Origin of the sequence: Methylomagnum ishizawai, assembly GCF_019670005.1 — a bacterium.
Classification (GTDB): Bacteria; Pseudomonadota; Gammaproteobacteria; order Methylococcales; family Methylococcaceae; genus Methylomagnum; species Methylomagnum ishizawai.
This window is the reverse complement of record NZ_AP019783.1, coordinates 4,116,775-4,171,627: the sequence shown is the minus strand read 5'-3', so window position 1 is coordinate 4,171,627 and position 54,853 is coordinate 4,116,775. Positions and strand designations below refer to the sequence as shown.

General features: G+C 63.7%; 55 protein-coding genes and 5 tRNA genes (2 of these 60 running past the window's edge). 37 read left to right on the top strand and 23 right to left on the bottom strand.

Features of this window, described 5'->3' with window-relative positions; genetic code table 11:
* Positions 1-723, bottom strand: partial view of a glycolate oxidase subunit GlcE gene (gene glcE / locus K5658_RS18810; protein ID WP_221064610.1) — the 5' portion only. It extends 354 nt beyond the left edge of the window; 723 of the gene's 1,077 nt are visible here — the first part of the coding sequence; it begins with the start codon at positions 721-723; the stop codon falls past the left edge of the window.
* Positions 724-888: 165 nt separating this feature from the next.
* Here glcE and K5658_RS18805 point away from each other — a divergent pair, with 165 nt between their 5' ends.
* Positions 889-1,482, top strand: a complete 594-nt coding sequence (locus K5658_RS18805) for a Uma2 family endonuclease (protein ID WP_221064609.1) — start codon at positions 889-891, stop codon at positions 1,480-1,482.
* Between the two features lie 27 nt (positions 1,483-1,509).
* Here the strand turns inward: K5658_RS18805 and K5658_RS18800 are convergent, their stop codons facing one another.
* Positions 1,510-2,172 carry a DUF2076 domain-containing protein gene (locus K5658_RS18800; RefSeq protein WP_221064608.1) on the bottom strand — a complete coding sequence of 221 codons (663 nt, stop codon included), beginning with the start codon at positions 2,170-2,172 and terminating at the stop codon, positions 1,510-1,512.
* Between the two features lie 173 nt (positions 2,173-2,345).
* On the opposite strand from K5658_RS18800, the gene K5658_RS18795 reads away from it, so the two are divergent.
* The 3 genes from K5658_RS18795 to K5658_RS18785 all read left to right on the top strand — a co-directional run bounded on the left by K5658_RS18795 (position 2,346) and on the right by K5658_RS18785 (position 5,931).
* Positions 2,346-3,041 (top strand): SDR family oxidoreductase, encoded by a 696-nt coding sequence (locus tag K5658_RS18795; protein ID WP_221064607.1) that lies wholly within the window; start codon positions 2,346-2,348, stop codon positions 3,039-3,041.
* A gap of 184 nt (positions 3,042-3,225) precedes the next feature.
* Positions 3,226-3,717, top strand: a complete 492-nt coding sequence (locus tag K5658_RS18790) for an exosortase system-associated protein, TIGR04073 family (protein WP_246628499.1) — start codon at positions 3,226-3,228, stop codon at positions 3,715-3,717.
* A gap of 297 nt (positions 3,718-4,014) precedes the next feature.
* Positions 4,015-5,931, top strand: a complete 1,917-nt coding sequence (locus K5658_RS18785; RefSeq protein ID WP_246628498.1) for a SpoIIE family protein phosphatase — start codon at positions 4,015-4,017, stop codon at positions 5,929-5,931.
* Between the two features lie 133 nt (positions 5,932-6,064).
* Here the strand turns inward: K5658_RS18785 and K5658_RS18780 are convergent, their stop codons facing one another.
* Positions 6,065-6,367 (bottom strand): hypothetical protein, encoded by a 303-nt coding sequence (locus K5658_RS18780; RefSeq protein ID WP_221064606.1) that lies wholly within the window; start codon positions 6,365-6,367, stop codon positions 6,065-6,067.
* Positions 6,368-6,724: 357 nt separating this feature from the next.
* Here K5658_RS18780 and K5658_RS18775 point away from each other — a divergent pair, with 357 nt between their 5' ends.
* A complete protein-coding gene (locus tag K5658_RS18775) occupies positions 6,725-7,207 on the top strand; it encodes a CDP-archaeol synthase (RefSeq protein ID WP_246628497.1) in 483 nt (160 codons plus the stop codon).
* Between the two features lie 7 nt (positions 7,208-7,214).
* On the opposite strand, the gene K5658_RS18770 is transcribed toward K5658_RS18775, so the two are convergent.
* A complete protein-coding gene (locus K5658_RS18770; protein ID WP_221064604.1) occupies positions 7,215-8,225 on the bottom strand; it encodes a metallophosphoesterase in 1,011 nt (336 codons plus the stop codon).
* A gap of 102 nt (positions 8,226-8,327) precedes the next feature.
* Complete coding sequence (locus K5658_RS18765; protein WP_221064603.1) at positions 8,328-8,636, bottom strand: hypothetical protein; 309 nt, start codon at positions 8,634-8,636, stop codon at positions 8,328-8,330.
* Between the two features lie 135 nt (positions 8,637-8,771).
* Here K5658_RS18765 and K5658_RS18760 point away from each other — a divergent pair, with 135 nt between their 5' ends.
* Both K5658_RS18760 and hflD read left to right on the top strand, forming a co-directional pair.
* The gene (locus K5658_RS18760) at positions 8,772-9,128 is read left to right on the top strand and encodes a nucleotide pyrophosphohydrolase (protein WP_221064602.1); all 357 of its coding nucleotides are present in this window, start codon (positions 8,772-8,774) and stop codon (positions 9,126-9,128) included.
* A 30-nt stretch (positions 9,129-9,158) separates the two neighbouring features.
* The gene (hflD, locus tag K5658_RS18755) at positions 9,159-9,779 is read left to right on the top strand and encodes a high frequency lysogenization protein HflD (RefSeq protein ID WP_221064601.1); all 621 of its coding nucleotides are present in this window, start codon (positions 9,159-9,161) and stop codon (positions 9,777-9,779) included.
* Between the two features lie 6 nt (positions 9,780-9,785).
* Here hflD and K5658_RS18750 read toward each other — a convergent pair whose 3' ends face one another.
* The 3 genes from K5658_RS18750 to nadD form a co-directional block, all read right to left on the bottom strand.
* Positions 9,786-10,157 (bottom strand): 4a-hydroxytetrahydrobiopterin dehydratase, encoded by a 372-nt coding sequence (locus K5658_RS18750; RefSeq protein ID WP_221064600.1) that lies wholly within the window; start codon positions 10,155-10,157, stop codon positions 9,786-9,788.
* A gap of 68 nt (positions 10,158-10,225) precedes the next feature.
* On the bottom strand, positions 10,226-11,527 hold the full coding sequence (locus K5658_RS18745; protein WP_221064599.1) for a PKD domain-containing protein: 1,302 nt from the start codon (positions 11,525-11,527) through the stop codon (positions 10,226-10,228).
* Positions 11,528-11,816: 289 nt separating this feature from the next.
* Positions 11,817-12,461 carry a nicotinate-nucleotide adenylyltransferase gene (gene nadD / locus K5658_RS18740; protein WP_221064598.1) on the bottom strand — a complete coding sequence of 215 codons (645 nt, stop codon included), beginning with the start codon at positions 12,459-12,461 and terminating at the stop codon, positions 11,817-11,819.
* 113 nt (positions 12,462-12,574) lie between these two features.
* On the opposite strand from nadD, the gene K5658_RS18735 reads away from it, so the two are divergent.
* Positions 12,575-13,348, top strand: coding sequence for a hypothetical protein (locus tag K5658_RS18735; protein ID WP_221064597.1), 774 nt, complete (start codon positions 12,575-12,577; stop codon positions 13,346-13,348).
* Between the two features lie 7 nt (positions 13,349-13,355).
* Here K5658_RS18735 and K5658_RS18730 read toward each other — a convergent pair whose 3' ends face one another.
* From K5658_RS18730 to leuS, 4 genes are all read right to left on the bottom strand, one after another.
* The gene (locus K5658_RS18730; RefSeq protein ID WP_221064596.1) at positions 13,356-14,618 is read right to left on the bottom strand and encodes a glutamate-5-semialdehyde dehydrogenase; all 1,263 of its coding nucleotides are present in this window, start codon (positions 14,616-14,618) and stop codon (positions 13,356-13,358) included.
* A gap of 211 nt (positions 14,619-14,829) precedes the next feature.
* A complete protein-coding gene (gene holA, locus K5658_RS18725; RefSeq protein WP_221064595.1) occupies positions 14,830-15,864 on the bottom strand; it encodes a DNA polymerase III subunit delta in 1,035 nt (344 codons plus the stop codon).
* Positions 15,861-16,385, bottom strand: a complete 525-nt coding sequence (locus K5658_RS18720) for an LPS-assembly lipoprotein LptE (protein ID WP_221064594.1) — start codon at positions 16,383-16,385, stop codon at positions 15,861-15,863. Before K5658_RS18720 ends, holA begins: the two co-directional genes overlap by 4 nt.
* A 4-nt stretch (positions 16,386-16,389) precedes the next feature.
* A complete protein-coding gene (gene leuS, locus K5658_RS18715) occupies positions 16,390-18,993 on the bottom strand; it encodes a leucine--tRNA ligase (protein WP_221064593.1) in 2,604 nt (867 codons plus the stop codon).
* Between the two features lie 169 nt (positions 18,994-19,162).
* Here leuS and K5658_RS18710 point away from each other — a divergent pair, with 169 nt between their 5' ends.
* The gene (locus K5658_RS18710) at positions 19,163-20,767 is read left to right on the top strand and encodes a two-component system sensor histidine kinase NtrB (protein ID WP_221064592.1); all 1,605 of its coding nucleotides are present in this window, start codon (positions 19,163-19,165) and stop codon (positions 20,765-20,767) included.
* Complete coding sequence (locus K5658_RS18705) at positions 20,760-21,371, top strand: response regulator transcription factor (RefSeq protein WP_221064591.1); 612 nt, start codon at positions 20,760-20,762, stop codon at positions 21,369-21,371. The genes K5658_RS18710 and K5658_RS18705 overlap by 8 nt, the downstream gene beginning before the upstream one ends.
* Before the next feature lie 17 nt (positions 21,372-21,388).
* Here K5658_RS18705 and rodA read toward each other — a convergent pair whose 3' ends face one another.
* The 5 genes from rodA to K5658_RS18680 all read right to left on the bottom strand — a co-directional run bounded on the left by rodA (position 21,389) and on the right by K5658_RS18680 (position 26,933).
* Positions 21,389-22,519: a rod shape-determining protein RodA gene (gene rodA / locus K5658_RS18700; protein WP_221064590.1), complete on the bottom strand. Its 1,131-nt coding sequence runs from the start codon at positions 22,517-22,519 to the stop codon at positions 21,389-21,391.
* Positions 22,516-24,363, bottom strand: coding sequence for a penicillin-binding protein 2 (gene mrdA / locus K5658_RS18695; protein WP_221064589.1), 1,848 nt, complete (start codon positions 24,361-24,363; stop codon positions 22,516-22,518). The genes rodA and mrdA overlap by 4 nt, the downstream gene beginning before the upstream one ends.
* A gap of 51 nt (positions 24,364-24,414) precedes the next feature.
* The gene (gene mreD, locus K5658_RS18690) at positions 24,415-24,903 is read right to left on the bottom strand and encodes a rod shape-determining protein MreD (protein ID WP_221064588.1); all 489 of its coding nucleotides are present in this window, start codon (positions 24,901-24,903) and stop codon (positions 24,415-24,417) included.
* Positions 24,890-25,768, bottom strand: a complete 879-nt coding sequence (gene mreC, locus K5658_RS18685; protein ID WP_221067032.1) for a rod shape-determining protein MreC — start codon at positions 25,766-25,768, stop codon at positions 24,890-24,892. The genes mreD and mreC overlap by 14 nt, the downstream gene beginning before the upstream one ends.
* A gap of 118 nt (positions 25,769-25,886) precedes the next feature.
* Entirely contained in the window at positions 25,887-26,933 is a 1,047-nt protein-coding gene (locus K5658_RS18680; protein WP_085211113.1) for a rod shape-determining protein, read from the bottom strand.
* Between the two features lie 338 nt (positions 26,934-27,271).
* On the opposite strand from K5658_RS18680, the gene gatC reads away from it, so the two are divergent.
* The 7 genes from gatC to K5658_RS18645 all read left to right on the top strand — a co-directional run bounded on the left by gatC (position 27,272) and on the right by K5658_RS18645 (position 33,523).
* The gene (gatC, locus tag K5658_RS18675; RefSeq protein WP_221064587.1) at positions 27,272-27,559 is read left to right on the top strand and encodes an Asp-tRNA(Asn)/Glu-tRNA(Gln) amidotransferase subunit GatC; all 288 of its coding nucleotides are present in this window, start codon (positions 27,272-27,274) and stop codon (positions 27,557-27,559) included.
* An 84-nt stretch (positions 27,560-27,643) separates the two neighbouring features.
* On the top strand, positions 27,644-29,092 hold the full coding sequence (gene gatA, locus K5658_RS18670; protein ID WP_221064586.1) for an Asp-tRNA(Asn)/Glu-tRNA(Gln) amidotransferase subunit GatA: 1,449 nt from the start codon (positions 27,644-27,646) through the stop codon (positions 29,090-29,092).
* A 26-nt stretch (positions 29,093-29,118) separates the two neighbouring features.
* The gene (locus K5658_RS18665) at positions 29,119-30,153 is read left to right on the top strand and encodes a zinc ribbon domain-containing protein (protein ID WP_221064585.1); all 1,035 of its coding nucleotides are present in this window, start codon (positions 29,119-29,121) and stop codon (positions 30,151-30,153) included.
* A gap of 44 nt (positions 30,154-30,197) precedes the next feature.
* Positions 30,198-30,854 (top strand): pyridoxamine 5'-phosphate oxidase family protein, encoded by a 657-nt coding sequence (locus tag K5658_RS18660; RefSeq protein WP_221064584.1) that lies wholly within the window; start codon positions 30,198-30,200, stop codon positions 30,852-30,854.
* A 62-nt stretch (positions 30,855-30,916) separates the two neighbouring features.
* Complete coding sequence (gene gatB / locus K5658_RS18655; RefSeq protein ID WP_221064583.1) at positions 30,917-32,350, top strand: Asp-tRNA(Asn)/Glu-tRNA(Gln) amidotransferase subunit GatB; 1,434 nt, start codon at positions 30,917-30,919, stop codon at positions 32,348-32,350.
* 69 nt (positions 32,351-32,419) lie between these two features.
* Positions 32,420-32,932, top strand: a complete 513-nt coding sequence (locus K5658_RS18650; RefSeq protein ID WP_221064582.1) for a Uma2 family endonuclease — start codon at positions 32,420-32,422, stop codon at positions 32,930-32,932.
* Between the two features lie 15 nt (positions 32,933-32,947).
* The gene (locus K5658_RS18645) at positions 32,948-33,523 is read left to right on the top strand and encodes a hypothetical protein (RefSeq protein ID WP_221064581.1); all 576 of its coding nucleotides are present in this window, start codon (positions 32,948-32,950) and stop codon (positions 33,521-33,523) included.
* Here the strand turns inward: K5658_RS18645 and K5658_RS18640 are convergent.
* The gene (locus K5658_RS18640; protein ID WP_221064580.1) at positions 33,520-34,794 is read right to left on the bottom strand and encodes an autotransporter outer membrane beta-barrel domain-containing protein; all 1,275 of its coding nucleotides are present in this window, start codon (positions 34,792-34,794) and stop codon (positions 33,520-33,522) included. The two genes, K5658_RS18645 and K5658_RS18640, sit on opposite strands and share 4 nt — an antisense overlap.
* 202 nt (positions 34,795-34,996) lie before the next feature.
* On the opposite strand from K5658_RS18640, the gene K5658_RS18635 reads away from it, so the two are divergent.
* A complete protein-coding gene (locus K5658_RS18635; RefSeq protein ID WP_221064579.1) occupies positions 34,997-37,681 on the top strand; it encodes a cation-translocating P-type ATPase in 2,685 nt (894 codons plus the stop codon).
* Between the two features lie 48 nt (positions 37,682-37,729).
* Here K5658_RS18635 and K5658_RS18630 read toward each other — a convergent pair whose 3' ends face one another.
* The 5 genes from K5658_RS18630 to hemA form a co-directional block, all read right to left on the bottom strand.
* The gene (locus K5658_RS18630) at positions 37,730-38,497 is read right to left on the bottom strand and encodes a hypothetical protein (protein ID WP_221064578.1); all 768 of its coding nucleotides are present in this window, start codon (positions 38,495-38,497) and stop codon (positions 37,730-37,732) included.
* A gap of 97 nt (positions 38,498-38,594) precedes the next feature.
* Positions 38,595-39,011, bottom strand: a complete 417-nt coding sequence (locus K5658_RS18625; RefSeq protein WP_221064577.1) for a M67 family metallopeptidase — start codon at positions 39,009-39,011, stop codon at positions 38,595-38,597.
* Between the two features lie 16 nt (positions 39,012-39,027).
* Entirely contained in the window at positions 39,028-39,900 is an 873-nt protein-coding gene (prmC, locus tag K5658_RS18620) for a peptide chain release factor N(5)-glutamine methyltransferase (protein ID WP_246628495.1), read from the bottom strand.
* Entirely contained in the window at positions 39,897-40,979 is a 1,083-nt protein-coding gene (prfA, locus tag K5658_RS18615) for a peptide chain release factor 1 (protein ID WP_221064576.1), read from the bottom strand. Before prfA ends, prmC begins: the two co-directional genes overlap by 4 nt.
* 6 nt (positions 40,980-40,985) lie before the next feature.
* The gene (gene hemA, locus K5658_RS18610) at positions 40,986-42,248 is read right to left on the bottom strand and encodes a glutamyl-tRNA reductase (RefSeq protein ID WP_221064575.1); all 1,263 of its coding nucleotides are present in this window, start codon (positions 42,246-42,248) and stop codon (positions 40,986-40,988) included.
* 252 nt (positions 42,249-42,500) lie between these two features.
* Between hemA and K5658_RS18605 the strand changes: the two genes are divergently transcribed.
* From K5658_RS18605 to rpoB, 19 genes are all read left to right on the top strand, one after another.
* A complete protein-coding gene (locus tag K5658_RS18605) occupies positions 42,501-44,225 on the top strand; it encodes a tetratricopeptide repeat protein (RefSeq protein WP_246628494.1) in 1,725 nt (574 codons plus the stop codon).
* On the top strand, positions 44,212-44,817 hold the full coding sequence (gene lolB, locus K5658_RS18600) for a lipoprotein insertase outer membrane protein LolB (protein WP_221064574.1): 606 nt from the start codon (positions 44,212-44,214) through the stop codon (positions 44,815-44,817). Before K5658_RS18605 ends, lolB begins: the two co-directional genes overlap by 14 nt.
* A 3-nt stretch (positions 44,818-44,820) precedes the next feature.
* Positions 44,821-45,690 (top strand): 4-(cytidine 5'-diphospho)-2-C-methyl-D-erythritol kinase, encoded by an 870-nt coding sequence (ispE, locus tag K5658_RS18595; RefSeq protein WP_221064573.1) that lies wholly within the window; start codon positions 44,821-44,823, stop codon positions 45,688-45,690.
* Between the two features lie 4 nt (positions 45,691-45,694).
* Positions 45,695-45,769: transfer RNA gene (locus K5658_RS18590), tRNA-Gln, on the top strand.
* A 35-nt stretch (positions 45,770-45,804) separates the two neighbouring features.
* On the top strand, positions 45,805-46,758 hold the full coding sequence (locus tag K5658_RS18585; RefSeq protein ID WP_221064572.1) for a ribose-phosphate diphosphokinase: 954 nt from the start codon (positions 45,805-45,807) through the stop codon (positions 46,756-46,758).
* Between the two features lie 48 nt (positions 46,759-46,806).
* A complete protein-coding gene (locus K5658_RS18580; RefSeq protein ID WP_221064571.1) occupies positions 46,807-47,397 on the top strand; it encodes a 50S ribosomal protein L25/general stress protein Ctc in 591 nt (196 codons plus the stop codon).
* Positions 47,398-47,433: 36 nt separating this feature from the next.
* Positions 47,434-48,027, top strand: a complete 594-nt coding sequence (gene pth / locus K5658_RS18575; protein WP_221064570.1) for an aminoacyl-tRNA hydrolase — start codon at positions 47,434-47,436, stop codon at positions 48,025-48,027.
* A 42-nt stretch (positions 48,028-48,069) separates the two neighbouring features.
* Positions 48,070-48,154: transfer RNA gene (locus K5658_RS18570), tRNA-Tyr, on the top strand.
* A gap of 14 nt (positions 48,155-48,168) precedes the next feature.
* Positions 48,169-48,242, top strand: a tRNA-Gly gene (locus tag K5658_RS18565).
* Between the two features lie 19 nt (positions 48,243-48,261).
* Positions 48,262-48,337 (top strand) — tRNA-Thr (locus K5658_RS18560).
* On the top strand, positions 48,328-49,572 hold the full coding sequence (gene tuf, locus K5658_RS18555; RefSeq protein WP_343223273.1) for an elongation factor Tu: 1,245 nt from the start codon (positions 48,328-48,330) through the stop codon (positions 49,570-49,572). The genes K5658_RS18560 and tuf overlap by 10 nt, the downstream gene beginning before the upstream one ends.
* A gap of 59 nt (positions 49,573-49,631) precedes the next feature.
* Positions 49,632-49,707 (top strand) — tRNA-Trp (locus tag K5658_RS18550).
* A gap of 45 nt (positions 49,708-49,752) precedes the next feature.
* On the top strand, positions 49,753-50,133 hold the full coding sequence (secE, locus tag K5658_RS18545) for a preprotein translocase subunit SecE (protein WP_221064568.1): 381 nt from the start codon (positions 49,753-49,755) through the stop codon (positions 50,131-50,133).
* 4 nt (positions 50,134-50,137) lie between these two features.
* Positions 50,138-50,671: a transcription termination/antitermination protein NusG gene (gene nusG / locus K5658_RS18540; protein ID WP_221064567.1), complete on the top strand. Its 534-nt coding sequence runs from the start codon at positions 50,138-50,140 to the stop codon at positions 50,669-50,671.
* An 86-nt stretch (positions 50,672-50,757) separates the two neighbouring features.
* Positions 50,758-51,189, top strand: a complete 432-nt coding sequence (rplK, locus tag K5658_RS18535) for a 50S ribosomal protein L11 (protein WP_085211154.1) — start codon at positions 50,758-50,760, stop codon at positions 51,187-51,189.
* Positions 51,189-51,884, top strand: coding sequence for a 50S ribosomal protein L1 (gene rplA / locus K5658_RS18530; protein ID WP_221064566.1), 696 nt, complete (start codon positions 51,189-51,191; stop codon positions 51,882-51,884). The genes rplK and rplA overlap by 1 nt, the downstream gene beginning before the upstream one ends.
* Before the next feature lie 210 nt (positions 51,885-52,094).
* Positions 52,095-52,637, top strand: a complete 543-nt coding sequence (gene rplJ / locus K5658_RS18525) for a 50S ribosomal protein L10 (RefSeq protein WP_221064565.1) — start codon at positions 52,095-52,097, stop codon at positions 52,635-52,637.
* A 40-nt stretch (positions 52,638-52,677) separates the two neighbouring features.
* Complete coding sequence (rplL, locus tag K5658_RS18520) at positions 52,678-53,052, top strand: 50S ribosomal protein L7/L12 (protein WP_221064564.1); 375 nt, start codon at positions 52,678-52,680, stop codon at positions 53,050-53,052.
* Between the two features lie 252 nt (positions 53,053-53,304).
* Positions 53,305-54,853: the 5' end (the start) of a DNA-directed RNA polymerase subunit beta gene (gene rpoB, locus K5658_RS18515; RefSeq protein WP_221064563.1), read on the top strand. Its footprint extends 2,528 nt past the window's final position; 1,549 of the gene's 4,077 nt are visible here — the first part of the coding sequence; it begins with the start codon at positions 53,305-53,307; its stop codon lies beyond the right edge, outside the window.

Sequence of the window (54,853 nt, the reverse complement as noted above, 5' to 3'; positions counted from 1 at the left end):
GCCGGGGCCATCGGCGGCGGGATCGCCGCCGAGTCGGCGGTGCGCGGCGGCCACCGCCGCTTCCGCGCCCGCCAGCCGCAGGTAGGCCCAACCGCCATCGTAGGCCAGCCCGGAAACCGGCCAGGGTTCGCGGCACCAGCGGGTCATCGCCGCCAGGGCCGCGGGCGTGTCGAGGGCGTAGACCAGGGTGCGCTCGCATTCGGGCCGGGGCAGCACCTTCAGCGAGATTTCCAGCAATACCCCCAGCGTCCCCAGCGCCCCGACCATCAGCCGCGACAGGTCGAAGCCCGCCACGTTCTTGATGACCTGCCCGCCGAAAGCGAGGATTTGGCCCTGGCCGTCGAGGATTTTGCAGCCCAGCACGGCATCGCGCACCGACCCCGCGAACGGGCGGCGCGGTCCCGACAGTCCCGCGGCGACGGTGCCGCCCAAGGTCGCGCCCGCGCCGAAGTGTGGCGGCTCGAAACCGAGCCTCTGGCCGTGTTGGGCCAAGAGGGCTTCGATCCCGGCCAGGGGCGTGCCCGCGCGGGCGGTGAGGACCAGTTCGCTGGGCTCGAAGCCGACGATGCCCCGGTGGGGCGAAGTGTCCAGCCTGCCGTGGCCATCGGCGCTGTGGCGTCCGTAGAAGGCTTTGGTGCCGCCGCCCACGATGGTCAAGGGACGGCGCTCGGCGCGGGCGGCCAGCAGGGTGTCGCGCAGGGCTGCGCTGTGGTCGGTGTTCATGGCGGGCGTCCGGGGAGGCCGGTAGGTCTGGTCATCTGTGTGATTTCCTTGCGGGTGGGCCGGGGTAGTTTGTAGACCGGGAGGGTTTCGATCAAGTCCAGCCATGCCCATCATGCTTATAATCCCGCTATCCCGGCCCTACCCGCCATCACAGGAGATCAGCCCATGAGCCTGGCCCAACGCGATGATGCCTACCACACCTATGCCGATTATCTGGCCTGGCCGGAAACCGTCCGTTACGAACTGGTCGACGGGGTGGCCTATCTCATGGCCCCCGCGCCGGTGCTGGATCATCAACATATCGCCGGGGAGGTCTACTATCAGCTACGCCGTAGCTTGGCCGGCAAGCCCTGCCGCCCTTTCATCGCCCTGGTGGATGTGCGCCTACCCAAGCACGACGAGGCCGACGAGCGCGTCGACACCGTGGTGCAACCGGATGTGTTGGTGGTGTGCGATCCGGCCAAGTTGGACCGGCGCGGGGTGCGCGGTGCCCCGGATTTCGTGGTGGAGGTGTTGTCGCCCGCGACGGCGGGCCACGATCAGGTGCGGAAGCGCCGCCTCTACGAGCGCTCGGGGGTGAAGGAATATTGGCTGGTCCATCCCACCGACCGCCTCGTCATCGTCTACCGCTTGGCCGGGGACGAATACGGCAAGCCGGATATCCAGGAATTGAGCGGGGAGACGCCGGTCGGGGTGTTGCCCGGCGTCGCCATCGCCTGGGACGAGGTGGTGTCGGGCCTGTGGCCGCAGGAACTTTGATCCTGCGGCCAGGGGGCACTCCGGCCCTTATACGCTTAGGCTGTCGTCGTCGTTGTCGTCGTAGGCATCGAAGCCATCGTCCTGCGGATCGAAGCCGCTGTCCAGGAAGCCGCCGCCCTCCGGCGCATCGTTGTCGTCGTTGCCGTAATATTCGTTGATGGTGACGTTTTCGACCCGCTCGTCGTTGCCCAGGCCCGCCGTGTCGAAGAAGCCGTTGCCGGAATTATGGTGTCCACCGAATAGGTTCTCCAGCCCTTGGAACAGGAACGCGCCGCCCGCGATCCCCGCTGCGGTCGCCGCCGCCGTGCCGAGGAAACCGCCCAGGCCACCGCCGGAACCGGCTTGCGGTGCCGCGGGGGGGGCGGCTCCCCAGGACGGGGTGGGCGCGGCGGGACGCGGCGCGGCGTTGGCCCAAGGGTCGCCGCCGCCGAGGAAGCCGCCGCTCCGGGCCGGGGCCGGACGCGATTGGGCCTGGGCGAGTTGGTTCCTGAGGTCGGCGATCTGGGCGCGGGCGTTGTTGAGCGCCTGTTCTTGCAACAACGCTTTCTGCACCAGCAGATAGCAGGCGTCGGGTTGTTTGGCGGCGGCCTGGGCGATCAGGGCGTCGGCGTCCGGGTCTTTCGCCACGCCCTTGACCTGGGCGAGCTGATCGAGGAATTCGCTAAGCAATCGGCGTTCTTCGTTGTTCATTGGGGTACCTGCTGGTTTGGACCCTGGTCCAGGGTCTGAAATCGCCCGCGGTTCGCGGGATTCTCCTGCCATGGGCCGGACTCCAAGGCGGGTGGGCCCACCACCGGCCCTTGGACTGGCGACAATGTGCTGCCAAATTCCGCATTATTCAAGACCCGAAGGAGGGAAAAACCATGACCACCGTACTCATCACCGGGGCCAACCGTGGCCTGGGCCTGGAATTTTGCCGCCAATACGCCGGGGCGGGCTGGCGGGTATTGGCCTGTTGCCGCGAGCCGGAAACCGCCGGGGCCTTGCGCGGCTTGGCTGACAGCCATCCGCAGCTGTCCTTGCACCGCCTGGACCTGGGCCAACTCGGCCAGATCGACGCCTTGGCCCAGGAATTGGCGGATCAACCCATCGATGTGTTGCTCAGCAACGCCGGGGTCTATGGCGATTCGGCGCAGACCGGCTTCGGCCAGCTCGATTACGCGGCCTGGCGGCGGGTGTTGGAGATCAACCTGCTGGCCCCGGTCAAGCTGGCCGAGGCGTTCCAGTCCCAACTGGGCTTGGGCTCCCGCAAGCTCATCGTCGCCCTCACCAGCCTGATGGGCAGCATCGCCGACAACACCAGCGGCGGTTCGATCCTCTACCGTTCCAGCAAGGCCGCGCTGAACGCCGCCATGAAGAGCCTGTCGCTGGAATTGCGGCCCCAGGGCGTCGGTGTCCTGTTGTTGCATCCGGGCTGGGTCAAGACCGATATGGGCGGGCCGGACGCGCCGACCCTGCCGGAGGCGAGCGTCGCCGGGATGCGGCGGGTGATCGAGGCCTACGGGCCGGGCGATAGTGGGCGGTTCCTGGATTTCCAGGGTGAATCCTTGCCTTGGTGAGGCGGCGGCGCGGCATTTTCGGGCATGGAGGCCCGCGTCCGGGCCACGCCGATGGGACATCGGTTTGAAAAAAACCGCCGGCTTGCCTAATCTTGATGGGATGGTCCAGCCGTCCGGGGATGCGTCGCGCCGGTTCGGACGGGCGGTTCCCCCCCTGTTTTGCCAGCCATCCCGCGAGGTCGCTATGTCGAAGATGCCAAGAATCCTGCTGCTCGCCGCGTTGACGGCGCTTTCCACCGCCGCCCCGGCCAGCCCGCCCCCGGCCCAGGCGGTCCAGGGGGCGCGGGTCGTCAACGCCCCGGCCCCGCCCGCCGACGATTATGGCGACAAGGTCCGGCTGAAGCTGGCTTCGGGCATCATGAACATGATGACCGGCTTCGTCGAGGTGCCCAAGAACATGATCAACACCGCCAACAACACCAGCAGCTACGGCAGCGCCTTCGACCGCGGCGGCTATGTGCTGTGGGGGATCACAGGCGGCGGGCTCAAGGGCGCGATGCACATGCTGGGCCGCACCTTGGCCGGCCTGACCGATTTCGTGACGTGCTTCGTGCCCACCGAACCCATCACCCATCCGGCCTTCGTCTGGCAGAATTTCTACACCGACACCCAATACGGCCCTTATTTCAAGGTCGATAGCCAGCCCAAGCCCGCCGCGCCCGCCCCCCGCAAATGAAGCCCGAGCCGATCCGGGGAACCGGATCGGTTTCCCCCGCGCAGGTTCATCCCGGTTCCACCCACCCCGCGCCATGCCCGGTCCTTGCCTGGACCCGGTGGGCCGTGCTTGCATAGTCCTTCGAGGCCGGAACCCCGGTGGCGGACCGGGGGTCCGAAGGGTCATTGAAGGCGGCTTCCGCCAGCCTGCGAGGAGGGCATTCCCATCGACACCAAAAACCAAGCGTTCGGGCTGGCCGACCCAGGCGGCGGCGGGCCGGGGGGTGGGTTCGCGCTGCCGGGCCGGGAGGTGTTCGCGGTGGAGTCCGGTCCCGCCTGCGATATCGTTTCCAATTTCCGCGCCATCCTCGACACCGTCGCCGACGGCGTGATCGTCATCGACGAGGCCGGGACCATGCATTGGTTCAACCCGGCGGCGGAGCGCCTGTTCGGCTACCACCGCGACGAGGTCATGGGCCACAACGTCAGCCTGTTGATGCCCGAGCCCGACCGTTCCCGCCACGACGGTTATCTGGCCGATTACCTGCGCACCGGCATCAAGAAGATCATCGGCGTGGGGCGCGAGGTCCAGGGGCGGCGCAAGGATGGCTCGCTGTTCCCCATGTATCTTTCCATCGGCGAGCAACGCCAGGGCGATCAGCGCTTGTTCGTCGGCATCGTCCACGACCTGACCCGCCGCAAGCAGGCCGAGGCCGCCCAGCGCCGCGACCACGAGGCGCTGCGGGAGAGCGAGGCGCGGTTCAGCCAGGTCGCCGACATGGTGGGCGAATGGCTGTGGGAACAGGACGCCGCCGGGCGTTATCTCTATTGCAGCAACGCGGTGGAGAGCATCCTGGGCTACCGGCCCGAGGATGTCCTGGGCCGTTCCTACCTGGACCTGATGACCTTCGAGGACCGCCGGCACTGGTCGGAAGGCGTGCCACCGCAGGGGCGCAACGCCCGCCCCTTCCAGCGCCTGGTCAACCGCTACCGCCACCGCGACGGGCACGAGGTATTCACCGAGTCGACCGGCATGCCCATCTTCGACGAGGCCGGGCGCTTGCTGCGCTGGCGCGGCGTAGACCTGGACATCACCGCCCACAAGCGTTTCGAGGATGCCCTGCGCCTCCGCGAACGCGCCATCGAGGCGGCCAGCGTGGGCATCGCCATCGCCGACGCCCGCCAGGACGATTATCCCAACCTCTATGTCAATCCGGCCCTGGTCCGCATCACCGGCTACCCCCGCGGGGAACTCCTGGGCCAGGGCATGGCGATGCTGCAAGGTCCGGGCACCGATCCTGAAGCCAGGGCGGCGATCCGGTCGGCCTTGCGCGAAGGCCGGGTCTACGAGGGCGTCCTGCTGAACTACCGCAAGGACGGCACGCCGTTCTGGAACGAATTGCTGCTATCCCCGGTGCGCGACGAGGCCGGGGCCGTGACCCATTACATCGGCGTGCAGGCCGATGTCACCGAGCGCCGCCGGGCCGAGGCCGAGCGCCAGGAATTGGAAATCGCCAAGCAAATCCAGCTTTCCCTGCTGCCCAAAGCCCCCTTGCGCCTGCCCGGTGCCGAGATCGCCGGGGTGTGCGTCCCGGCCACCCATGTCGGCGGCGATTATTTCGATTATTTCTCGCACGATGGCCGGGTGGACCTGGTGATCGCCGATGTGTCCGGCCATAGCGTCGGGGCCGCGCTCATCATGACCGAACTCCGCAGCACCCTGAAGGCCGAACTGCGCCGCGCCCACGAAGATCGGGCCGCGCCCGGTCCCGCCGCCTTGCTGGGTGCGGTCAACGCCGCCCTGTTCGAGGATTTGCAAGGGGCCGAACTCTTCATCACCCTGTTCTATCTGCGCTATGAACTCGCCACCCGCCGGCTGCGCTTCGCCAACGCCGGGCATAACCGGGTCTTGCTGCGGCGGCGGGCGGGGACGGGCTGTGTCGAACTGGATGCCGATGGCTTGATCCTGGGCGTCAAGCGCGAACCGGGCTTCGAGGAGAATGGTTTGGTGCTGGAGCCGGGGGATTGCTTGCTGCTCTACACCGACGGGGTGGTCGAGTCCCGCGACGAGCAGGGGGAGTTCTTCGGGGCCGGGCGTTTATGCCGCTGGATCGGGGCTTATGGGGATTTGGCCCCCGGACAGTTGGTCCGGTCCTTATTGGAGGAATTGCGTGGCTTTTGTGGCAAAGCCGCGTTCGAGGACGATATCAGTATGGTGGCGATGCGGGTGATGTGACGGGGGCGCGCCCCGCCATCGTGGCGGCACCGGGGGCCGGGGGCGATGCGCCGTCCCGGCCCGGTGGCCCGGACCCCGGAGAATCCGGCCTTGTATATGCCTTGTATATCGGTTGGGAATATCGTGCCTGGATTTAAGGTTTCCAGGGTTTCGGGGCGTCTTGCTTTTGTGCGAACCGGCTACCGGAGCGCTCGTCCTTTTTGGCCGGCGCTTCCTCGGCTTTGTCGGTTTGCGCCGAGGGGGTGGGGTTCAGGCCGGCCAATTGCCCTATCGCCAGGTGTATTTGCTGGGCTTGGCCGGTGGGTACCAGCAGGCGCACGGTATCCAAGGGTTTGCCTTGCTGGTCCAACTGCATGAACTGGATACGGGCCACGTCGTTATGGATGGCGATGGTGGTAATACCATCGACCAGGAATGCGGGGTTGGAATTGCTCATGGTTTTATATCTTGTTGGCGGAGAAAGCGGATGTGGCGAAAATAATATCGTGGCGCGATGTTAGGTTCATGGGGCGTTGCTTGCAAAGGAACTGGCAAGCTTTTGTGACCTCCGTCTGCCTTTTAAGTTTAGCGAATTCAATGGGGTCGCGGGGAAGGTAGCGGACCGAATTTGTATCGGATTGTAGTAGCTTGCCACCCGCCTGGCTATCCCAAGACGGGCGGCAATACGCCGCCCTGGCATCGGGGTGGACGGAGGCCATCGAACCGCCCGGTGTCCGGCGTGGCCGGCCGGCTTTGCCGTGGTTTCCGGGTCCGGGATAATGCGCCGACGATGACGGATCATCAAGGAAAAGCCATGGTTTTGACATTGAAGCTGCTGTTTTTGCTGGTCGTGGCCAACGGTGCGCCGATCTTGCTGCGCAAGGCCCTGCAAGCCCGCTACGATTGGCCGGTGGATGGTGGGTCACGCTATTTCGATGGCCGTCCGCTGTTGGGTCCGTCCAAGACTTGGCGTGGCGTGGTCGCTGCCCTGCCGGCCACCGCGTGCGCCGCTTGGGCCATGGGCCTGCCGCCGGGCTTGGGGGTGTCGATGGGCGGCGCGGCCATGCTGGGCGATCTTTGCTCCAGTTTCCTCAAGCGCCGGCTCGGGGTGTCGTCCAGCGGCATGGCTTTGGGATTGGACCAGGTGCCGGAATCTTTGTTTCCCCTGCTCGTGGCGCGGGCCGAACTTGGGTTGGAGCCGGGCTATATCGCCGGGGTGGTGCTGGCGTTCCTGGTGTTGGAACTGGCCTTGTCGCGCCTGTTGTTTTGGTTGCGCATCCGGGAACAGCCGCACTGAGTCCCGCTCATGCCCGCCGCAGCCGGTGCAGGGTGATTTCCGGCGGGCAATTCAGGCGCACATCCACGATGCTCGCCCCGCTCCCCGCCGAGGTATAACCCCGCAAATCCCGGTAGCGCCAAGGCCCCTGGCAGAACCGGCGCGGCGCGTTCGCGTTCAGCAGCAGGGCGATACCGCCCGGCAGGCAGATTTGCCCGCCATGGGTGTGGCCGCTCAACATGGCGTCGCAGCCGGCGTAGGCGGCGTGGCGGTACATTTCCGGCGAATGCGAGAGCAGGATCGACACGGCGTCCTCCGGGATGCCCTCGACCGCCTTTTCCAGGTTGTCGGCCCGGTAATAATGCGGGTCGTCGATGCCGGCCAGATAGATCGCCGCCCCGTCCCGCCGCACGGCCACCGCTTCGTTCAGCAGCATGTGTATTCCCAAATCCTCCAGGCCCGGCACCATGCGGATGGTGTCGTGGTTGCCGAGGATGCCGTAGATGGGGCTATGGATATGCGGCACCACCCGCGCCATGGCGGCGAGCGCGCCCTGGTAGGGACCGAAGGTGCGGGCGCGGTAATCGCCGGTCAGGACGCAGAGGTCGTACCGGCCCGCCCGGCCCAGGGCGTCGATCAGCGCGTCCGGGAAATCGCCGCGCAGGTCCAGGTGCGGGTCGCTGATATGCAGCAGGGTGTAGCCCTCGAAGGCTTGGGGCAGGCGCGACAGGTGGAAGTCGTTGTGGCGGACGGCGATGCGACGGGCGTTGGCCCGGCCCCGCCGGTGGAGTCCCAGCAGCCGCAGGGCGTGGCGCATCAGCCCATGCGCCGAATACCAGTTCTCGATATGGAACCAGGTCCGGCCCTGGCCGAACACCCGCGCCTCGCAATCCTGTTCGATGCCGAGCCGCCGGCTCAGATGGCAAGGCTGGACCCGCTGCCGGAGGCGGGCCTGGGTCTGGGGGTCCAGGGGCGGGCAGCGGTATGGCGGGTGCTGGGGGCGGGCGGCGGAGCCCGGCGCGGTGGGCGGGGGGAGCATGGTGCAATTCCTCGGAAGGCCATGCCGTAAGCTTGGCCCCGCCGCCGGGGCACGGGGACGGGCGGGAGGGGCCGCGCCTTGGGCGGCGCGGCGGAAGCGGGGTCAGGTCAGGACGTGGTTGAGCAGCTTGGTGAGCTTGCCGATAGCGTCGGTGACGGCGGGGAGCGCTTCCTTGATCTGGCCGGGGTCCTTGGCGGCTTTTTCGCAGCGGGAGGCGGCCAACCCCATGGCTTGGTGGGCCTGTTGGTAGGGGGTCGCCGCCTGGTTGGTGTTGAGGTTGGCGAGATCGATCTTTTGCTGGAACAGCTGGTCGAGCAATTCTTCCACCCGCTCCACTTGGGGCGGATTCTTTTCGCTCAGGGCTTCCAGGGCGCGAATCGTGCGTTGTAGGCTTTGCTGTAAATTATCCATAGGCTTGTACCCTCGCGAGCGATTGTTTATGGTCCGTGGCGGCTGGCGGGAAGCCGCTGCCACTCGTTCTTATATCGGTTATTTTCGCTTATTTCCGAATCAATCAGAAAGACCTGTCGAGGGAGGGCCGCTATCATGAATGTCGATGCGATTCAGAAGAGCCTCCGGGAGTTTGCCGAGGAGCGGGACTGGAACCGCTTCCACAGTCCCAAGAATATCGCGACCGCCCTGGCGGTGGAAGCGGCGGAGCTATTGGAGAATTTCCAATGGCTCACCGAGGAGGAATCGCGCCGCTTGGCGGAGCGGCCCGAGGATTTCCGGGCCGTGCGGGAGGAAATCGCCGATGTGCAGATTTATCTGCTGCGGCTGGCCGACCTGCTGGGGGTCGACCTGGAGGCGGCGGTCCGCGACAAGCTGGCCCTGAACGCCGCGAAATACCCGGTGGCCTTAGCCAAGGGCAAGGCGCTGAAATACAATCGCCTCCGCCCCTGAGACCGCCCTTCCCGTTGCCCGGACATCCCTATGATCAAAACCCTCCCCAACCAAGTCATCGCCCTGGCCGGCCTGTCCCAGGCGGCCTGCCTCGTCCAGCAGATCGCCAAGAAGGGCGCGGCGGAGCAGGAACCCATGCGGGCCAGCATCGCCAGCACCTTGAAGATCGACGCCGACGATGTGCTGGATGTCTACGGGGGGTTGGAGGGCGTCCGCCTGGGCCTCCGGTGCCTGGATAACCAATTGTCCGGACCGGAGCAGGCCAACCCGGAACAGGCCCGCTACGCCTCGACCCTGCTGTTCCTGGAACGCGCCCTGATGAAGGAGCCTTCGATGGTCGAGGCCATCGGGGTATCGGTGCACCGGGCGGCGGAACGGGCGGAGGCCGTGGGCGTGCTGGACGAAGGCGTCTTGAAAATCCTGGCCGAGGCCTATTCGCGCACCCTGAGCCAGTTGCGGCCCAGGGTCTTGGTGGCCGGGGAGCAAAGGTTCCTGGCCGAGGGCGAGAACGCCGACAAAATCCGCGCCCTGCTGCTGGCGGGGGTGCGCTCGGCGGTGTTGTGGCGGCAGTGCGGCGGGGCACGGTGGAAGCTGTTGTTCCAGCGTGGCCGCTTGCAGCAGGAAGCGCGGCAATTCCTCAAGGCGCTGTGAGCCGGCTCAATCGTATTTCAGATATTTGAAGCGGGGGTCGTCCGGCGTCCCTTCCAAAACCCCGCCACTCTCTTCCCGCGGCTTCCATTGCACCACCGCCTCGATCTGGCGGGCCAGGGCGAAATCCTTGTCGGTGATGCCCTTGGCCGAATGGGTCGTCAGTTTCACGATCACGAAGGCATAGGACACGGTGAGGTCCGGGTGGTGCCAGGCGGCTTCCGCCAGATGCCCGACCGTGTTCACCACCATCAAGCTGGCCTTCCAGCCGCTGGTGCGGTATTTGCGCCGGATCCAGCCGTTTTCGTAATACCAGTGCGGTAGCTCCTGGGCGAGGCGCTCGCTGATTTGCGCCTCGGTGTAGGTTGTTTCCGTGGTCATGGCTTGGGTTCCTCTGGGTTGAAGGGACGGCAGGTTCCGGTTTCCGCCCGGCCCTGTCAAGCGGGGCGTCAGGGCGCGGCCACCGTGATCCGGCTGGTGGCCGGGGCGCTGTCGTGGGTGCCGTCGTTGACGATGAGCTGGACTTGGTAGGTGCCGGCCTGGTCGGCCACGAAGCTGGGCGAATCGGTGTCGGCATCGGCCAGGGTGGCTTGGCTGCCCTGGGGCTTTTGGGTGAAGGTCCAGCGGTAGTCGAGGTCCGCGCCCTCGGGATCGTAGGAGGCCGAGCCGTCCAGATAGACGGTATCGCCGGTCGCGGCGGTTTGGTCGAAGCCGGCGTCCGCCACCGGGGGCGTGTCCGCCTGGGCCGAAGCCACGATATTGGCGAGGGCCGGGGCGCTATCCACGACGCCATTGTTGACGACGAGTTGGACTTGGTAGGTGCCGGCCTGGTCGGCCAAGAAGCTGGGCGAATCGGTGTCGGCGTCGGCCAGGGTGGCTTGGCTGCCCTGGGGTGCCTGGACCAAGGACCAGCGGTAGCTCAGGTCCGCGTCCTCGGCATCGTAGGAGGCCGAGCCGTCCAGGTAGACGGTGTCGCCGACGCCGGCGGTTTGGTCGCCCCCGGCATCGGCCACGGGCGGCGGGTTGGCGACGGTCAGCGTCAGGTTGGCGGGGTCGCTGGCGGCGTTGCCGGCGGTGACCAGCAACTGGATTTGGTAGTTGCCGGGCTGGTCCGGGGTCAGGCTGGGCTGGGCGCTGGCCGGGTCGCTGAGGCTGGCCGTGCTGCCGGTGGGCGCGGCGGCGATCGACCAGGAATAGCGCAAGGGCAATCCCCTGGGGTCGCTGGAGCCGGAGCCGTCCAGGGTGACGGTGTCGCCGAGGGCGGGGTTCTGGTCGGGACCGGGCACCGCCGTGGGCCGCTTGGTGCCGGGGTAGCCATACAGCTTGCGCTGGAATTTGAAATGGGCGTCGTCCGGGTTGGCGAAGCTGAGGCTGTTGCCCTTGACCCGTTGGTGCGGGGCCAAGCCATGATCCGGCAGGACGATGAGCAGGTAGGGTTTGCCGCCCGCCGTGGTGCCGCTGGCGTTGGCCAGGCTGATCCCGGCCGGCTCGATGGGGCCGACCACCAGGTTGATCGCCCCGTGGAAGGTTTTCTTGGCGCTACGGTTGTGAAGGGTGACCGGGGCGTCGTAGGTGTCGGTGTCCGGGTTGTAGGCGGGAACCCCGATGCTGAGGCCGATCTGCGCGCCCAGCGGAGTGCCCAGGGCGGGTTTCCGGGCTGTTTGGGACCAGCCCGCGCCGGGCCAGGCCAGGCTCGCGCAGAGTCCGACGAGGGCGGGCAGGGAATGGAAGCGATGGCATTGCCGGGGCATGGGCTTTCCTCCTGGGAGTGGAATCGAACTCGTGGGCCGGGAGGCCCGCGCCAAAAAAAGCCGGTCCAAGCTGGGGGAAGCCTGGACCGGCAAGCATGAACAAACGACACACCCAAGGGGTGTGCGGATCGAGGTTAGCAGAAGGCGTGCCGTCCGCCCCGGAATAAAAAATCCCAATGGAATCAGTGGTCCGCCGCCCGGCGGGAGGCGCGGGCACGGCGGGATGGTGGAATTGCACAAGCGCTATCGGGGGCTTGGAACCCGCGGGGGTGGATGCCGCCCGCCCGGTTTAAGGGGCGGGGGGCCGGTAGAGTCCCAGCGTCTGGATCGAGCGCAGCACCGCGTCGGGCAGCAAATAACGGGCGCTCAGTCCTTGGGCGAGGGCGGCGCGGATGCGGGTCGCCGAAATCTCCAATTGCGAGACCTCGATGAAATGGACTCCGCCACAAGCCCGCTCCCTGAGCGGCCTGGGTTCTGGCACGAGGCGTTGGTCCAGCCAGGCCCGCAGTTCGCCGGGGAAATCGGGTTCGGCGCCGGGCCGCCGCATCACCGCGATATGGGCGAGGCCGGGCAAATCCCGCCAGCGGTGCCAGCGGTGCAGTTGGAGGAAAGCGTCCAGCCCGAGGATCAGGCACAAGGGTTTCCCGGCCCCGATCTCGGCCCGGATCGAGGCCAGGGTATCGACCATGTACGAGGGGCCGGGCCGTTCCAGTTCGCGGGTATCGATGCGGAAGCCAGGTTCGGCGTCGGCGAGCGCGGCTTCCAGCAGGGCGAGGCGCTGCGCCGGGGTCGCGCCCGGCGTGTCCCGGTGCGGCGGGATTTGGCAGGGTACCAGGCGGATCTGGTCCAGGCCCAGGATTTCCTTGGCTTCCAGCGCGGTGCGGAGGTGGCCGTAATGGATGGGGTCGAAAGTGCCGCCGTAGATGCCGATCATGGGGGGTTCGCAAAGGCTGGGATGGGTGGGGCGGCAAATTTCCGCGTGGGCCTGGTTAATCTATAGTTCCATGCCTAACTAAATCATTCGCGATATTAATAGGGGGGAATGCCATGAAACTCATCCGTGTGGGGTGTGTCGCTACGCTGTTGGGTTGGTCGGGCCCGCCGCTTTCCGCGCTGGCCGACGAATCCCCGGACAACCGGCGGACCAAAGGCTCCAATCCCCAGGAAATGGTCAGCCGCCTCGAACTCCGCTACGAATACCTGGACCTGCCCGCCGGGGAGTATCTGAACCAGTTGTATTTCCGGGGCGATTACGCGTTCAACGAAAAAATGGCGGTCGGGGTGCAACTGCCGGTGGCCTTCGGTGGCGACGAAACCACCGGCACCCAATCCGGGATCGGCGACATAGCCATGGGCGGGCGGAACAAGCTCACCTTCGGCGAATCCATGGCCTGGATCACCGGGGTGGACCTGTGGTTCGACACCGCCAGCCATGGGACGCTGGGGGCGGGTTGGAACCAGGTCGTGCCCAACATGGCCCTGACCTATTGGCCCAATCGGCGGCTGCTGGTGTGGGCCATGTACAAATACACCGGCTCCTTCGGCGATGGCCGGGACAAACCGCCGATCAGCGAATCCTTGATCCAATCGGGCGGGCTGTATAACTTCCCCGGCGGCTATTGGCTGCTGTTGACCCCCGGCGTCGCGCTCAACCACGAGGAAAGCGACCAGGCCAGCCTGTTCCTGGAGGGCGAGGTCGGCAAGGTGGTCGCGCCGGGGGTGGAACTCTGGATGCGGGGCGGCGACCATCTGTTCGGCATCGGGCGCGACGAGCGGATGGGCTGGAAGGCCGAAACCGGCATCCGCTACCTGTTCCATTGAGCGCGGCTCAGGCCCGGACGTGGCCGTCGCCCAGCACCACGAACTTCAGCGTGGTCAACCCCTCCAAGCCCACCGGCCCCCGGGCGTGCAACTTGTCGGTGGAAATGCCGATCTCCGCGCCCAGGCCGTACTCGAAGCCGTCGGCGAAGCGGGTCGAGGCGTTCACCATCACCGAACTCGAATCCACTTCCCGCAGGAAGCGGCGGGCGCGGCCATAGTCCTCGGTGACGATGGCCTCGGTGTGCCGGGAGCTATGGCGGGCGATGTGGTCCATCGCCGCGTCTAAATCCGCCACCACCCGGATCGAGAGGATGGGCGCGAGGTATTCGGTGTCCCAATCTTCCTCCGTCGCCGGGATGCAGTCCTCGATCAGCCCGCGGGTGCGCGGGCAGCCGCGCAGTTCCACGCCTTTCCCGCGCAATTCCGCGGCCAGTGCCGGCAGCAGGCTGGGCGCGACGCCCTCGGCGATGAGCAGGGTTTCCATGGCGTTGCAGACGCCATAGCGCTGGGTTTTGGCGTTCAGGGCGATCCTGATGGCCTTGTCGGGGTCGCAGCGGTCGTCGATGTAGACATGGCAGATGCCGTCCAGGTGCTTGAGGATGGGGATGCGGGATTCCTCCATGATGCGCTGGATCAAGCCCTTGCCGCCACGCGGCACGATCACGTCGATGGCGTGTTCCAGCCGCAGCATCGCGCCCACGGCGGCCCGGTCGGTGGTTTCGATCAGTTGCACGGCGTCGGCGGGAAGCCCGGCGGTTTCCAGCCCTTGGCGGATGCAGGCGGCGATGGCCTTGTTGGAATGGATGGCCTCGGAGCCGCCGCGCAGGATGCAGGCGTTGCCGGATTTGAGGCAGAGCGCGGCGGCGTCGGCGGTGACGTTGGGGCGCGATTCGTAGATGATGCCGATGACGCCCAGCGGCACCCGCATTTTCCCGACCTGGATGCCGGAAGGCCGGTAGGTCAGTCCGGTGATTTCGCCCACCGGGTCGGGCAGGGCGGCGATTTCGCGGAGGCCCTCGGCCATGGTTTTGACGCGCTTTTCGTTGATGTCGAGGCGGTCGAGCATGGCGCTGTCGAGGCCGTTCCGGCGGCCCGCGGCGAGGTCTTTTTGGTTCTCGGCGATGAGGAACCCGGCTTCGGCTTCCAAGGTGGCGGCGATGGCGATGAGGGCGCGGTTCTTGGCGGCGGTTTCGGCCCGGCCGATCAGGCGGGAAGCGGCGCGGGCGTTGTGGCCGATGGTTTCGATATAGGTTTGGATGGATTCGGTCATGGCTGGAGGGTGGGATTATTGCTCGATGGATTCAAGGGTATACGGATGTCGTTGTGCTGGAAATCCGGGGCAGTTTGATTCGCCGCGCTCGACGAGGCGTCATAGGTTTTCCTCTGGAACGGACCATCCATTGGTTTCCAAAGCCGCGATACGAAGCCCGATGGCTGCCTGCGATGAATATGTGCCCCATGGAATTAACTCCTATGCCGGATTATGAGTGGAGCCGATCCGAAACCGCTTTCCCAGGCGGGGCCGCCACACACAGGCACACCGCCAACAATGCCTCCCAGGCCTCCCCCACGCCAGCGCCCTTGATGACCCGGTCGGCCTCCGCCGCCAACAACAAGGCGCGATGCACCGTGTTCCGGTCCAGCCGCCGCAGGGCCAGTCCCAGGGTTTCCTTGCGGTTGTCCCAGACCTTGAGCTTGGCATAGGCCGAGTCCTGGGAAGTTCCGCCCGCGACTTCCCGCAGCAGGGCCGCGACCAGACGGATATCCCGGCCCAGCGCCCACAGCGCCACGGCGGGGGCCACGCCTTCGGCCTTGAGCCCCATCAGCACCCGGTAGGCTTTTCCGGCCTGTCCGCGCAGGACTTCCTCGGCCAGGTCGAACACATCGTAGCGGGCGCTGTTCGCCACCGCCTGGACGATCTGCTCGTCGGTCAGCTTGCCCCGGCCATGCAGGATGTGCAGTTTCTCGATTTCCTGGGCGGCGGCGAGCAGGTTGCCCTCGGTGCGGACGGCGATGAGGCGCAGCCCGGAGTGGTCGGCCAAGAGTCCCCGCGTACTGAGGCGGCGGTCCAGCCAGCGCAGGAGTTTTTCGCCTTCCAACGGCCAGACCTGCATCACCGCGCCGATCTTGTCGATGGCTTGGCACCACTTGGCCTTCTGGTCGGCGGCGGCCAGCTTGGCGGTGCTGACGACCAGGATGGCGTCTTCCGGCGGGCGCTCGGCGTAGCGCAGCAGGGCGGCGCTGGCGTTCTTGTCCGGTTTGGCGGGGATGCGGAGGTCGAGCAAGCGCCGCTCGCCGAACAAGGAAAAGGCGTCGGTGGCCTCCCGCAGCAAGGCCCAATCGAAACCGGCGTCGGCGTAGAACAATTCCCGGTCGGCATAGCCCTGGGCCTTGGCGGCTTGGCGCAGGGCGTCGGCGGCCTCGGTCAATTGCAGGGGCTCGTCGCCGCTCAGGAGGTAGATCGGCAGCAGCTTGCGCTTGAGGTGTTCCTCCAACTGTTCGGGATAGAGTTTCACGTCGGGTTCGCCGTTTTGCGCTGCTGCCGGAGGGTGTAGGACACCTGCCGCAGCAGGGTCCGGGCGGCTTCCTTCTGCATTTCCTGGCGGTACATGTCTTCTTCGTAGCCCTGGCCCAGCGGCGTGGTCTGGTCGTTGAAGTAGTCGCGGCGGATTTCGAGTTCCTGTTGCGGGATCAGGATTTCGCCCTTGGGGCTGCGGACATCGTAGACGACCCGGTAGGTCAGGTCGAAGGTGTTGGCGCGGCCTTGCTGGCTCAGGGTGATGGGGCGGCGGGTGTGGGCGGCCGAGGTGATATGGACGACCGCGCTGGCGAGTCCCGGCGTCGGGGCCAACGCGCCGCCGAGGTTGTTCAGCGTCTGGTTGAAGTCGCCATAGAACGGGTTCTTGTTGGTGATGCCGGAGAGGTAGAGCGTGTTTTCGAGCTTGGTGCCCGGCATTTCGCCGCGCAGGTGCCAGCCGCAAGCGGCCAGCGCCAGGGCGGCGGAGAGCGGAGCGGCGAGGCGGAGCCGTCGTGCCATGGGCCTATACCACGATGTTGACCAGCTTCTTCGGGACCACCACGACCTTCTTGGGCGGCTTGCCCTCGGTGAAGCGCTGGACGTTGGCGTCGGCCAGGGCGGCGGCTTGGATGGCTTCGTTCGGCGCGTCCACCGCCACGGTGATCTTGCCGCGCAGCTTGCCGTTGACCTGGACCACGTATTCGAGGCTGTCCTGGACCAGGGCGGAATCATCCCATTGCGGCCAGGGCGCGGTGGCGATGGTGTCGGCGTGGCCGAGTTCGGCCCACAGATGTTCGGCGATATGCGGCACGATGGGCGCGAGCATCAGCGCCACCAGTTCCAGGGCTTCCTGGCGCAGGGCGCGGCCTTGCGGGCTCGAATCCTCGAATTTGGCGAGCGCGTTCAGGAGTTCCATATTGGCCGCGATGGCGGTGTTGAAGGTGAAACGCCGCCCCATGTCGTCGGTGACTTTGCGCAGGGTTTCGTGGACTTGGCGGCGCAGGGTTTTTTGGCCTTCGTCCAGCGTGGTTTGGTCCAAAGCCGGGGCCGGGCCTTCGTTGACATGGGCCGCGACCTGCCGCCACAAGCGCCGCAAGAAGCGGTACGCGCCTTCCACCCCGGAATCCGACCATTCCAGCGATTGCTCGGGCGGGGCCGCGAACATGGTGAACAGGCGCACGGTGTCCGCGCCGTAGCGCTGGACCAGATGCTCGGGATCGACGCCGTTGTTCTTGGATTTCGACATCTTCTCGGTGCCGCCGACCAGGACGGGAGCGCCGTCGGCTTTCAGCGTGGCCCCGGTGATGCGGCCTTTGTCGTCGGTGCTGACATCGACCTCGGTCGGGCCGACATAGGCTTTCTTGCCGTGTTCTTCACGGTAGAAGGTCGGGGCCACGACCATGCCTTGGGTCAACAGGTTGGCGAAGGGTTCGTCGCATTGCACCAGCCCGGCGTCGCGCAGCAGTTTGTGATAGAAGCGCGAATACAGCAGGTGCAGGATGGCGTGTTCGATGCCGCCGATGTATTGGTCCACCGGCAGCCAATAATTGGCCCGCTCGTCGAGCATGGCCTCGCCATTGTCGGCGCAGGCGTAGCGGGCGAAATACCAGGACGATTCCATGAAGGTGTCGAAGGTGTCGGTTTCGCGCCGGGCGGGTTTGCCGCACTTCGGGCAATCGACGTGGACGAAGGATTCCAGCCGGGCCAGGGGCGAGCCGATGCCGGTAATCTCCACGCCCTTGGGCAGTTCCACCGGCAGTTGGTCGTCCGGGACCGGCACCGTGCCGCAGTCGTCGCAATAGATGACCGGCACCGGGCAGCCCCAATAGCGCTGGCGGGAGACGCCCCAGTCGCGCAGGCGGAAGTTCACTTGCTTCTCGCCCAAGCCTTTGGCCTTGAGGTCGGCGGCGATAGCGTCCACCGCTTCGTTGTAGGCGAGGCCGTCGTAGGGGCCGGAATTGACGCAAACAGCCACGGATTTATCGCCGTACCAATCCTGCCAAGCCTCGACGTTGAATTCCGCGCCGCCGTCCTTGTGCCCGATGACCTGCTGGATCGGCAGGCCGTACTTGTGGGCGAAATGGAAATCGCGCTCGTCGTGGGCCGGGACCGCCATCACCGCGCCTTCGCCGTAGCCCATCAGGACGTAATTGCCGACCCAGACCGGCACGGCTTCGCCCGTGATGGGATGGGTGACATTGATGCCAGTCGCCATGCCCTTCTTCTCCATGGTCGCCATGTCGGCCTCGGCGGTGCCGCTCTGGGCGCATTCCTGGATGAAGGCGGCGAGTTCGGGGTTGTCCTTCGCGGCATGGGTCGCCAAGGGGTGTTCCGGGGCCACGGCGCAGAAGGTCACGCCCATGAGGGTGTCGGCGCGGGTGGTGTAGACCCACAGCAGTTCGTCCTTGCCGTCCAGGGTGTAGGGGAAGGCGAAACGCACGCCATAGCTCTTGCCGATCCAATTGGCCTGCATGGTGCGGACCTGTTCCGGCCAGCCGGTCATGCCATCCAACTCGGCCAGCAGTTCCTCGGCGTAGGCGGTGATCTTCATGAACCACTGCGAGATTTCCTTGCGGACCACGGGGGTGTCGCAGCGCCAGCAGCAGCCCTCGATGACCTGCTCGTTGGCCAGCACGGTGGCGTCGTGCGGGCACCAGTTGACCGGCGAGGTTTTCTTATAGACCAGCCCCTTCTCCAACAGGCGCAGGAAGAACCATTGCTCCCAGCGGTAATACTCCGGCTTGCAGGTGGCGACTTCCCGTTCCCAGTCGTAGCCGAAGCCCAAGCGTTTGAGCTGGTCTTTCATGTAGGCGATGTTGTCCAAGGTCCAATCGCCCGGCGGCACGCCTTTCGCCATGGCGGCGTTCTCGGCGGGCAGGCCGAAGGCGTCCCAGCCCATGGGTTGCAGGACGTTCTTGCCGCGCATCCGTTGGTAGCGCGACATCACATCGCCGATGGTGTAGTTCCTGACGTGGCCCATGTGCAGCCGCCCGCTGGGATAGGGGAACATCGACAGGCAGTAGTATTTTTCTTTGCTGGGGTCTTCCACGGCGCGGAACACGCCTTGCGTTTCCCAGCGCTTCTGGGTGGCTTCTTCGATCTCGGAGGGCTGGTAGGTGTCGTCCATACGTCGGGATTCGGTCGGGGGATGGAAACCGGGAAGCATACTAGAGCCTAGGCGGCGGGGGCAATTCGGTGGAGCCGCGTGGTTTCATGCCGCGCCGCCGCCAACGCCACGGTCCGCCGGTCTATGATTGATGCCATCGCCTTGGGCTTCCTTGAACGGAGAGCGCACCATGTCCCAAACCCTCCTCTCCTGGTTCGCGCGCGGGGATTTCATACCCCATGGCAATTGCTTGATCTGGAGCCGGGGCTTGATCGAACTGCATGTGGTTTCCGACGCCCTGATCGGCCTGGCCTATTATTCGATCCCGTTCGGGTTGGCCTTCTTCGTGCGGCGGCGCACCGATCTGGTCTACCGTTGGATGTTCATCCTGTTCGCCAGCTTCATCCTGGCCTGCGGCACCACCCATTTCTTCGATATCTGGGTGCTGTGGCATCCCGATTACGCCGTGCAGGGCATCTTGAAGGCGGTGACGGCGGCGGTGTCGGTGGGGACCGCCATTTTGTTGTGGCCGGTGCTGCGCCGGGCTTTGTACCTGCCCAGCCCCGCCGAGTTGGCGCGGATCAACGCCCGGCTGGAGCGCGAAATCGCCTGCCACCGCGAAGCCGTCGCCCATCTGGAGGCCGAGGCCGCCGGGCGGCGGGTGTTGGAGGAAAAGCTCAGGCGCAACGAGGCCCGGTTGCGGGCCATCCTCGACACCGCCGTGGAAGGCATCGTCACCATCGACGGCCAGGGGGCGATCGAACTGTGCAATCCCGCCGCCGCCCAGATGTTCGGCTATACGGTCGATGAATTGCTCGGGCGCAACGTCAACCAGCTCATGCCCACGCCGCTACGGGAGGCGCACGACGCCTTGCTCGCCAAGACCCGGATGTCCAGCCCCAACCGCAGCCTTTCCTGCGGGCGCGAATTGTCGGGCTTGCGCAAGGACGGCTCGGTGTTCCCGGTGGAAATCGCCGTCGGCGGTTTCGATGGCGGCGGCCTCCATTTCACCGGCATCCTGCGCGATATCAGCGAGCGCAAGGCTTTGGAGGACCGTCTGCAACAACAGCGGCTCGAATTGCTGCATGTGCATCGCCTCACCGTGGCGGGCGAATTGGCCGCGACCATGGCCCATGAACTCAACCAACCCCTGGGGGCCATCGCCAATTACCTGGGCGGGGCCAAGCTCCGGTTCCACGCCGTGTTCGAGGACCATCCCCGCCTGGCCGAAGCCATCGACGAGACCTTGCGCCTGTCGCAACGCGCCGCCGAGGTGGTGCATGGCATCCGCGATTTGGTCCGGCGGCGCGAGACGGGCCGCGAATGGGTGGCGGTCGAGGCCGTGGTGGATGCCGCCCTGGCCGTGGCCCGCCAGGAATTGGCCCGGCGCAAGATCGCCGTGGTCCGGCATCTTCCCACCGCCCTGCCGCCGGTCTGGGGCCAGCGCGTGCATTTGCAGCAGGTGCTGCTGAACCTGATGCTCAACGCCATGGAGGCGATGGAAGCCGTCCCGCCCGAACGCCGCCGGCTCACCCTCGGTGCCGGGCCGGTGTCGCCCACGGAAATCGAAATCGCCGTGGCCGATACCGGGCCGGGGTTTTCGGAGGATTTGGCCGGGACGATGTTCGAACCTTTCGTCAGCACCAAGGCCAAGGGCATCGGCCTGGGCTTGTCGATCTGCCGCACCATCGCCGAGGCGCATGGCGGGCGTATCGTGGCGGACTCGGTCCCGGACGCGGGGGCGGTGTTCAAGCTGGTCTTGCCGACGGGCGAGGGTGGGGCGGGGCATGGCTGATGACACGGTGTTCGTGGTGGACGACGACCAGGACATGCGGCAGTCGTTCAAATGGTTGATCGAATCGGTGGGCTTGCCGGTCGAGGCGTTCGTGTCGGCGGAGGATTTCCTGGCGGCCTACCGGGACGATAGGCCGGGTTGCTTGTTGCTGGATGTGCGGATGCCGGGGATGGGCGGTTTGCGTTTGTTGGAGCGGCTGCGGGAGTTGGGCTTGTGCCTGCCGGTCATCGTCATCACCGGCCACGCCGAGGTGTGGATGGCGGTGCAGGCCATGAAGTCGGGCGCGTTCGATTTCCTGGAGAAGCCGGTGACCCACCAGCAGATGCTGGACCGCATCCAGGACGCCCTGCGCGAGGATCGGGAACGGCGGGCGCGGGCCGTGGAATGCGCCGCGTTCCGGCAGCGGCTGGCCCTGCTCACCCAGCGCGAGCGCGAGGTGCTGGACCGCATGGTGCGGGGCGAACCGAGCAAGGCCATCGCCCTGGAATTCGGGCTCAGCGAGCGGACCATCGAAAAGCACCGCGAGAACCTCATGCACAAGATGGAGGCGCGGTCGCTGGCGCAGTTGATCCGGGGGATGGTGGAGTTCGGGCGGGAGGGATGAACGTGCCCATCCTGGCTTCAGCCCCCGTTGCGCCGCTGGTGGGTCTGGATCGACATCAGCATCCCGAAGCCCGCCAGCAAAGTCACCATCGAGGTGCCGCCATAGCTCACCAAGGGCAGGGGCACGCCCACCACCGGCAGGATGCCGATCACCATGCCGATGTTCACGAACACATAGACGAAGAAAGTCAGGGTCAAAGCCCCCGCCAGATAACGGCTATAGCGGTCCTGGGCCTGCATCACGATGAAAAGGCAACGCCCGATGATGAACAGGTAGATCGCCAGCAGCCCCGCGCAGCCCAATAGCCCGAATTCCTCGGCGAACACGGCGAAGATGAAATCGGTGGAGCGCTCCGGCAGGAATTCCAAATGGGCCTGGGTGCCGTGCAGCCAGCCCTTGCCATAGACCCCGCCCGAGCCGATGGCGATCTTGGATTGGATGATGTGGTAGCCGCGGCCCAAGGGGTCGGCCTCCGGGTTGAGGAAGGTCAGCACCCGGTCGCGCTGGTAGCCGTGCATGAAATGCCAGACCACGGGCAGCAGGCTCCCGCCCAGGGCGGCCAGCCCCAGGAGATAAATCCAGGGCAGCCCGGCCAGGAACACCACGGCGGCCCCCGCCGTCCCCACCAGGACGGCGGTGCCGAGGTCCGGTTGTTTGGCGATCATGAGGGTGGGCAGCAGGATCAGGCAGCCCGCCGCCAAGAGGTGCTTGAGATTGGGCGGCGGGGCTTGGTTCGACAGGTACCAGGCGACCATCATCGGGGTCGAGAGCTTGGTCAGCTCCGAGGGTTGGAACCTGACCACGCCCAAATCCAGCCAGCGCTGCGCCCCCATGCTGATCTTGCCCATCAGCAACACCAGGGCCAGCAGCGCCACGCCCACCAGGTACAAGGCCGGGCTGTGGAATTTCAGGTGGCGCGGATGGATTTGGGCGACGGCCAGCATGATGCCGGTGGCCAGCGCCAGCCGCGCCGCCTGCCGCAGCAGCACTTCCAGGCTTTGCCCGGACGAGGAATACAGGATCACCATCGCCAGCGCCGCCAGCATCCCGAGGCCACCCATCAAGGGCAGGTCGATATGGAGCCGGCCCAGGGGCGAGGTGCCGCGCCGGGCCGGACCCAGGCGCAACTCGGGAAGGATATCGTTCATGGCCGTTCGTTGAGGTATTGATCCATGACCGCGCGGGCGATGGGCGCGGCCACCGAGCCGCCATGGCCGCCATGCTCGGCGATCACGGCGACGGCGATGCGCGGATTCTCCGCCGGGGCGAAGGCCACGAACCAAGCGTGGTCGCGCATTTCCTGGGTGATGTTCATTTTTTTATAGTCCTGGCCTTGGCCCACGGTGAAGACCTGGGCGGTGCCGGTCTTGCCGGCCATGTGGTAGCGCAGCCCCGGCGCGATGCCCTTGGCCGTGCCCCGCTGGCTATGCACCACGTCGATCATGGCGTCGGTGACGACTTGCCAGCGTTTGCGGTCGATCTGGCCCACGGTTTCTTCGTGGTTGCGGGGGTAGGGGCTGTCCACCGCGTAGCCGGCTTTGATGCTGTCCACCAGCCGCGGTTCCACGCTATGGCCCTGGTTGGCGAACATCGCCACGGCGCGGGCCAGTTGCAAGGGCGTGGCCTGCACATAACCCTGGCCGATGCCGGCGATCAGGGTTTCGCCGGGGAACCATTGCTGGGTCTTGCGCTTTTTCTTCTTCCATTCGCGGGAAGGGAACAGGCCGGATTTCTCGCCTTCCAGGTCGATGCCGGTGTGCCTGCCGAAGCCGAAGCGGCTCATGTATTCCTGCAAGCGGTCGATGCCGATATGGTTGGCGAGGTCGTAGAAATACACGTCGCAGGATTGGACGATGGCCAACCGCATATCCACCGGCCCATGCCCGCCCTTGCGCCAATCGCGGTATTTGTGGTCGGAATTCGGCAGTTTGTAATAGCCGGGGCAATAGCTTTTCTTGCCGGGGCTCAAATCCAGGTATTCCATCCCGGCCAGGGCCATGAACGGCTTCACGGTCGAGCCGGGCGGATAGACGCCGCGCAAGACCCGGTCGTACAAGGGCCGTTCCTTGTCGTTTTGCAGGCTGTCGTACAGTTCCTTGCCGATGCCGTGGATGAAGGGGTTGGGGTCGAAGCTGGGTTTGCTCGCCATCGCCAGCACCTTGCCGGTGGCGGGTTCGATGGCGACCACCGCCCCCGAGTATTCGCCCAGGGCGTCGAGGGCGGTCTTTTGCAGGCGGATGTCCAGCGACAGATAAAGATCGGCCCCGGTCAAGGGGTCGGTGGTGCCCAGGACCTGGATGGCGCGGCCCTGGACATTGGTTTCATATTCCTCGTAGCCGGTCTTGCCGTGCAGGATGGCCTCGTAGCTCTTTTCCACCCCGGTCTTGCCGATATGGTAGGTGCCGCGGTATTGGGCCGGGTCCAGCACCTGCAATTCGGCCTCGTTGATGCGGCCCACGTAGCCCACGGCATGGGCCGTCAAATCGGCGTAGGGATAGGCCCGGAGCAGCCGGGTGCGGATTTCCACGCCGGGGAAATACGGCATCTTCACCGCGAAGCGGGCGATGTCCTCCTCGCTGAGTTCGAGCCGCAGGGGCACGCTCTCGAAGCTCTTGCGCTGGCCGCGCTGGGTTTGGAAACGGGCGATCTCCTCGTCGCTGATATTGATGAGCGCCTTGAGTTCGGCCAGCGTGGCCTTGAGGTCCGGCACCTGCTCGGGGACGACTTCCAGGCTGTAGGTGGCGATGTTGTCGGCCAGTACCTCGCCGTTGCGGTCGAAGATCAGGCCGCGGGAGGGGGCCAGCGGGGCGATCTTGACCTGGTTGTCGTGCGAGAGGTTGGTGTAAAGCTCGTGGCCGACCACTTGCAGATAGATCAACCGCGCCACCAGGGCCAGGGTCAGGGCCAACATGAACACCACGCTGGCGACGATGCGGTTCAGGAACATCCGGTTTTCCCGGAAGCTGTCCTTGAAGATGAATTCGCGGTCCATGGGGAGGGGGCGATGGGTTGGGGGGCGGCTATTCAAACATCCGCCCGCGCTTCAGGCGATCTTGTAGCGCCGCCGCAGATGCCGGAGCGCGATCCGCACCCAGGGCCAGACCACGGCCCCGGCCAGGGGCGGCAGCCAATAGGCCCGGGTCATGCTCTCGGCGTTCTTGATGTGCTGGGTCCAATACACCAGCACCTGCCCGGCCAGGAGGAAGCCCAGCACCCACAGGCATTGCTGGGGCAGGGGATACAGCCGCAGCCGCCGGTAGAAGCGCAGGCTCAGGTAGGCGATCACCGAATAGGCCACCGCGTGCTGGCCCAGCATCCGCCCGGTCAGCACATCGGCGAACAGCCCCGTCAGCCAGGCCGTGCCCACGCCCACCCGTTCCGGCAGGGCCATGGTCCAGTAGATCAGGCACAGCGCGATCCAATCCGGGTTGAAGATGAACCATTCGTGCGGGAGGGGCAGGATACGCAACATCATCGCCAGCACCAAACTGGCCCCCATCACCGCGTAGGTGCGGACGTTAAGGCCGGGCATCGGCGGTCGGGCTGCGCGGGGGCGGATTGGGGACGGCTTCGGGAATCCTCGGGATGGGCTGGGAATCGCTCCACACCAGGAGCAGCTCCCGGTTGCGGTCCAGTTGGGCCACCGGCACGGCGCTGATCTTGGCGAACGGGCTTTTCTGGGGGGCGATCCCCGTCACCTTGGCCACCGGGTAGCCCTGGGGGAACACCCCGCCCATGCCCGAAGTCACCAGCAAATCGCCGACCTGGACATCGGCGTTGCTGGGGAGGTAGGGGAGGGCCAGCCGGTCGATCTGGCCGGTGCCGAGCGCGATGGTCCTGAGGCCGTTGCGGTTGATCTGGACCGGGATGGCGTGGCTGGGATCGGTGATGAGCATGACCTCGGCGGTCTGCGGCGTGACCCGCAGCACCTGTCCCACCACGCCATTGCCGTCGAACACCGCCTGCTGTGGATGCACGCCGAAACGGCTGCCCTTGTTGACCACCACCACATGCTCGTAGGGCACGAGGTTGATCGACAGCAGTTCGGCGATCAGGACTTGCTCGCCCACCTTGAACGAGGTGTCGAGCAAGCCCCGCAGGCGTATGTTCTCCTGTTCCAGGGCGGCGAATTTCAGCAGCTTGGTTTTCAGCACCAGTTGCTCGTCGCGCAGCCTTTGGTTCTCGGCGGCGAGGTCGGTGTAGGTGGAAACGGTATCGATGGCCTTACGGACCAGGTGTACGGGAGAGCTGACGGCCTGCTGCAAGGGATAGATCAGGGCCGCGAAGGGAAGCCGCAGCCCCTGCCAGGTACCGTGTTGTTCCAGGGTCAGCAGCGCCAAGCCCGCCGCCACGCAAGCGGCCAGCCGGATGTTGAGGGAATAGCCGGTGCTGAACAGTCTTTTGCTGGGCCGGCCCTCTGCTTCAAACGGTCCGTTCAGATGGGTACTCCCTTGAAGTGTGTCGCGGATGGTCGGAGGAGGGATGCCCCGCGCCTTCGACCTTGGAGGGCCGGGATTATTCTAGCGAGAACACGGCCGAGCCTTTCTCGTCCAGCAGTTCCAGGATTTTGCCGCCGCCGCGGGCGACGCAGGTCATGGGGTCTTCGGCGATATGCACGGGGAGGCCGGTTTCCTCGGCGATCAGGCGGTCGATGTCCTTGAGCAGGGCGCCGCCGCCGGTGATATAGATGCCGCGGTCGGCCACGTCGGCCCCGAGTTCCGGCGGGGTTTGTTCCAGCGCGACCTTGACCGCGCCGACGATGCCTTGCAGGGGTTCCTGGATGGCTTCCAGGATTTCGTTGCTGTTGAGGACGAAGCTGCGCGGCACGCCTTCCGAGAGGTTGCGGCCTTTCACTTCGATTTCCCGCACTTCGCTGCCGGGGTAGGCCGCGCCGATTTCGTGCTTGATGCGCTCGGCGGTGGCCTCGCCGATCAAGGTGCCGTAGTTGCGGCGCACATAATTCATGATGGCGTCGTCGAGGCGGTCGCCGCCGATGCGCACCGAGGCCGAATAAACGATGCCGTTCAAGGAGATCACCGCCACTTCCGAGGTGCCGCCGCCGATGTCCAGCACCATGGAGCCGCGGGCTTCGTCCACCGGCAGGCCCGCGCCGATGGCGGCGGCCATGGGTTCCTCGATCAAATACACCTCGCGGGCGCCGGCCCCGGCGGCGGATTCCTTGATGGCGCGGCGCTCGACCTGGGTCGAGCCGCAGGGCACGCAGACCAACACCCTGGGGCTGGGCCGGAACAGCTTGTTCCGGTGGACCTTGTGGATGAAGTACTGGAGCATTTTCTCGGTGACGGTGAAGTCGGCGATGACGCCGTCCTTCAAGGGGCGGATGGCGGTGATGTTGCCGGGGGTGCGGCCCAGCATGGACTTGGCGGCGGCACCCACCGCCGCGATGGTTTTCTGGCCGCGGTTGCGGTCTTCGCGGATGGCCACCACCGAGGGCTCGTTCACCACGATGCCTTGGCCGCGGATATAAATCAGGGTATTGGCGGTCCCGAGGTCGATGGAAAGATCATTGGAAAAAAAACCCCGGAGATGTTTGAAGAACATAGAGTGGATGGCGCGTAAATTGTTGTAATTTAACAAGCCGTAGCGGCTGGGGGCAAGCAGTATAGCCGCATAAGCCGACAGTTTCGGGTCGGGGGAAAGCCCGGAATCCCCCTGTTGATTATAGGCGTATCGGGGTCGATCCGCCCCAAAACAGGGCGTTCGGGCGGGACCGCCGGTTTGACCGGCTTGGCGGGTTTCCCGATAATTGACTGAGAATTCATCAGGACCCGATGCCGGATCGGCAACGGTCGTCCGCGCTTCCCGCCGCTGCGGAGAGGTGGCCCGGTCGTGGTGCTGCGCCATTTCCCTTAGATTCTAAACGCCAAGAGACCCCCCGCATGTCCCTGACTTCCGAAAATGTGAATAAGATCGCATGGCTGGCCCGGCTGGCCATCGATCCCGACAAGACCGAAGCCTATGCCCGCGACCTGTCCGGCATCCTCGATCTGGTGGCCCAGATGGAGGCGGTGGACACCGAGGCGGTGCCGCCCATGGCCCATCCCCTGGACCAAGCCCAACGGCTCCGCCCCGACGAGCCGCTCGAACCCGACCAAAGGGCGCGGTTCCAGGCCCATGCGCCCTTGGTCGAGGCCGGGCTATATCTGGTGCCCAAGGTGATCGAATAAGGGTGAATCGGCAGCTTCCAATCCTGTCACGCTTCCGTGGCGGGAATGGTCCCTCAATACCCCCCTTTGCTTTCTGGAATTTCCATGCACGATAAAACCATCGCCGAATTAGCCTTGGGCTTGCGGAATAAAGAATTCAGCAGCGTCGAACTGACCCAAGCCTGCCTGGCCCGTATCCAGTGCTATGACGGCCAGCTCAACAGCTTCGTCACCGTCACCGAAGACAGCGCCCTGGCCGCAGCGAAGGCCGCCGACGCGGCGCTAGCCCGTGGCGAGGCCGGGCCTTTGACCGGCGTGCCCATCGGCCAGAAAGACATCTTCTGCACCCAGGGCGTCCGTACCTCCTGTGGCTCCAAGATGCTCGACCGTTTCATCGCGCCCTACGACGCCACCGTGGTCGAGCGCTTCAAGCAAGCCGGGACCGTGATGCTGGGCAAGCTCAACATGGACGAGTTCGCGATGGGTTCCTCCAACGAGACCAGCTACTACGGGCCGGTCAGGAATCCTTGGGATACCGGCACGGTGCCGGGCGGTTCTTCCGGCGGTTCGGCGGCGGCGGTGGCGGCGCGGTTGGTGCCGGGCGCGACCGGCACCGATACCGGCGGTTCGATCCGCCAACCGGCTTCCTTCTGTGGTATCACCGGCATCAAGCCGACCTATGGCCGGGTGTCGCGCTGGGGCATGATCGCCTTCGCCTCCAGCCTGGACCAGGGCGGACCCATGGCCCGCACCGCCGAGGATTGCGCCCTGATGTTGCGCACCATGGCCGGGTTCGATCCCAAGGACTCCACCAGCGTGGATTTGCCGGTGCCGGATTATGCCGCCGGTCTGGATCACAGCCTCGAAGGTTTGCGGATCGGCCTGCCCAAGGAATTCTTCGGCGAGGGTCTCGACGCCGATATCGCCCGCCTGATCCACGCCGCCGTGGCCGAATACGAAAAGCTGGGCGCGACGGTGAAGGAAGTTTCCCTGCCCAATATGCATTTGTCGGTGCCCGCCTATTACGTGGTCGCGCCCGCCGAGTGTTCGTCCAATCTGGCCCGCTTCGACGGTGTGCGCTACGGCCATCGCTGCGAGAATCCCAAGGATTTGAAGGATTTGTACATGCGTTCCCGCGGCGAGGGCTTCGGGGCCGAGGTGCAGCGCCGTATCCTGATCGGCACCTACGCGCTGTCGGCGGGCTATTACGACGCCTATTACCTCAAGGCGCAGAAGGTACGCCGCCTCATCAGCGAGGATTTCAAGCGGGCGTTCCAGGAGGTCGATGTCATTATGGGGCCGACCGCGCCTTCGGTCGCGTTCCGTTTCGGCGAGAAGACCGCCGATCCGGTCGCCATGTACCTCTCGGATATCTACACCATCGCGGTGAATCTGGCCGGTTTGCCGGGGATGTCGATCCCGGTGGGCTTTTCCAACCGGCTGCCGGTGGGGATGCAGATCATCGGCGATTATTTCGCGGAAGAGCGCTTGTTGAACGTGGCGCATCGCTATCAGCAGGTCACGGATTGGCATCGGCAAGCGCCCGCGTTGTGAATATGGACTAGCCGGGCGCTGCCGCCATGGCCGGGGACCGCGCCTATGAGATGCTCTGGGATTGCGGCTACTGCGGTGCCCAGAAACTCCTGGGCAAGAGCCAGAAATTCTGTCCCCAGTGCGGTGCGCCGCAGGATACCCAAGCCCGCTATTTCCCGGACGAACCGGACAAGGTCGAAGTCCTGGGCCATCGCTACGAAGGGGCCGACAAAATCTGCCCGGCCTGCCAAGCGCCGAATGGGGCTTTGGCGGAATTTTGCGGGCGCTGCGGTTCGCCTTTGAGCGAAGCGGCCAGGGCGAAGCGGCTCCAGGACCAAGTGCGGGCCGACGAGGCCAAATTCGCCGCCAGCCTGTCGCTACGCCAGCAAGAGGCGGAACGGCGGCGGCATCCGGCGGCGGTGGCCCCTCCGGCCCGGACAGGGAATCAGCGGCTTTATCTTTGGGTTGCCGTGGCGCTGTCCGTCTTGGGCCTGGTCCTCGCCCTGCTGTTCTGGACCCGGCAGGAAACCGTGGTGGTGTCCGGCCATTACTGGCGGCAAGCGATCCAGATCGAGCGTTACGGGCCGGTGGCCGAATCGGCGTGGTGCGATTCCATGCCGTTCGCGGCCTATGGGGTTGCCCGGCATTCGGAAATCCGCTCGTATCAACAAATCCCCGACGGCCAGGATTGCCAGATGCGGCGGGTGGACCGGGGCGATGGCACCTTCACCGAGCATCAGGAATGCCGCCCCAAATACCGCAGCGAACCCGTCTACGACCAGCGCTGCGATTACCGCATCGACCGCTGGTCGTGGAGCCGCGAGGCCAGCGCCGAAGGCCACGACCTCGCGCCGCGCTGGCCGTCAACGGGTTTGGCGGGTGCCCGCCCATGCCTGGGTTGCGAGCGGGAAGGCGGGCGCGAATCGCGCTTCGAGGTCTTGCTGCGCGGCCAGGGCCGGGAGTACCGCTGCGGCTTGGCGCAGGAAGCTTGGCGCGGGATGCGGGACGGCAGTCGTTGGACCCTCAAGGTCGGGGCGGTGGATAAGCAACCGCGTTGCGATAGCTTGAAGCCGGTGGATTGACCGAAACGGGCGGGTTTTAATCGAATATTGAAGAGGTGGAATCCATGACTGGCATTTATGGCGACGCGCACCGGCACATGCAGGCTTTATTTGAAACCACCGCCCTGGCCGACCGGGTACGCGATATCATCGTGGCCCCGGACATCGCCGACCCGCATAAAGGCTTCATCGAAACCCGCGACCTGTTCTTCCTCAGCACGGTCGATCATCGGGGTTTTCCAACCTGCTCGTACAAGGGCGGCGCACCTGGCTTCGTCCGGGTCTTGGATGGCAAAACCCTGGCCTTCCCCAGCTACGACGGCAACGGCATGTTCCTGTCCATGGGCAATATCGCCGCCAATCCCAAGGTGGGCCTGTTGTTCATCGATTTCGAGACGCCGCACCGGATCCGGGTCCACGGCACCGCCCGTGTCGATCCCGCCGATCCCTTGCTTGCGGGCTTCCCCGGCGCGGAATTGCTGGTGCGGGTCGAAGTCGCCGAAATCTTCGTCAACTGCCCGCGCTATATCCACAAGCACCAGCGCGTCGCCGCTTCCCAATACGTGCCACAGGCGGATGGCCCGGCTCCATTGCCGCCCTGGAAGCGCATCGACGCCGTGCAAGATGTGTTGCCGGAGCGGGATAGGGGCCGGGTGGCGGATCATGGCGGCACGATCACGCCGGAGGAATACGGTGCCCTGGTCATGAAAGGCGAGGCGTGAGTTGCTCGCCCAACCTGGCTATTGGCCGGAATAATTTTTACTGACGATTTAAGGTATCACTCATGCAATGGGAAACCGTCATCGGGCTGGAAATCCACGCCCAGCTTGCCACGAAATCCAAAATCTTCTCCGGCGCCCCCACCGCCTACGGGGCCGAACCCAATACCCAGGCTTGCGCCATCGATTTGGGAATGCCGGGCGTGCTGCCGGTCCTGAACCGCGAAGCCGTCCGCATGGCGGTCAAGTTCGGGCTGGCCATCGGGGCCAAGGTCGCGCCGCGCTCGGTGTTCGCGCGCAAGAACTACTTCTATCCCGACCTGCCCAAGGGCTACCAGATCAGCCAGTACGACCTGCCGGTGGTCAGCACCGGGCAACTCACCATTGAGGTGGACGGCGCGGAGAAAACCATCGGCATCACCCGCGCCCATCTGGAAGAGGACGCCGGTAAATCCCTGCACGAGGATTTCCACGGCTATTCCGGCATCGATCTCAACCGGGCCGGGACGCCGCTCTTGGAAATCGTCTCCGAGCCGGATTTGCGTTCGGCGAAAGAGGCCGTGGCCTATATGAAAAAGCTGCACGCCCTGGTGCGCTATCTCGAAATCTGCGACGGCAATATGCAGGAAGGTTCGTTCCGCTGCGATGCCAATGTCTCGGTGCGCCCGGTCGGCCAGGAGAAATTCGGCACCCGCGCCGAGATCAAGAACCTGAATTCCTTCCGTTTCGTCGAGAAGGCCATCAATTTCGAGATCGAGCGCCAGATCGAGTTGATCGAGAACGGCGGCACGGTGGTGCAGGAAACCCGGCTCTACGACGCCAACAAGGACGAAACCCGCTCCATGCGCAGCAAGGAGGAAGCGAACGATTACCGCTATTTCCCCGACCCGGATTTGCTGCCGCTGGAAATCACGTCCGAATTCATCGAGGACGTGCGCGGTGGCTTGCCCGAATTGCCGGACGCCAAGCGCGACCGCTTCAAATCCCAATACGGACTCAACGACTACGACGCCGGCGTTTTGACCGCCACCCGCGAACTGGCCGATTACTACGAGGCCGTGGTGCGGGCGGCGGGCTGCGATGCCAAGCTGTGCGCCAACTGGGTGATGGGCGATTTGGCCGCCGCGCTCAACAAGGCCGGGTTGGAGATCGAACAAAGCCCGGTCGAACCGGCCCGCTTGGCCGGGTTGGTGCAACGCATCGCCGACGACACCATTTCCGGCAAGATCGCCAAGCAGGTGTTCGAGGCGCTGTGGGAAACCGGCGACAGCGCCGATGCCATCATCGAAAAGCAGGGCTTGAAGCAGATCACCGATACCGGCGCTATCGAAGCCATCATCGACCAGATCATCGCCGCCAATCCCGAGCAGGTGGCGGGCTATCGCGGCGGCAAGGAGAAGCTGTTCGGGTTCTTCGTGGGGCAGGCCATGAAGGCGACCGCCGGCAAGGCCAATCCGGCGCAGTTGAACGAGTTGCTGAAGCGGAAATTGCAGGGCTAAACCCGAGGGGTGGAGGCGCATATGGGGGCGGTGGCGGAACGGCTAATCACGGCGGACGAACTTTGGCACATGCCGGACGATGGTCAGCGGCATGAACTCATCAAAGGGGAAGTGACGACGATGGCACCGGCAGGCTCGGAGCATGGCATCGTGGCTTTGCGGATCGGTAGGCTTTTAGGCAATTTTGTCGAAGAGCAAGCCTTGGGTGAAACCTTCGGGGCCGAGACTGGCTTTAAGATCGGCTCGAATCCCGACACGGTGCGGGCGCCGGACGCGGCTTTCGTATCCAGGGCGCGGTTCGAGGCGGTCGGGAATACGCGGAAATTTTGGCCCGGTGCGCCCGATTTGGCGGTAGAGGTGATTTCCCCAGGCGATGGCTATACCGAAGTCCAGGACAAGGCATTCGATTGGCTCGCGGCTGGCACCCGCATGGTGGTCGTGGCCGATCCGCGCAAGCGTCGGATCACGGTCTACCGCTCTTTGTCCGACATCCGTGTGCTGACCGATCAGGATACCCTCGATGGCGGCGATGTGGTGCCCGGCTGGTCGGTGCCGGTCGCTTCGATTTTCAGGACGGTTTGAACAGGAACTCTTCGGATGCAATTCCAGGACACTTCGGATAAGCAGGCGCTCGCCAAACTCGTCCCCACCCTCATGGGCTTCGCCAAGGTGGCGGAGGGACTCGCCAACCGCTTCAAGGGCGCGGTGTTGTGGGGCACGGTGAGCGGCGGCGTGGCGGCGGTGTGGCTGGCGTTCTTCGCCCACAGCGTTTGGCACGCATCGACCGCGGTAACGGTCGGCGTGGGCGTGGTGCTGGCGGTGCCGGCCATGGTCGCGGGCTGGTGCTGGTCGGTGCTGGACGACGCGGTCGGGATGCCGCAGCGCATCGCCGATTGGGTGCAACGGGCCAAGCTCTATGCGGGCGACGCCAAGGAGCGGCTGCAAGGGGCCAAGCCTTCCGGCGGGCGCTTCAAGGATTTGTGGCAACTCGGCGGACTCACGGTCGAACTCGCCATGATGGGGGGCGACGCCCGCGACCTGTTAGGCTTGGTCGGCGGTACCCTGGCCCTCACCAATCCCGTGTTCCTGTTCGCCTTGATCGGCTCGGGCTTGGCGATTGGGTTGGTGGATTTGGGCGGCTTCATCGCCGGGCTGTTCTACCTGTTCCGCTAAAACGGAATCCTCAGTCCCAATTCCACCGTATTGCTGGTCAGATAGGACTGGCCCAGCCGCGCCTCGTAGCGCAGGAACGCCCCCACACCCCCGCCGAACGCCGCCGCCACCCCGCCGCCCAGGTTCACATAGTCCCGGTCCGGGTTGCCGGTCGGCAGGATGAACTGGCCGGTGCCCGCCGGGGCGTCGGCCAGGCGGATATGCAAAAGTTGGTTGTCGTTCAGGAACTGGTGTTCCCACTCGAAGCGCAGGGACGGCGTCAGCACGCCCCAGGCCGTACTGAACACATGGCTGAGTTGCAAGCCCGATACGCTGATGAAGGACTCGTAGGATTGCAGCCCGACCTGATAATTCAAGCCGCTGACGCCTTTTTCCTGGTAGGCTGGGATTTGCAGGTTGATGTACTCGAAACGGGCGTAGGGGTTGAGCGTCCAGGCGTCCAGGGCGAAATCCCGACCCAGCGTGGCCGAGAAGCCGTATTGATCGGCGTCGGGTTCGCTGAGCGCGAGGCCGTTGAAACCGGGATAGGCGAACTTCCGGTTCAGGTCGTTGTTGTAGCTGCCATAGGTCGCGGCCCAATCCAGATAAACCTCCAGGGGCAGGAAATAACTGCCATAGAACGCTGCCAACAAGGCGTTCGTGCCCATATTGCCGGAATCCTGGGTCATCAGCGCGTCGGTGCGGGTATAGCCGGTGGCGAGGCCCAGCACCAGTTGATCGCTCGCCCGGTAATCCGCGCCCAGGGTCAGGTTGTAGGTCTGATAATCGAAACTCGCGCTGCCCTTGTCCTTGCCGCCCGCCTGATATTTGCCCTGCACGAACCAGCCCCAGGGACCGTCGCGCAATTCCCCGTCGCCCGAGCCCCCGCCTTGATGGCGTTGCCCATCGATATCGAAGCTATAGGCGGGTTCCTGCCCGGCATGCAAGGCGGCGAGGCGGGCGCGGGTGTCGATCTGGGCCATGCGCAGCTTGATCGGCATCCCCGATTGCGGCAGGAATTGATACGGGGTCAGCTGGTTGATGGCCTGGGCTTGTTGCTGGGGGCCGAGGGCTTGGAGTTGGGTGCAGCGCCCGGCCAGGCTGCCCGTGGCCTCGGGGCAGGCCTGGTCCAACGCGGCCCCGAGGCTGCGCTGATAGGGCGCGAGGCCGGGCAGGCCGGCGAAATCGTCCGCCGTACCCGTCGGCGGTAGCGCGGCCAGGGCCAGGAGCGGCAGCAAATTCCGCCCGGTCCGCTGGACCGGCGGTTTCTTGAAAGCAAGGCGATGGTTCATGGCGATGGACCTGGGAAGCTGTGGAAGCCTATAAAGTGTCGCATGATCGAGAGCGGTTCATTCCGCCTGTCGCGGACAAGATGTGATTAAACCGGGGATTTGCGTATCAGGTCCAGTGTGAAAATGCTTGAGGCGGCGGGCGGGCTTCTCGGGTAAATTCTCGGCAACTTTCCCAATCCGCCTTCCCGTAGGAGTATTCCCCATGAAATCCCGATCCTCGGCCCCGCCACCGGATTGGCACAGCCTGAGCCTCGATGCGGTCTTAGCCCGGTTGGAGGCCCGGTCCCAAGGCCTGGGCGCGGCGGAGGCCGGATGCCGTCTGGCCCAATACGGTCCCAACCGTATCGAGCGGGGCCGCGGCGTGTCCTTGCCGGGGGTGTTCCTGGCCCAGTTCAAGAGCATCCTGGTTTTCATCCTGCTGCTGGCGATAGGGTTCTCGGTCTATGTCGGGCACGAGGTCGAGGCGGTGGTGATCGGTGCCATCGTGCTGCTGGCCGTGGTGCTGGGCTGTGTGCAGGAATACCGCGCCGAACGGGCCATGGAAGCCTTGCAGAAATTGGCGGCCCCCACCGCCTCGGTCCTGCGCGATGGCAAATTCATCGAGATCGCGGCCGAGCGGCTGGTGCCGGGCGATGTGTTGCGCTTGCAGACCGGCAAGCGCGTCCCCGCCGATCTGCGCCTGATCGAAGCGGTGAACCTCAAGATCAACGAAGCGCCCCTGACCGGCGAGTCGGAACCCGCCACCAAACAGGCCGAAGCCTTGCCCGATCCCCAAGCCGCCTTGGCCGACCGCGGCAACATGGCCTATGCCGGCACGGCGGTGGTCCATGGCCGGGGCCGGGGCGTGGTGGTCGCCACCGGGATGGGCACCGAATTTGGCCGCATCGTCGGCCTGCTCCGGGCCACGGCCCAGCGCGATACGCCCTTGCAGCGCAGTTTGGACAAGGTCGGGCGCGTCCTGGCCGGGGTGGCTTTGTTGATCGTGGTCGCCATCGTGGTTTCGGGGATGCTGCGCGGGGCGGACTTCCACGGGATGTTGCTGTTCGGCATCGCCCTGGCGGTGGCGGTGGTGCCGGAAGCCCTGCCCGCCGTGGTCACGATTTCACTCGCCATCGGCGCCCACCGCATGGCGGCGCGGAACGCCTTGATCCGCCGCCTGCCCGCCGTGGAAACCCTGGGCTGCACCTCGGTCATCTGTTCGGACAAGACCGGCACCCTGACCAAGGACGAAATGACCGTGCGCAAGCTGTGGGTGGCCGGGAAAACCCTCAGCCTGACCGGGGTGGGTTACGAGCCGGTGGGGCGGATCGTGTCCGGCGGCTACGAGGTCAAGATCACGCCGCCCCTGTCGGCCTTGCTGGGCGCGATGGCCCTGGCCAACGACGCCGAACTGCTGCGGGCCGGACGCGGGCGCTGGGAGGTCAAGGGCGATCCCACCGAGGGCGCGCTATTGGTCGCGGTCGCCAAGGCCGGGGCCAACAAAGCCCAACTCGAAGCCCGCTTCCCCCGCGTCGCCGAAATCCCCTTCACCTCCGAATCCAAGCGCATGACCACGCTGCACACCGACCCGGAGGGTGGTTTGCTCGCCTGCGCCAAGGGGGCGGTGGAGGTGATCCTGGCGTCCTGCACCCATTGGCTGACACCACGCGGCGAAACCCCGCTGGACAGCGGCACCCGCGCCCGCATCCAATCCGAGGCCGAGCGCATGGCGGTGCAGGCGCTGCGCGTCCTCGCCATCGCCGCTAAATCGAACACGGAAGCCGAGACCGCGGAAACCGGGCTGTGCTTCCTGGGCTTGGTCGGCATGATCGACCCGCCCCGGCCCGAGTCCAAGGCCGCCATCGCCACCTGCGCCCAGGCCGGCATCAAGGTGGTGATGATTACCGGCGACCATCCCATGACCGCCCGCGCCGTGGCCCGCGAACTGGGCATCCTCAAGGATGGCCGGGTGGTGACCGGGGCCGAGCTGGACACGATGGACGAGGCCAAGCTGGCCCTGGCCGCGCCGGTGATCGAGGTCTATGCCAGGGTTTCGCCCGAGCATAAGCTGCGGGTGGTCGCGGCCTTGCAAAGCCTGGGGCGGGTGGTCGCCATGACCGGCGACGGGGTCAACGACGCGCCCGCCTTGAAACGGGCCGATATCGGCATCGCCATGGGCGTGACCGGCACCGATGTGTCCAAGGAAGCCGCCGCCATGACCCTGACCGACGATAATTTCGCCTCCATCGTGGCGGCGGTGGAAGAGGGGCGGGGGATTTTCAGCAATATCAAGAAATACCTGATGTACCTGCTGTCCTCGAACATCGGCGAAATCGGCCTGATGGCGGGGGCGACCCTGGCCGGCTTGCCCCTGCCCTTGAGCGCGGTGCAAATCCTCTATGTCAATCTCGCCACCGATGGCCTGCCCGCCGTGGCCTTGGCGGTCGATCCGCTCGACAAGGGCTTGATGTCGCGTCCGCCCCGCGATCCCAAACGCGGTATTTTCAGCCTGCCGGTGTTGCTGCTGATGCTGGTGGGGGGCTTGTGGTCCACCCTGGTGAATTTGGGGGTGTTCGTCTGGGCCTTGCGCGAGGGCCGGCCCCAGGCCGAAGCCATGAGCCTGGTGTTCGCCACCCTGGTCGTGACCGAGTTCGTCAAGGCTTACCAGTTCCGTTCGGACCACCGCTCGGTGTTCCACCGCACTTTCGCCAACCGCTGGCTGAATTTGGCGGTGCTATGGGAGTTGGCGCTGCTGGGCTTGGTGCTGTACCTGCCGTTCCTGCAAGACTTGTTCGGCACGCTGCCCCTGACGGCGGCGGATGGACTCAGGGTGGTGGGCGCGGCCTTGACCCTGGTGCCGGTATTGGAATTGGCGAAGTGGGGGGTGCGGCGGTGGGGCTTGGGATAACCCGCCGGGTTTCTGGGCGATACCCGCCAAGAGTCTTATAAGTGGTGATTATTCCAGCGGGATGAGGCTTGCCCTGACCTCCTGTTCCATCCGCTCGAAATCGGCCTCGGTCATGGTCTCGGAAAGCGATAGCTTCATATCCTTGCGCTTGTTTTGCATGAAGGCGCTGGTTCTCAATTCCGGCTGGCGTTCCAGGGAAATCTCCGTTTGAAAGAAAGTGGATAGGTTTTGTAGGCAGGCGGGGTTTTCCTCGAACAAATCCTTGGATTCGATTTTGAGGATGGCGGCCCCCAAACCCGATAGGTATCTTTCGTAATAGCGGGCGCGCCTATCGGTTTCCAGGGTATACCAATAGCATAGTTGATAAGGGGTCCATGGTTTTTTGGGGATGAGCTTATAAACGTGCGGATCGTTGGGGCTGAGCAACCATTTCAGCCCCAGCGGTGTGATGTCGGGTACGGTTTCCAGCCTGAGCAGGCTGAGGGCCACCGCCCGGTTGTCGCGCTTCAAGATCAGGATATCGGGTATCACCCCCAAATCCAGGAGCGGTTCGACAAAGCCTTTGCAGAACATATGGCTGGATTCAAAATAGGTATGTCCATTGGGGTGGGATTTGAGGGATTCGATATGGGGCAGTTTGTAATATTTCCAGAAATCGCGGGCCAGCCGGGAGTCCCTTTGGGCATCGCGCATCACTTCCACGAAATTGGGGGCCGGTTCGTGGAAAGCTTGTACCCCATTGGCACGCAAGACTTGCGTGATGTATTTGGAGCCGGACCGGCCGGTCGTGATGGTGAATATCAGTCTTTTACTCATGGGCGAATCCAGGGTGGCGGGGGAAACTTGGCCGGGCGGGGTGGGTATTCATGGCGGGGGGATTTCCCCCGGAAACCGCCGGGGAGGTGGCGTGGAATCAGCCGAGTAATAATTCCACCTCGACCGCCCGCTTTTCTCCGTCGATGCGGAAACCCCGCAATTCCAATACCCCCTTGGTGTCCAGCGAGACGATGAGATACAGCGCCTCCGGGTAGGCCGCGAGTTCCAAGTCGGTGGCGGAAGGTTCGGCGGGGGCTGCGGGGTGGGAATGGAAGATCGCGAAGAGTTCTTCGCCCTTTTCGCGCATGGCGCGGAGGACGCCGATATGTTGCTCGGGGTCCAGGCGGTAGCGGCGCTCCGGGTCGTCCGCCGTGTTGCGGATGGGGTAGCAGGTGGTGGGCTGGCCGTGCTTGCCGCCGATCAGGCCGCAGATTTCCTGTTCCGGGGAAGATTGCGCGTAATGCAGTAATTGGTTGACCAAGTGGCGGGGCAGGGCGATGGGGGCGTAGGACATGGGCGCTCCGAAGGTTTTAGGCGGATGGGGCAAGGCCGGGCCAAAGCGCCGTGGTGGTGCGCGGATGGCCTTGCAGGTCGTGGTGATGGGCGATGTCGGCGTAGCCATGCGCGGCCAGGAGATCGGCCAGGGCGGCGGCTTGGTCGTAGCCATGTTCCAGCAACAAATGCCCGCCCGGTTTGAGATGGTGGCGGGCACCCGCCGCGATGGTTGTCAGGGCGTCCAGTCCCGTGGGACCGGAAGCCAGGGCCAAGGCGGGCTCGAAGCGCAAATCGCCCTGGGCCAAATGCGGGTCGCGCTCGGCGATATAAGGGGGATTGCTGGCGACGAGGTCGAAGCGCTCGTCGGTGGCCAAAGGCCCGAACCAAGCGCCTTGCAACAAGCGGATATGGGCCACCCCGTGGCGGACGGCGTTCTCGCGGGCGACGGCGAGGGCTTCGGGGCTGAGGTCGATGGCGGTGACGCTAGCCCTGGGCCGCTCGGCGGCGAGGGTCACGGCGATGATGCCGCTGCCGGTGCCGAGGTCGAGGATGGCGGCGGACTCCTGGATGGAAATCCGCGCCAGGGCCAGTTCCACCAGCAATTCGGTCTCGGGGCGGGGAATCAGCACGCCGGGGCGCACGATGAAATCCCGCAACCAGAATTCCCGTTCGCCGATCAGATAGGCGATGGGCATTCCCGCCGCCCGTTGCTCGATCCAATCCCAAAAGCGCCCGGCTTGTCCGGGGGTCGGTTCCCGTTCCGGCCAGGCCCGCAGATAGGCGCGGTCGCGGCCCAGGCTGTGGCAGAGCAGGACTTCGGCGTCGAGGCGCGGGGTGTCGGTGAACGGGGCGAGGCGGTCGATGGCGGATTGGAGCGCCTGTTCCAGCGTCGGTATGGGCGGGTTCATTCCGCCGCCAATTGCGCCAGCAATTCCGCCTGATGCTCGTGGATCAAGGGTTCGATCACCGGATCGAGGTCGCCCGCCACGATGGCTTCGAGCTTGTACAGGGTCAGGTTGATGCGGTGGTCGGTGAGGCGGCCCTGGGGGAAGTTGTAGGTGCGGATGCGCTCGGAACGGTCGCCGCTACCGACCTGGAGCTTGCGCGAGGCGGCGATTTCGGCGTCCTGCTTTTGCTGTTCCGCCGAGAGGATGCGCGATTTCAGCAGCGACATGGCCCGCGCCCGGTTCTTGTGCTGGGAACGCTCGTCCTGGCATTCGACCACGATGCCGGTCGGGATATGGGTGATGCGGATGGCCGAATCGGTGCGGTTGACGTGCTGGCCACCCGCCCCGGAAGCGCGGTAGGTATCGACCCGGAGGTCCGCCGGGTTGATGTCGATCTCGACTTCCTCCACTTCCGGCAGGATGGCGACGGTGCAGGCCGAGGTGTGGATGCGGCCTTGGGCCTCGGTGGCCGGGACGCGCTGCACGCGGTGGGTGCCGGACTCGAATTTCAGCCGGGAATACACCTCCTGCCCGCTGATGCGCACGATGATTTCCTTGTAGCCGCCGAGTTCGCCCTCGCTCTCGCCGACCACTTCGGTTTTCCAGCCTTTTTGCTCGGCGTAGCGCATGTACATACGGCAAAGATCGCCCGCGAACAACGCCGCCTCGGCCCCGCCGGTGCCGGCCCGGACTTCGAGGAAGATATTGCGTTCGTCGTTGGGATCGCGCGGCAGCAGCAGGATTTCCAGTGCTTGTTCCAAGCCGTCGCGGCGGGTTTGGGCTTCGTCCAGTTCTTCCTGGGCGAGGGCGCGGACTTCGGGGTCCGGGTCTTGTTGCAGGTCTTGGGCGTAGGCGAGGGCGTCCAGGGTGTCCTGGTAATTGCGGAAGCAAGTCACCACCGGATTGAGCTGGGCATATTCGCGGCCCAGGGCGCGGAAGCGGTCCTGGTCGCTTTGGATTTCGGGTTCGGCGAGCAGCGCGGTGATTTCCTCGAAACGCTGGGACAGGTGTTCGAGTTTCTGGAGGATGGAGGGTTTCACGAAGATTTATGTGCCGTCTTTCAGTTGGAAGATTTCGCGGGCGGCGGCGATGAGGTCGTGCCGTTCGTAGATGCCCGCCTGTTTCAATTGGATGCTGGGGGTGTGGGTCAGCTTGTTGGTCAGCAGGTGGGCGAGGAGTTCCAAGGCTTGTTCCGGCGGACGGCCCGACTTGAGGGCTTGCAGGGCCTTGGCGAGGGCCTCGTCGCGCAAGGTTTCGGCCTGTTTGCGGAAATCCTGGATGGTGGTGATCGCGCCTTGGGCCTTGAGCCAGGCCAGGAAATGATCGACTTCGGTGTCGATGATCTCCTCGGCCTGCAAGGCGGCTTCCTGGCGCGAACGCAGGTTTTCCTCGACCGTGTTGCGGAGGTCGTCCACGGTGTAGAGGTAGACATCGCGCAATTGTTCGACTTCCGGCTCGATGTCGCGCGGCACGGCCAGGTCCACCATGAACATCGGCTTGTGTTTGCGGGCCTTGATGGCGCTCTCGACGCTGCCCTTGCCGAGGATGGGCAGGGGGCTGGCGGTGGAGGCGACCACGATATCGGCCCGCGCCAGATGCTTGGGGAGTTCGGATAGCGAAATCGCGAAGCCGTTGAATTGTTGGGCCAGGGCGTGGGCCTTGTCGTAGGTGCGGTTGGCGATGATGAGTTCGCCGATCTTGTTTTCGGCCAGATGGCGGGCGGTGAGTTCGATGGTTTCCCCGGCCCCGATCAGGATGGCGGTCTGGCGGCTCAGGTCGTCGAAGATGCGCTGCGCCAGGCGCACGGCGGCGAAGGCCACCGACACCGGGCTGGAACCGATGGCGGTATCGGTGCGGACTTTCTTGGCGGCGCTGAAGGTATGTTGGAACAGCTTGCCCAGGGTCTTGCCGAGGGTGCCGGCCTCGGCGGCGGATTGGTAGGCCGTTTTCATCTGGCCCAGGATTTGCGGCTCGCCCAGGATCATCGAATCCAGCCCCGAAGCCACCCGGAACATATGGCGGATGGTATCGGCCCCGCGATGGGTATAGAGGAAGGGCTGGAAATCCTCGCGCCGCAGGCGCTGTTCGTGGGCGATCCAATCGATCAGGGTTTCGTGGGGGGTTGGGGTTTCGGCGCCGCAGTATACTTCGGTGCGGTTGCAGGTGGAGAGGATCGCCACCTCGCGGACTTCCGGGAGTTGGATCAGCCCTTGCAGCGCGTGGTGCAGGCGCTCGGCGGGGAAGGCCAAGCGTTCCCGGATCGAGACCGGCGCGGTGTTGTGGTTCAGCCCCAAGGTCAAGATGCCCATGGATTCACTGTATTCGACTTTATTAAGAATATAATTCTAGGAAAAAAGCGGGGGCCGGGCCAATCGAACCCCGGTAAATTTGTCGCCACTCGTCAAGGAAGGCTAAAATCCCCGCCGTGCCCGTTGTCCTCGAACTCCTCCATCGTGTGGATACGCCTTCCGGGGGTGCGCTTTTCCGGGAACGCAGCGGAAACCAACCCTTGTCGAGGCGACTCCAATTTTCCTTTATTTCGATTCAGAGATTCCATCACCGTGGTGAAACGATTGGTCTATTTGGCCTGCGCCGGGGCGTTCTTGATCTCGGGTTGCGCCGGTTTGGGTATGTCGCGCAAAGGTGCCGACGGCGGCATGGAGAGCGACCTCAGGACGAGCGCCCGGCCTGTCGAGCGGGATTCGGAACTGGTCTACCTGCTGCTCGCCGCCGAACTGGCCGGGCAGCGTGGGCAATACGAAGTGGCCCTCAAGAATTATCTGCAAGTGGCCCGCCGCGACCCCGACCCCCAAATCGCCGAGCGCGCCACCCAAATCGCCTTGTATCTCAAGGACAGCGACAAGGCGTTGGAAGCCGCCCAACTCTGGTCCGAGCGCGATCCCAAAAGCGTTTCCGCCCGCCGCGTCGCCGCCATGCTGCTGCTGAAGACCGGGCAGGTGGACGCGGCCATCGCGCAATTCCAAGCCTTGCTGGCCCTGCCCAATCCCGACCTCGAAAACACCTTAATCGAACTGGTCAAATGGCTGGACGCCGAGTTGCCGAAAGAACAAGCCTTGGCGGCGATGCAGCAATTGGTCGGGCATTTCCCGCGCGAGGCGGAATTGCATTTCGCCTACGCCTTGCTGGCGAGCGGCAAGGGCGAGCATCAACTGGCCTTGGAAGAAACCGAACGCGCCTTGGCCCTGCATCCCGATTGGAGCCGCGCCCGTTTGTTGCAGGCCCAGGTGATGTCGCAGATGGGCGATTCCAAGGCGGCACGGGACGCCGTGCAACGGGCGTTGAAGGCCGAGCCCGGCAATATGCGCCTGCGTTTGATCTATGCGCAATTCCTGGCCAAGACCGGCGATTTCAAGATGGCGGAACGCGAGCTATCCCGCATCCTCGACAAGGAGCCGGATAACCACGACGCCCGCTTCGCCCTGGCCTCGACCTTGATGGAAATGGGCCAGGTCGACCGGGCCAAGCAGTATTTCCTGGAACTGACCGAGGTCTCGAAATGGCAGTCCCAGGCTTATTTCTATCTGGGCTTGATCGAGGCCAAGCGCGAGCGCCTGGATAATTCGCTGCGCTGGTTCGACAAGATCAATTCCGGCCCCTTGCAATTCGACGCCCAGGTCAATGCCATCACGGCGCTCATCAATCTGGGGCGCATGGGCGAAGCCCGCCAGCGTTTGGGCCAGGTGCGCAAGGCGTTCCCCAACGAGGCGTTGCGGCTCTATCTGCTGGAAGCGGAATTGCTGTCGAAGAACAAGGACTACGACGCCGCTTTCGAGTTATTGAGCGAAGCCTTGGAGCAACTGCCGGGACAACTGGAGTTGTTGTATGCGCGGGCCTTGGTCGCCGAGGAACTGGGCCGCTTCGATGTGCTGGAAGCCGATTTGCAGGCCGTTTTGGAAAAACACCCGGACGATCCCAATGCGCTGAACGCCCTGGGCTATACCTTGGTGGACCGCAATGTGCGCCTGGACGAGGCCAAGGACTATCTGGACAAGGCCATCGAATTGAAGCCCGAAGACCCGGCCATCCTGGACAGCTATGGCTGGCTGCAATACCGGTTGGGCGATCATCCGGCGGCTTTGGATTATCTGCGCCGCGCCTATGATTTGGTGCGCGATCCCGAGATCGGGGCGCATCTGGGCGAGGTGTTGTGGGAATCGGGCAAGCGCCAGGAGGCCAAGAAGGTTTGGAGGGAAGCGATCAAGAAAGACCCGGACCAGGACGCCGTGAAGAAGGTCAGGGCGCGCTACAAGGATGCCTTCAAATAAGCGATGGGGCGCGGCCCTGTTGCTGGCCGCGCTGATGGTTTTGCCGGGCTGCGCGTGGTTCCGCGGGACGGGCACCCCGGCACCCGCGGTGGAAGCCGACCGGGCGGCGCTCTACGCGCTCAAGGCTTGGCGCATGGATGGCCGGATCGGTATCCAGACCGCCCATGATGCTTGGCAGGCCAATCTGTTTTGGGAGCATGAACCGGCCCAGGACCGGCTGCGGATTTCCGGCCCCCTGAGCCAGGGCATGATTTCCATCGTGCTGCAAAAAGACCTGATCTACATCAACGAGGGCAACGGCGTCACCCGGCTTTCCCGCGATCCCGACGCGGCCTTGCGGGAACGCCTGGGGTTCGCGGTGCCCTTGTCCAGCCTGCGGAGTTGGATATTGGGCATCCCCGACCCCGGCCTCGAATCCACCCCGTTGCCCGCGGAAGAGGGCGCTGTCGGCGGATTCCGCCAATCCGGCTGGATGGTGCGCCTCGATCAATACATGGAGGCCAACGGCCATCCGCTGCCCCGGAAACTCCGGGTCCAAGGCTCCGGGGTGAAACTGAAAATCGTCGCCGACACCTGGGAAATCAAAGGTTAAGCCGTGGAAGAAATCGAAACCTTACGCTTGCCGGCCCCGGCCAAGCTCAATCTGCTGCTCAGGATCGTAGGACGGCGCGGGGATGGCTACCACCTCTTGCAGACCGTGTTCCAATTCATCGACCGCTGCGATTGGATTACCCTGGGCCGGCGCACCGATGGGGAAATCCACCTAAAAACGCCCTTGCCGGGCGTCCCGCCCGAAGCGGACCTCACCGTGCGGGCGGCGCGGGCCTTGGCTGCCGCCACCGGAACCCGTGCCGGGGTGGATATCGGCATCGAAAAAAACCTGCCGATGGGCGGTGGCTTGGGCGGCGGCAGTTCCGATGCCGCGACGGTCTTGGTCGGCCTGAACCGCCTATGGAATACGGGGTTGAGCGTCGAGGCGCTGATGGATTTGGGCTTGAAACTGGGCGCGGACGTGCCGGTTTTTGTGAATGGCCGGAGTGCCTGGGCCGAAGGTGTCGGCGAACGGCTGACCCCGCTGGACCTGCCCGAGCCTTGGTATGTGGTGGTCGTGCCCCCTTGCCACGTCGCGACCGGCACTGTTTTCTCTTCGCCGAATTTGACACGGGACAACAAACCCATCACAATAGCGGACTTTCTCGCGGGGCGGCAGGAGAATCATTGCCTGCCGGTGGTCATGGAGTTATACCCCGAGATCGGTGCGGCCATGGATGATCTCTCCCGCTACTCGGAACCCAGGCTGACCGGAACCGGAGCCTGTGTGTTCGCGGCCTTCGCCGATGAGCGGCAAGCCCGGCAAGCGGCAACGGATTTGGGATCGACCAGGTCCGCATTCGTCGCCAAAGGCGAGAACCTGTCACCTCTACAGCGGGCGCTGGGGCTGGACCCCGGTTCCCGGCGATCTTGAATATTGGGGCGTAGCCAAGCGGTAAGGCACCGGGTTTTGATCCCGGCATTCCCAGGTTCGAATCCTGGCGCCCCAGCCATTCACACCGGCTCAATCCTGTTTGGAGTTGCTCGAATGACCGACACCTCGTTCATGGTGTTCTCGGGGAATGCCAATCTGCCCCTGGCCGAGGGCATCGTCCATAAGCTCAACATGCGCCTGGGGATGGCGTCCATCGGACGCTTCAGCGACGGCGAGATTTCCTTCGAGATCGAGGAAAGCGTGCGCGGGCGCGAGGTTTTCATCGTCCAGCCCATCTGCTCTCCGATCAGCGAGAACCTCATGGAACTGCTGATCATGATCGACGCCTTCCGGCGGTCGTCGGCGGGCATCATCACGGCGGTCATCCCCTATTATGGCTATGCGCGGCAGGATCGCCGCATCCGTTCGGCGCGGGTGCCGATTTCCGCGAAACTGGTCGCCAAGATGATTTGCGCGGCGGGGGCCGACCGCGTGTTGACGGTCGATCTGCACGCCGACCAGATCCAGGGTTTTTTCGATGTGCCCGTGGACAATGTCTACGCCTCGCCGATCCTGTTGGGCGATGTCTGGCGGCAGCAATATCCCGATTTGATGGTGGTTTCCCCCGACGTGGGCGGCGTGGTCCGGGCCAGGGCGCTGGCCAAGCGCTTGGACGACGCCGATCTGGCCATCATCGACAAGCGCCGCCCCAGGCCGAACGAGGCCAAGGTGATGAACATCATCGGCGATGTCGAAGGCCGCACCTGCATCATGGTGGACGACCTGGTGGACACGGCGGGCACGCTGTGCCGGGCGGCGGGCGCCCTGAAAGACCATGGGGCCACCAAGGTGGTGGCTTATTGCACCCATCCCGTGTTGTCGGGGCGGGCCGTGGACAACATCGAAAATTCGGTGTTGGACGAATTGGTGGTGACGGACACCATCCCCCTGCGCCCGGACGCCGAGCAATGCCCCAAGATCAGGCAATTGAGCGTGGCCGAGATGCTGGCGGAAACCATACGCCGCATCGCGGTGGGCGAATCCGTGAGTTCCATGTACGTCGATTGATGGCAATCGGCTTTTTTATTCACTGCTAAGAGTATTTTGGAGAGAAAGATGGCAGGCAGTTTTGTATTCGATGCGGAAGTGAGGACCAACACCGGCAAGGGCGACGCCCGCCGTTTGCGGAACCTGGGCAAGGTGCCCGCCGTGCTGTACGGCGGCGGCGAGCCGGTCAGCTTGATCCTCGAGCATAACAAGGTCGTGAAAGCCCTGGAGAACGAGGCCACGTATTCCCATATCCTCACGCTCAATATCGGGGATAAGCAGGAACAGGCCATCCTCAAGGAGTTGCAGCGCCATCCCAGCAAGCCGATCATCATGCACATGGATTTCCAGCGGGTGAGCGAATCCGACAAGATCAAGGTCCATGTGCCCCTGCATTTCGTCAACCAGGAAACCTCGGTCGGCGTGAAGAAGGGCGGCGTGGTCAACCACAACCTGGTGGATGTCGAAGTGACCTGCCTGCCCAGCCAGTTGCCCGAGTTCATTGAGGTCGATATGGCGGACGTGGATATCGGCGAATCCGTGCATCTTTCCGATCTCAAGTTGCCGGTCGGGGTCCAGATCGTGGCCTTGCTGCACGGCCCCGAGCACGACACCCCCGTCGCGGTGATCCAGACCACCCGCGCCGCCGAGGCGGGTTGATTGCTCCCATGAACCACGGGCCTGGGATCAGGCGGTATGCCCGCTAACTTCAAACTCCTGGTCGGATTGGGCAATCCCACCGCCCAATACGAAAAAACCCGGCATAACGCCGGGTTTTGGTTTTTGGACGCCATCGCCGCCCGTTACCGCTTGGGCTTCCGCGAGGAGCCGCGTTTCCATGGCCTGGCCGCCAAGCTCGAATTGGCCGGGGACACGCTATTGCTGCTGAAGCCCACCACGTATATGAACCGCAGCGGTTTGGCGGTGGGCGCGATGGCGAAGTATTTCAAGGTCGAGCCCGCGCAAATCCTGGTCGCGCACGACGAACTGGATTTGCCGCCCGGTGTGGCGCGGCTCAAGCGTGGGGGTGGGCATGGCGGCCATAATGGATTGCGCGATATCCTGGCCCACCTGGGAACGCCGGATTATTACCGGCTCCGGTTCGGCATCGGCCATCCCGGCGACCGCGATGCGGTGGTGCCCTATGTGCTGGGTGCGCCATCCCGGGCCGAGGCCGGGCTGATCGAGGCGGCGATCTCGAATGTGGCCGATTCGGTCCCGGAATTGGTCGCGGGGAATTTGGCGGGCTTGATGAATCGCCTGCATTCCGAGCCCAAGAAAAAAGCTTGACAGGCGCGGGCGATCCATAGAAAATACGGGACTCACTTGCTCGGAGGGGTTCCCGAGCGGTCAAAGGGATCAGACTGTAAATCTGACGGCTCTGCCTTCGAAGGTTCGAATCCTTCCCCCTCCACCAATTTTGTTTTGAACGCGGGTGTAGTTCAATGGTAGAACCTCAGCCTTCCAAGCTGATGGCGTGGGTTCGATTCCCATCACCCGCTCCAGTGACGACGTAGAGTTTCGGCCCATATAGCTCAGTCGGTAGAGCACTTCCTTGGTAAGGAAGAGGTCACCGGTTCAAGTCCGGTTATGGGCTCCAGTTTTTCGCATATCTCGGCAAAAAACAGTAAGGGGTGTTGGCGGATGTCCAAAGAGAAATTTACACGTACCAAGCCGCATGTGAATGTGGGAACGATCGGCCATGTGGACCATGGCAAGACGACCCTGACGGCGGCGCTCACCAAGATCGGTGCCGAGCGCTTCGGTGGGGTGTTCAAGGCCTATGACCAGATCGACGCGGCCCCCGAGGAACGCGCCCGCGGCATCACCATCGCCACCGCGCACGTCGAATACGAATCCCCCAGCCGCCACTATGCCCATGTGGACTGCCCCGGCCACGCCGACTACGTGAAGAACATGATCACCGGCGCGGCGCAGATGGACGGCGCGATCCTGGTCTGCTCCGCCGCCGACGGCCCCATGCCGCAGACCCGCGAACACATCCTGTTGGCCCGCCAGGTCGGCGTGCCCTACATCGTGGTGTTCCTGAACAAGGCCGACATGGTCGACGACGCCGAGTTGGTCGAACTGGTCGAGATGGAACTGCGCGAACTGCTGTCCAAGTACGATTTCCCTGGCGACGACACCCCCATCGTGATCGGCTCCGCGCTGAAGGCGCTGGAAGGCGACCAGAGCGACATCGGCGTGCCCGCCATCATCAAGCTGGTGGACGCCCTCGACAGCTACATCCCCGAGCCGAAGCGCGACATCGAGAAGCCGTTCCTGATGCCCATCGAGGACGTGTTCTCCATCTCCGGTCGCGGCACCGTGGTGACCGGGCGTGTCGAGCGCGGTATCGTCAAGGTCGGCAACGAAGTCGAGATCGTCGGCATCCGCAACACCACCAAGACCACCTGCACCGGCGTGGAGATGTTCCGCAAGCTGCTGGACGAAGGCGTGGCGGGCGACAACGTGGGCGTGCTGCTGCGCGGCACCAAGCGCGAGGATGTCGAGCGCGGCCAGGTGTTGGCGGCCCCCGGCACCATCACCCCGCATACCCACTTCGAGGCCGAGATCTACGTGCTGTCGAAGGACGAGGGCGGGCGCCACACGCCGTTCTTCAACGGCTACCGGCCACAGTTCTACTTCCGCACCACCGACGTGACCGGCTCGGTCGAGCTGCCGTCGGGCGTGGAGATGGTGATGCCGGGCGACAACGTCAAGATCACCGTCAAGCTGATCGCGCCCATCGCCATGGAAGAGGGTCTGCGCTTCGCGGTGCGCGAGGGCGGCAGGACCGTCGGCGCGGGTGTCGTTTCCAAGGTCATCGAGTAATAAGTTTTGGTATCAGGGCTTCCCGGTCGGGGAGCCCCGCCTCTCAGGGTAAAAAGCGTAGGTCAGTAGCTCAATTGGTAGAGCAGCGGTCTCCAAAACCGCAGGTTGGGGGTTCGAGCCCCTCCTGGCCTGCCACCTTTTTCCTTTCCCTGTAATCCCATTCATATAATCAAGGATATTATGGCTGCTCGGGCGGAGTCGGGTGCATCGGCGTTCGATACGGCGAAGCTGGTATTGGCCGTTGTCTTGCTGGTTACCGGGATAGCCGGTTATCACTATTTTTCCAGCCAATTGCTTGTATACCGGGTGCTGGGTGTGCTCACATTTTCAATCGCCGCCATCGCGACCGTATTGACAACCCCGGTTGGAAAGGGATTCCTGGGTTTTTTGAAAGAATCTCAGATCGAAGTTCGCAAAGTGGTTTGGCCCACCAAGCAGGAAACCATTCAATCAACCTTGGTTGTGGTCGCTTTGGTGTTCCTGGTGGGTATTATCCTATGGCTGCTGGATATGTTCCTGTTTTGGGGGATTAGTTCGCTAACTGGAACTGCGGGGAAATAGCCGTATGTCCCTTAGATGGTACGTTATCCACTCCTACTCCAACTACGAAAATCAGGTCAAGCGTTCCCTTGAAGAAAGGATAAAGCGTTCCGGCTTGGAGCAGTATTTTGGAAAAATCCTGGTTCCGACCGAGGAAGTGGTCGAAATGAGAATGGGCCAGCAGCGTAAAAGCGAGCGTAAGTTCTTTCCGGGTTATGTACTGGTTCAAATGGAGTTGAATGAAGAAACTTGGCATTTGGTGAAAGAAGTCCCCCGGGTTTTGGGTTTTATAGGCGGTACTTCTGATAAGCCCGCCCCGATTAGCGACGCCGAAGCCGATGCGATTTTAAACCGGGTGGAAGAGGGCGCTACCAAGCCCAAACCCAAGGTATTGTTTGAAGTCGGCGAAGTGGTTAGGGTCGTCGAAGGTCCGTTCAAGGACTTTAATGGCGTAGTTGAAGAAGTCAGCTACGAAAAAAGCAAACTACGGGTTTCCGTATTGATTTTTGGCCGCTCTACGCCAGTGGAACTCGACTTTAGTCAAGTAGAGAAAGGGTAGTCGGCAAAGATCGCCGCTGCTATCAGCGCTATCGAAGCGCTAATCATTTGGGGAGCCTCGCGGCGCTAGACCCATCGGAGTAATCAATGGCTAAGAAGATAACCGGATATATTAAGTTACAGGTAAAAGCTCAAGAAGCTAATCCTAGCCCGCCTATCGGTCCGGCGCTAGGTCAACGCGGTGTCAATATTATGGAGTTCTGCAAATCTTTCAATGCCGCCACCCAAGGTGTCGAAAAAGGTTTGCCGTTGCCGGTCGTCATTACTGTTTACAGCGACCGTAGTTTTACTTTCATCACCAAAACCCCTCCCGCCACGGTTCTGATTAAAAAAGCGATTGGCTTGGCTAAAGGAAGCAGCAATCCCAATACCAACAAGGTTGGCAAAATCACCCGCGATCAATTGGTCGAAATCGCCAAGCTCAAAGAGCCGGATTTGACCGCCGCCAGCGTCGACGCGGCTGTGCGGACCATCGCGGGCAGCGCCCGTAGCATGGGATTGGAAGTGGAGGGAGTGTAATGGCCAAGCTGACCAAAAGAGCCAAATTAATCAAAGGCAAAGTCCAACCCGGCAAGAACTATGCGATTGAAGAAGCTTTCGTGGTTCTGAAAGAGGTTGCGAGTACCAAATTCGTCGAGTCCGTCGATGTTGCGATCAACTTGGGCGTGGATCCGAGAAAATCCGACCAAGCTGTCCGTGGCGCGACCGTGATGCCACATGGTACGGGTAAAAACGTGCGTGTGGCCGTTTTCACCCAAGGGGCCAATGTCGAAGCCGCCAAGGAGGCGGGTGCGGATATCGTGGGTATGGACGATCTCGCCGCCCAGGTGAAAGCGGGGGAATTCAATTTCGATGTGGTGATCGCGTCCCCCGACGCCATGCGGGTCGTAGGCCAGTTGGGCCAAATCTTGGGTCCGCGTGGTTTGATGCCGAATCCCAAGGTGGGCACCGTGACCGCCGATGTGGCGGGTGCCGTCAGGAACGCGAAAGCCGGTCAGGTCCGTTATCGCACGGATAAGAAAGGTATTATCCATTCCACTATCGGCAAGGTTAATTTCGAGCCGAATGCCTTGAAGGAAAACCTGGAAGCCCTATTGGCCGATTTGAAGAAAATCAAACCGGCGACTTCCAAGGGTATCTATCTCAAGAAGATCACCGTATCCACTACGATGGGGCCGGGCCTCCCTGTCGATCAAAATAGTCTGGCCGCGTAATTCTTGGACTTTGGGTTACCGGAAGCCTAGGCACACCGGTAACCGTCAAAGACCGCGGGCGTGCCCTAGGGCGCTTAATCATGAAAACCCGCGTAGACGGTGTACTGAAACCTAAATGGTTATACAGAAGCCGTAATGGGCATCCTCCGGGATGTTTTGCTGGCTCTGAATGGTTCCCAAACTGTTCAGATAATTATTCGGAGATGAAAAGTGGCACTGAGACTTGATGACAAGATCGCTGTCGTCGCGGAAGTCGCCGCTGTTGCCGCTAAAGCCCATTCCGCCGTCGCGGCGGAATACCGGGGCTTGACCGTCGCCCATTTGACCCAGCTCCGCAAGAGCGCGAGGGAGTCGGGCGTTTACCTGCGGGTGGTGAAAAACACCCTGGCCCGCAGGGCGGTCGAAGGGACCGCTTTTGCTTGCATGCAAGAAGGCTTGGTCGGACCTTTGATCTTGGCGTTTTCGCTGGAAGATCCGGGTGCGGCGGCCAGGGTCGTCAGCGATTTCCTCAAGCAGAGCGACAAGCTGGTCGCCGAGAAGCTGGTGGTGAAATTGGTGGCGGTCGGCGGCAAGCAATATGGTCCGTCCGAACTCGAGCGTCTGTCGAGGCTACCCAACCGGGAGCAGGCTTTGGCGATGCTGATGGGCGTCATGAAAGCCCCCATCGAGAAGTTCGTCAGAACCATGGCGGAACCCCATGCCAAATTAGTGCGCACTGTAGCGGCGATACGAGACCAAAAAGAAGCAGCTTGAGCGTCTCGTACTATCGAAAGTTAAATTTTGGAGCAGATCGATGGCAGTATCTAAAGATGAAATCCTGGAAACCATTGCCAATATGACGGTAATGGAAGTGGTGGAATTGATTTCCGCCATGGAAGAAAAGTTCGGCGTTTCCGCTGCGGCGGCGGTCGCGGTGGCTGCGGCCCCGGCGGCGGCGGCGGCTCCGGTCGAAGAGCAGACCGAGTTCGACGTGATCATGACCAGCTTCGGCGAAAACAAGGTCAATGTGATCAAGGTCATCCGCACCATCACCGGCCTGGGCTTGAAAGAAGCGAAGGACTTGGTCGAAGGCGTGCCTTCCACCGTGAAGGAAGCCGTGAGCAAGGCCGACGCCGAGAATATCAAGAAGCAACTGGTCGAAGCGGGCGCCACGGTCAATATTAAGTAATTGACCCCTGGTTCCAGCAAGAACGCCGGTTCAAGGCTGGCAGCGTTCCGCTGCCGGCCTTTCCGCGTTGCGAATATTATGATTTTGCAGTTATTCCGGGAGCGGTGTATCCGACTTTAAACGGTCCGGTCCGTTATTCCCCCAGAATTCCCAGCCGCGTCCTATGTCTACATGGGAATGGTTATCCGAGCTTCGAGGCTCCAGATAGACGCCGTGGTAATTTCGTTTGAATCCCCAAGGTAAGGAACCACTATGGCCTATTCTTTTACCGAAAAAAAGCGCATCCGTAACAGTTTTGGCAAGCGTCGCGATGTACTTGAAGTCCCCTATCTTTTAACAACTCAAGTAGATTCTTACAAGCGGTTTTTGCAAATCGACGCGATGCCGAGCAAGCGGATCGATGAAGGCTTGCACGCTGCGCTGAAATCCGTATTCCCCATCGAAAGCCACTCGGGCCACGCGGTACTCGAATATGTGAATTATTGGCTGGGGGAGCCGATTTTCGATGTCAAGGAATGCCAGCAACGGGGAGCCAACTACGCGGCCCCGCTGCGAGTGTTGGTGCGCTTGGTGATTTACGATAAGGAAGCGCCCGCCAACGCCAAGGTCATCAAGGACATCAAGGAGCAGGAAATCTACATGGGCGAAATCCCGCTCATGACCGATACCGGCACCTTCGTGATTAATGGCACCGAGCGGGTGATTGTTTCCCAGCTCCATCGTTCCCCTGGGGTATTTTTCGACCACGACCGCGGCAAAACCCATTCTTCCGGGAAACTGCTGTTCAACGCCCGGATTATTCCCTATCGCGGTTCTTGGTTGGATTTCGAATTCGACCACAAGGATTGCGTCTATGTCCGCATCGACCGCCGCCGTAAATTGCCGGCCACGGTATTGTTGCGTGCCTTGGGATATGGCAACGAAGAAATCGTCAAACTGTTCTTCGAAACCAACCGCTTTAGTTTCAGCCAGGACCAGATATTCCTGGAATTGATTCCCGACCGTTTGCGCGGCGATATTGCCAGTTTCGATATCGTGATCGACGGCAAGGTCTTGGTGGAAAAGGCGCACCGTATCACCGCGCGCCATATCCGCCAGATGGAAAAGGCGGGCACCAAGCAACTCGAAGTGCCCCGCGAATATCTGCACGGCAAGATACTGGCCCAGAATATCGTCGCGCCCGCCACCGGTGAAGTGGTCGCCAGGGTCAACGACGAACTGACCGACGACATGCTGAGCCGGATCATGGCTTCCGGCGTGGCGAGCATCGATACCTTGTTCGTCAACGACTTGGATCGCGGTCCCTATATTTCCAACGCCATGCGGATCGACGCCACCGAGTCGCAACTCGATGCCTTGGTCGAAATCTACCGCATGATGCGTCCGGGCGAACCGCCAGCCAAGGAAGCCGCGCAGGTGCTGTTCGACAATCTGTTCTTCTCGGCGGACCGCTACGACTTGTCGGCGGTGGGTCGCATGAAGTTCAATCGCCGCCTGGGCCGTCCCGAAATCGTGGGGCCCGGCGTCCTGACCAAGGACGACATCATCGATGTGCTGCGCGAACTCATCAATATCCGCAACGGCATCGGCACCGTCGATGACATCGATCATCTTGGCAACCGCCGTGTGCGTTCGGTGGGCGAAATGGTGGAGAACCAGTTCCGCTTAGGGTTGGTTCGCGTCGAACGCGCCGTGAAGGAGCGCTTGTCGCTGGCCGACGCCGAAAGCCTGATGCCGCAGGAAATCATCAATGCCAAGCCGGTGGCCGCGTCGATCAAGGAATTCTTCGGGTCCAGCCAGT

Excerpts from the sequence above, each read along its gene's own strand:
- rodA (WP_221064590.1), bottom strand. The coding sequence starts at position 22,519 with ATGAACGATATCCTTCCCGAGTTGCGCCTGGGTCCGGCCCGGCGCGGC.
- gatA (WP_221064586.1), top strand. The coding sequence starts at position 27,644 with ATGCACGATAAAACCATCGCCGAATTAGCCTTGGGCTTGCGGAATAAA.
- K5658_RS18805 (WP_221064609.1), top strand. The coding sequence starts at position 889 with ATGAGCCTGGCCCAACGCGATGATGCCTACCACACCTATGCCGATTAT.
- mreD (WP_221064588.1), bottom strand. The coding sequence starts at position 24,903 with ATGCCCGGCCTTAACGTCCGCACCTACGCGGTGATGGGGGCCAGTTTG.
- gatC (WP_221064587.1), top strand. The coding sequence starts at position 27,272 with ATGTCCCTGACTTCCGAAAATGTGAATAAGATCGCATGGCTGGCCCGG.
- secE (WP_221064568.1), top strand. The coding sequence starts at position 49,753 with ATGGCTGCTCGGGCGGAGTCGGGTGCATCGGCGTTCGATACGGCGAAG.
- K5658_RS18680 (WP_085211113.1), bottom strand. The coding sequence starts at position 26,933 with ATGTTCTTCAAACATCTCCGGGGTTTTTTTTCCAATGATCTTTCCATC.
- hemA (WP_221064575.1), bottom strand. The coding sequence starts at position 42,248 with ATGGGCATCTTGACCTTGGGGCTGAACCACAACACCGCGCCGGTCTCG.
- K5658_RS18750 (WP_221064600.1), bottom strand. The coding sequence starts at position 10,157 with ATGACCACGGAAACAACCTACACCGAGGCGCAAATCAGCGAGCGCCTC.
- lolB (WP_221064574.1), top strand. The coding sequence starts at position 44,212 with ATGCCTTCAAATAAGCGATGGGGCGCGGCCCTGTTGCTGGCCGCGCTG.
- leuS (WP_221064593.1), bottom strand. The coding sequence starts at position 18,993 with ATGGACGACACCTACCAGCCCTCCGAGATCGAAGAAGCCACCCAGAAG.
- K5658_RS18645 (WP_221064581.1), top strand. The coding sequence starts at position 32,948 with ATGCAATTCCAGGACACTTCGGATAAGCAGGCGCTCGCCAAACTCGTC.
- rplK (WP_085211154.1), top strand. The coding sequence starts at position 50,758 with ATGGCTAAGAAGATAACCGGATATATTAAGTTACAGGTAAAAGCTCAA.
- rplA (WP_221064566.1), top strand. The coding sequence starts at position 51,189 with ATGGCCAAGCTGACCAAAAGAGCCAAATTAATCAAAGGCAAAGTCCAA.
- K5658_RS18765 (WP_221064603.1), bottom strand. The coding sequence starts at position 8,636 with ATGGATAATTTACAGCAAAGCCTACAACGCACGATTCGCGCCCTGGAA.
- K5658_RS18760 (WP_221064602.1), top strand. The coding sequence starts at position 8,772 with ATGAATGTCGATGCGATTCAGAAGAGCCTCCGGGAGTTTGCCGAGGAG.
- pth (WP_221064570.1), top strand. The coding sequence starts at position 47,434 with ATGCCCGCTAACTTCAAACTCCTGGTCGGATTGGGCAATCCCACCGCC.
- nusG (WP_221064567.1), top strand. The coding sequence starts at position 50,138 with ATGTCCCTTAGATGGTACGTTATCCACTCCTACTCCAACTACGAAAAT.
- K5658_RS18795 (WP_221064607.1), top strand. The coding sequence starts at position 2,346 with ATGACCACCGTACTCATCACCGGGGCCAACCGTGGCCTGGGCCTGGAA.
- K5658_RS18745 (WP_221064599.1), bottom strand. The coding sequence starts at position 11,527 with ATGCCCCGGCAATGCCATCGCTTCCATTCCCTGCCCGCCCTCGTCGGA.
- gatB (WP_221064583.1), top strand. The coding sequence starts at position 30,917 with ATGCAATGGGAAACCGTCATCGGGCTGGAAATCCACGCCCAGCTTGCC.
- tuf (WP_343223273.1), top strand. The coding sequence starts at position 48,328 with ATGGGCTCCAGTTTTTCGCATATCTCGGCAAAAAACAGTAAGGGGTGT.
- K5658_RS18780 (WP_221064606.1), bottom strand. The coding sequence starts at position 6,367 with ATGAGCAATTCCAACCCCGCATTCCTGGTCGATGGTATTACCACCATC.
- K5658_RS18790 (WP_246628499.1), top strand. The coding sequence starts at position 3,226 with ATGTCGAAGATGCCAAGAATCCTGCTGCTCGCCGCGTTGACGGCGCTT.
- prmC (WP_246628495.1), bottom strand. The coding sequence starts at position 39,900 with ATGAACCCGCCCATACCGACGCTGGAACAGGCGCTCCAATCCGCCATC.
- K5658_RS18585 (WP_221064572.1), top strand. The coding sequence starts at position 45,805 with ATGACCGACACCTCGTTCATGGTGTTCTCGGGGAATGCCAATCTGCCC.
- K5658_RS18640 (WP_221064580.1), bottom strand. The coding sequence starts at position 34,794 with ATGAACCATCGCCTTGCTTTCAAGAAACCGCCGGTCCAGCGGACCGGG.
- hflD (WP_221064601.1), top strand. The coding sequence starts at position 9,159 with ATGATCAAAACCCTCCCCAACCAAGTCATCGCCCTGGCCGGCCTGTCC.
- K5658_RS18800 (WP_221064608.1), bottom strand. The coding sequence starts at position 2,172 with ATGAACAACGAAGAACGCCGATTGCTTAGCGAATTCCTCGATCAGCTC.
- K5658_RS18775 (WP_246628497.1), top strand. The coding sequence starts at position 6,725 with ATGGTTTTGACATTGAAGCTGCTGTTTTTGCTGGTCGTGGCCAACGGT.
- nadD (WP_221064598.1), bottom strand. The coding sequence starts at position 12,461 with ATGATCGGCATCTACGGCGGCACTTTCGACCCCATCCATTACGGCCAC.
- K5658_RS18665 (WP_221064585.1), top strand. The coding sequence starts at position 29,119 with ATGGCCGGGGACCGCGCCTATGAGATGCTCTGGGATTGCGGCTACTGC.
- K5658_RS18730 (WP_221064596.1), bottom strand. The coding sequence starts at position 14,618 with ATGACCGAATCCATCCAAACCTATATCGAAACCATCGGCCACAACGCC.
- K5658_RS18650 (WP_221064582.1), top strand. The coding sequence starts at position 32,420 with ATGCCGGACGATGGTCAGCGGCATGAACTCATCAAAGGGGAAGTGACG.
- K5658_RS18710 (WP_221064592.1), top strand. The coding sequence starts at position 19,163 with ATGTCCCAAACCCTCCTCTCCTGGTTCGCGCGCGGGGATTTCATACCC.
- mrdA (WP_221064589.1), bottom strand. The coding sequence starts at position 24,363 with ATGGACCGCGAATTCATCTTCAAGGACAGCTTCCGGGAAAACCGGATG.
- K5658_RS18720 (WP_221064594.1), bottom strand. The coding sequence starts at position 16,385 with ATGGCACGACGGCTCCGCCTCGCCGCTCCGCTCTCCGCCGCCCTGGCG.
- K5658_RS18735 (WP_221064597.1), top strand. The coding sequence starts at position 12,575 with ATGAAACTCATCCGTGTGGGGTGTGTCGCTACGCTGTTGGGTTGGTCG.
- K5658_RS18635 (WP_221064579.1), top strand. The coding sequence starts at position 34,997 with ATGAAATCCCGATCCTCGGCCCCGCCACCGGATTGGCACAGCCTGAGC.
- K5658_RS18705 (WP_221064591.1), top strand. The coding sequence starts at position 20,760 with ATGGCTGATGACACGGTGTTCGTGGTGGACGACGACCAGGACATGCGG.
- K5658_RS18660 (WP_221064584.1), top strand. The coding sequence starts at position 30,198 with ATGACTGGCATTTATGGCGACGCGCACCGGCACATGCAGGCTTTATTT.
- K5658_RS18630 (WP_221064578.1), bottom strand. The coding sequence starts at position 38,497 with ATGAGTAAAAGACTGATATTCACCATCACGACCGGCCGGTCCGGCTCC.
- K5658_RS18625 (WP_221064577.1), bottom strand. The coding sequence starts at position 39,011 with ATGTCCTACGCCCCCATCGCCCTGCCCCGCCACTTGGTCAACCAATTA.
- rplL (WP_221064564.1), top strand. The coding sequence starts at position 52,678 with ATGGCAGTATCTAAAGATGAAATCCTGGAAACCATTGCCAATATGACG.
- K5658_RS18770 (WP_221064604.1), bottom strand. The coding sequence starts at position 8,225 with ATGCTCCCCCCGCCCACCGCGCCGGGCTCCGCCGCCCGCCCCCAGCAC.
- K5658_RS18580 (WP_221064571.1), top strand. The coding sequence starts at position 46,807 with ATGGCAGGCAGTTTTGTATTCGATGCGGAAGTGAGGACCAACACCGGC.